This window comes from Chryseobacterium sp. 22458 (genome assembly GCF_052044975.1).
GTDB lineage: Bacteria > Bacteroidota > Bacteroidia > Flavobacteriales > Weeksellaceae > Chryseobacterium.
Genome location: NZ_JBQEOA010000001.1, coordinates 57,672 through 114,621, shown reverse-complemented (window position 1 = coordinate 114,621; position 56,950 = coordinate 57,672). Strand labels below are relative to the sequence as shown.

Genomic DNA, 56,950 nt, shown 5'->3' with positions numbered 1-56,950 from the left:
GTTGTTTCATTCAGGAACTCTTTATACATTTCTTTCGCATTGAATGCATAAAACAAAGTTCCGCTTACGGTAGAATGCAACAGATAAATAGGTGGGTTTTTGGTAAAAATTCCATTTTTAAGGCCACTTTCCAGTATTTGTGAATACATAGAAAGGAATCCCATTTTGGTTTGCTTCAAAAATTCTACAATCTGAGGATTCTTGGTATGCAACTGCTCTCTCTGCATAATCCTGTAAAAGCATTTTTGAGTCCGGATCCTGTTAGAAAACTGATCAATTACTCTTTCAATTTTCTGCCACTCATTGATATCGGTTCTTCCCAAAAGGTCTTTTGAAAAAAACTGACCTTCATTCATTCTGTACTCTACCAATTTCTCATAAAGTTTTTCCTTGGAACCAAAGTAATACGAGATCATAGAGATATTTACATTAGCTGCCTTTGCGATTTCCCGGGTTGAAGTTCCTTCAAAACCCTTTTCAGCAAAGAGCTTTTCGGCAGCGAATAATATATTTTCTTCTTTTGAAATCATGTCTGTGTTCATTTTTCAGGGCGCAAATTTACACAAGTTTCTAAACAAATCAAACGATTGATTGATTTTTTAAGATAGATTTAATGTATTGCAGATAAAAGATTGTTTCTATAAATGGATAAGAAAAGGCTGGAAGTTCCGAGGACTTACTATATAAAATAAACCTGAGTAAAACTTTACTGCTACAGTTCATCTAAAGACTTTGATAACTTCCCTCTTACAGCTTCAATCTTCCTGACTTTAATAGTGTAAAAAAAGATATTATATTTACAAAAACAATTTCTATGGGCTTATTTGATTTCCTTTTTAAGAGGAAGAAGAAAAAAGATCAGACAAACGAAGTAACTTTTGCCATGGATTCTCCTGATGACGTGATAACGGCTGCATTACCAGAAGAAACAACAGTTCCACCAGAAGAAGAGACAATTATCGCACCGGAAGAAACAGTTGCCTCAATAAATGAAGAAGGGAATCTCTTCGATCTTGAAATCATTGAAGCATTCAAAAGGTATTATTGTGATCCTTCTCTTGATATCAACCTTCAGATCCAGGATGAGAAAGGTAACCCCTGTCCTGCACATCAGGCGTATGGGGATCTTTTCAGAGAATGGAAGGGCATTCAGTCAAAATGGGACCGCATCTCATTATTTTACCGTTTCTGGGATGAGTCTCAAATTGAAAAGCTTGAAGACTGGCAGATGATTGAAAGGTATACAAAGGACCGTTATCCTAAAAAGGCTTTCCGTTATTTTGAAGAAAAGATGTCTGACAAAAGACGTCTCAGCAAGGAAGAGCTCGTTTCACTTTCAAGATTACACAGGGCACTGCTGAATAATCCATCTGCTAAAAACTATATTGAAACTGCCTATCATGATCATCCAGAAGATGATTCCGTAAAAGTAGAATATGCAACGGTACTTCATATCATAGGAAGTCATTCTGAAAAAGAGCTTTCCCATCAGCTGTTTCATGAGGTACTTGACAAAAAGATACAGCGTAATGATACTGAATCTGTTTTTGACTGTTTTAAATTTTCTGAAGGGTATACAGACTCCTCCATCTTTGCGATGCTGTATCTGATGAATACTGAAGCTGATAATGATGCCTGGGATTATATTGCAGATGAATATTATCACTGCCCTGTCTTCAGATATGAGCATGCGGTACAGCTATCACAAACTGATAATTCTTTGAGAGCACTTGCAAAGCTGACCTCTTTAAGCCAGGAATTTCCGTGGTTCAAAACGGCTCTGGAAAGTACCATAGGCAATATTAAATCAATGCGGAAACAGCTCAATGATCCTGATTTTATGGAAAAAGAGCTTCAGGAATTCCAGGCCTCATTAAAAAATTCGTAGGTAAGCGAAAAAATATTACATTAGATTACTTAAAATTTTAGACCATGAAAAAAATAATCTCAGTTCTTGCCATCGGCTTATTCACATTCAGCTATGCTCAGGAAAAGCCTAAAGAAGGTGGATGCTGTGCAGGAAAAGATAAAAAGGAATGTTCGGTGAAAGATAAAAAATCATGTACTGACGGACATCACAAAGATTGTGACATCAAAGCAAAAACAGCTGGCAACACTTCTAAGAAGACTTCCAAAATAAAAAAGGCAGCTTAATAAAAAGTAACTGAAAAATAAAACTCCGGAGATTCCCGGAGTTTAGCTTATATATTATACACTCTTGTGAATATATCTTGACAGTTTGATTCCAAGATCTGTCCATATGATTTTAGGATTTCCGTTCCGGGTCAGGTGCAGGTCAGCCGCATTGATTTCTTCCAGAATACTTTCAATATTGGCACCGCTTATATATTTTGAAAACCCGTCCCAATTGAATCCGTTGGCATTGATTTTTTTGTACACCAGGTTTTCAGACTGATAATTCTGCAGCAACGCCAATCTGAAAATCTCTGAACAGTAGTTTAAAAAGTTTTTTTGCTTTTCTCTGTTCCATCCTGCAATTTCCCTTGCCCAGAAAATAATGCTCTTGAGATAGGCAGGTTTCTTTTTTACCATAAATGCGTCCCTCACCCACTGTACAAATAACTGTTCAAATTCATTGGTCTTATCTCCTGACTTCAGTAGTTTTATGGCTTCATTAAGGTTTCCCTGAGCTTCATGTACTACTTCTCGCACCTTTTCATCAGTTACGGAATGATTCTGTTTAAGGTATTGTTCCAGGTCTTCATCCTGTATTCTGGGAACTTCTACAATCTGTGTTCTGGAAAGAATAGTAGGAAGTATGTCGTTGGTATTTTCTGCCGTAAGAAGAATAATGGTCTTTGCAGGGGGCTCTTCCAGGAATTTCAGGAATTTGTTGGAGGCGGCAACATTCATTTTATCGGCCCTCCACACGATGAGAATTTTGGTTCCGCCTTCAAAGCTTTTCAAAGAAAATTTCTGGTTCTGGTCATCCACTTCATCTGCCGAGATAAATAGCTGTTTATTTTCAGATTCCAGAAAGGCAGTCCAGTCGTCATAGCTTGCGTAAGGTGAAGCAAGGATCATGTCCCTGAATTCATCAAATTTACTTTTGCTTAACGAGTTTCTGTTATCGGTAAAAACAGGAAAGCTGAAATGCAGATCCAGGTGATTGAGATGTTCTACCTTTGCGGCAGCATGCTCATTTTCCTGACTTAAAATCTCTTTTGCATAAGCCAATACCATAGGTAATGTCCCGTATCCCTCTTTTCCTACGAAAAGCTGGGCATGGCTCACTCTGTTTTCGGCAATACTTTCTCTAAGAAGTTTTTTCAGATTCACCTGTCCGGCGATATTCTCCCAATTCATGTTTCAAAGATAAAGAATTTTTGCTGACGCAAAGTGAATCATGATAACCGGTGGTCAATTTTTGCTTCACAAAGTTAAAGATCAGTTTTCAGCCTGAAAAAATCAAAAAACATTGTAAAATAACTATTCGCAATTGGCATAAATAATCTGTAAAGATTCAAAATTTCCCATTATACCGGGCCTTAACAAACTTTAACCACATATAATTTTTACAATTCATTAATATTTAAGATATTTGCGCATTGTTTTAAAAAGAAAGAATGAAAAAAATCTTTGTAGTATCATTCATATCAGTTGGATATTTTCTAAATGCACAGAGTCTAAGTAACTCTCCTTATGCTGCATACGGAATCGGAGATGTAAAATATGATAATACGATCGAAACTGCTTCCATGGGAGGTATATCAACAGCTTTTATTAGCGACTTTACCAGCAGTTTCAATTTTGCCAACCCGGCCAACAACGCCAATTTTGAACTTACAAGTATCAGACTGGAAGCTACCAACGAAAACAATTATTTCAAATCGAACTATAACGATATGAAATCTACAAAGCATTCTACGTACCTTTCCAATATTTCACTGGCATTTCCATTATCTCCAAAAGTGAAAATGGGAATCTCTTACCAGCCTTACAGTTCTAAAAGCTATGACATCCAGACGGATCAAAAGGATGCGGACGGAGCTCTTCTGTACAGAAATAATTTCAAAGGAAACGGAACCGTAAATATTGCCCAGCTTGCCGTTGCCTATAAAATCAGTCAGGAATTCTCTGTAGGTGCAAGAGCTAACCTTTATTTCGGGGATTTGAATGATCTTAATGAATTCCGTGCAGTAGGTACTGAGTACGTTAATGGCTATGAAACTAAAAACAGAATCAGAAACTTTAATTTTACTTTAGGTACAAGCTACCAGACGATCAATACCCGTACGGATAAAAAACTGACGTTGGGTGCTACTGCTACTTTTGGAAATACCAGTAATGCAACAACGGATTATACCAACAGTACCTATAGATATGCTGACGAAAAAGCCGGTACTAAAATCACTGAAAGCATCAGCGTTCTGGATCAGAAAAGTGTAAGTTCTAAAAATCTTATCCCTTTCCAGGTTTCATTAGGAGCCGGATACGGAAGTGAAAATCACTGGTTTGTTTCCGGACAGCTTGATTATAAAAAAGGAGAAGATATTTCTTACTTCGGGAAAACGATAGACTTCCAGGATACTTACAGAATTTCTGCCGGAGGATGGTACCTTCCCAACTACAATAACTTCAGAAATTATTTCTCAAGAGTAATCTACAGATATGGAGCTTTCTATGAAAGAGGAAATCTGAAGCTTGAAGGGAACAGCATCAACAAATTCGGTATTTCTGCTGGAGTAATGTTACCATTCAAAAACAGTAGTATTACAAGAATGAGTGGTCTTGAAATAGGATTAGAAGTGGGTAAGAGAGGAACTCTTAATAACAATCTGATCAACCAGAATTTTATCAACCTGAGAGTCGGCTTCAATTTTGCTGATAAATGGTTCAGAAAGACTCTTTATAACTAGAATGAATTTTTCAAAAAAAATATCATATAAAAATATAGCATGCCTTTTTAGTTGTGCTATATTTTTTATATTGACATCCTGTGAAGAAGACCTTACCAAAAGTAAAGGGAATCAGAGTAAAAACTTTCCTTCACAGATCATTAATAATGCCAATATCGTACAGCGTGACTCCGGATTTATCATCCTCAGGGCAAAAGCTCCTATTATAGAAAAATATGAGCTGATTGACAGTCCTTATACTGTTGCCAGAAGAGGAGTTGATATTCAGTTTTATGATAAGAAAAAACCAAAAATCCCGGGAACGATCAAGGCAAAATACGCTAAATTTTACGATTATAAACAATTTTACGAAGCTAAAGGCAACGTAAGAATCACCACCAATGAAGGCCAAAAGTTTGCAATGCAAAGCATCTTCTGGGATCAGAGAAAAAAGAGGATCTATACCAAAGATACAGTGTTCGTTACCATGGAAGACGGCTCTACCCTTGTAGGAGCCAACGGAATGACAGCGAAAGATGATTTTTCTGAATACACATTCTATAACAACTCCGGAGATTTCAATTCCAAAAGAATTTCTGAGAATAAAAAATAAATTTTTCACCATGAAAACTCTGGCAATCGGGCTCATGTCCGGAACAAGTCTCGACGGCTTGGATATCTGCTTTGCTGAATTTGACAGGCAGGACCAATGGACTTTCCGCATCCTGAAGGCAGAGACCATTCCCTATTCTGACGACTGGGAAAAAAGACTGAAAAATTCAATTCACCTTTCTGCGGAAGATCTGCTGGAACTGAATTCCGATTATGGCTTTTATCTTGGGCAGAAAGTCAGGGAATTTATAGATCAGCATCAGTTGGAAAATATTGATCTGATAGCTTCCCACGGTCATACGGTTTTTCATCAGCCTCGAAGAAAATTTACTCTTCAGATTGGTGACGGCCGGGCAATCAGACTGGAGACAGGTTTACCTGTTATCTATGATTTCAGAAGTCAGGATGTTCTGATGCAGGGAAATGGAGCGCCATTAGTTCCTATTGGTGATGAATTGCTTTTTTCAAAATACGGCGCATGCCTTAATCTTGGTGGTTTTTCTAATATTTCTTTACAATCCGATGGTAAAAGAATTGCTTTCGATATTGCTCCTGTTAATATTGTGCTGAACCGCTTAGCTCAGAAACTGGGTAAATATTTTGATGAAAACGGAGACCTTTCAAGAAACGGAAAGATCAATGAAGACCTTCTGAACCAGTTTAATTCTTTAGATTTTTACCACCAGTCTCATCCTAAATCATTGGGAATAGAATGGTGCAACGAGTATATTTTTCCTGCTCTGGAAAACATAAACGCTTCAGATGCATTGGCCACATTTACCGAACATACGGCTCAACAAATCGCCAACGTTATCAATAAACATCATATAAAAGATATCCTGATTACCGGAGGAGGAGCCTCTAATACTTTTTTAATCGAAAAAATAAAAGCAAAAACAAAATCCGGAATCGTCATTCCTGAAAAAGAGATCATTGATTATAAAGAAGCGCTAATCTTTGCTTTCATGGGAGTTTTAAGAATGAATAATGAAATCAATGTTCTTTCTTCCGCTACAGGAAGTACTATTGATCATAGCTCAGGAATCATAGCTTAATTAAAGTTTTATTTTCTTTGATTCTTTATCTGTAAAAAATATACCTTTAAACAGGTTTGGCGGTGTTGTCAATCTATAGCCAGAAGAAAATTTGTATTTTAGTTCATCTTTAGAACAAGAAGGAAACTGTAAAAGAAATGGCATCAGTGACAAAAATTAAAACGTATCATTTCCTCCCATGCAAGTATGGCCAGGAGCTTCTTTTGGACATCGGACGTATCGAAACACTGAATCATTTCGTATTAGATCAGACGCTGCACCAGCTTAGTTTTTACGAAATTCTTTTTATAGAAGAAGGGGCAGGAATTTTTACACTGGATGAAAATAAAATACATATCGCTCCCAGAACGATTATTTTCACAAGTCCCGGACAGGTACGTCACTGGGAAATTGAAGAGAATATCAAAGGCTATACCCTGCTTTTTGAAAAAGATTTTCTTCATCTTTTTTTCTCTGATGAATTGTTCCTTTACCGATTTCAATATTTCCACCAGTATTCAAGTCCCACAGAAATGAAACTATCTGAAGATGCATTTGAAAAGTGTCTGGGACTTCTGCATGGTATGGAACTGGAATTCGGGCAGCTTCAGAATGACAGCAATCATTTGATCCGATCACTTTTATATCAGCTGCTGGTCATTCTCAACCGGTATTATGCAGGGGTGTACAACGTTCAGAGAGATACTTATGTACATTCAGATTTTTATAGATTCCGGTTCTTACTTGAAAAGAAGTTTATGAATGACCGAAGTGTTGAAGCGTATTCCCAGATGCTTAATGTGAGTACGGGTTTCCTTAATAAAATCTGCAGGCAGTTCAGCGGATTATCTGCTCAGCAAATGATCCATTACAAGCTTATTTCAGAAATAAAGAAACAACTTTACCAGAACAAATCTGCCAAAGAAATTTCTTATGACTTCGGCTTCTCAGATCCTTCCAATTTTAACCGTTTCTTTAAAAAACTTACCGGGATCACGCCTCAACAATACCGGAAGAATATTTAAATGATCAGTTTAAAGATAAAATGACCTTTTCAGAAGATAAAACTGTTCCTAATTTTACAAAAAAAAGGAACATGATAAAATATACATTCAGTTTACTCCTGTTTATGCTGAACCTGCTTCTGATACAGGCAGAGCAACTATATGTAAATCCCCAGGCCGGTAACGATGTTAATTCCGGAACAAAGACACAACCGCTAAAGACCATCATGGAAGCCGCCAAACGGGTCAACTCGAACAAGCAGAAGGAAGCTACAACCATTTTCCTTTCGGAAGGGGTACACCTATTAACGCAAACGGTTATATTCAACAATGATAAATATAGCCTTAAAGACCGGCTCGTCATCCGTGCAGAAGTTATGCCTGATGATGCGGGCTGGACTCCTCAAAAGATGCCTGTGATAGTGACAGCAGTACCATTGGAGCCAGGTGTGGGAGGGCTGGAAGCGAGAGGCATACAGCCTGAAGTAAGCCATGTCACTATTGAAGGTCTCCGCTTTACCGGAAGCCCGGATTATTCTTATATAGACGGTACCAACCTACGCCGTTCGTATCCCATCTGGCGTGATGGAAAGAGTTTAGATGATCTGCTCGTAACCCAATGCCTGTTTGCCGGAAATGCTGATGTTCTCCCCTTGCATGTAGGAGTTATCGCTAATGGCTATGGCCTGGTGATTGATCATTGCGTCTTTTTCAACTGTAAAATCCCGGTTGTTTTCTGGAAAAATAACGGAGGGAAAGGCAGTCGCAGTGCCATGAGCCATTCGCTGGTATATGGTGGATATTTCTGTGGTGTATGGACTACCCAGGGTACCCATGGGGATGATTTCGATTTTCATCATAATATTATAGCCGGTACCAGTACGGTATGGATCAGGGAAAAAGGCAGTAAACGCAGCTATAAAGCTTCTGACTGTATTTTCACAGATTATAATAAGCTTGCAGGATATGGAAGCGGTCCGTTAAGCGACAGCGATGCAACTTCAACCGATTTTCTGGAAATGAAAAATGTACAGACTACAGGAACTGTAAAAATAGAAAAGGACCAGAGTAAAAGAAATTACCTGCAACTGGCAGAAGGCTCGATTGGTTCAGACTTAAAAGCAGGACTTTTTAAAAAGAATCATTAGTGTAAGACCAATAACTGAGGCATGAGAAAAGCAGGATTTAAGACAGTGACCGGTCTATTATGTTTAACGGTAATTGCAGGCAGTCTATGTTCCGGTTGTGAAAACAGCCAGGAGAAGCTTGAAGCTTTTAGAAAAATACAGATTCCTCTTCAGAACAAAAAAAATCGTGAAGTAAAAGTAGAGTTACTGAGTGCTTATTGAAGACTCACCAAGAAGCCGGTTTAAGGTTCTAAATACAACCCAGGCTTCCGGAAAGGAAATCAAAATAATAAATGAGAAGATTTAAAATAGGAAAAGCCAATGCAGGACCGGATAACTAAAGCATCGTTAGTAAGATTTAAAAAAGACTCTGTTATCCGGAAGAATCCGCATGATCCTGCTTTTTCTGTTTGCTTCTCAGGAAAAATACAGTACGGGCTTTCAATAAAAAAACCTTCATCGCTGAAGGTTTTTTATATTATTTGTAGGCTTCGATCTTATCTGTCAGCGTATTGATAAAGTTCTGCAGGGGCTTTTCAACCATCATTTTGATAAACGGATTGAATTTCCCTTCAAACAACATCTGAACTTCTGTCTGGTTTTCACTGATCGGGTTTAAAGTCGCCGTTAATGAAAAATCCAAACTTGAGCTTGCAGATCTCAACACAGCTTTCTGATCATCTACTTCATCAATTTTCAAAGCGATTTCAGGCATTCCCTGTAACCCGAATTTAAAACCGTTATCTCTGGTTTCAAATTTCTGAAGACCATCCGGCATAAAATCTTTATAATTTTCAGGTGATTTCAACAACTCTGTAAGTTCTTTGGATGATTTATTGACAATAATTTTTCGTCCTTCTAAATTCATTTTTTATTTTGTATTTAAATTTTAACTCATTCACACCGACATTGCCGGTATATCAATTTAACAATTAATATTTCAACAATCTGGTGAGCAATAACAGCAACAGCAAGTTTCAAAAATATTGTAAGTCCGCAAAGCCCTCACAAATGACGGCATGAATGGTACATTCCTATTTGCTATAACAACAAAATTATAAAAAAAATCAACAAAGACACCACCCAAAGCAGACTTTTAAAAACAGATCTGCATTTAATAATATGTAAAACATCTAAAATCACCTGTATCTGTTCTTATAAAACCAATAAGCGAGTCCTGATACTATTAAATAAGAGACCAAAACACTGTTTCAATTCTTTTTCAAAATAGTACATTATATCTGTCATCATTGCCGAATCTTATCATATCGAGGCCATGTCAAACATTTGTTTTTGGTAAGAAAAATAAAGTCCTTAGCGGAACATTTTGTGCTTTATTTTATATATTTGTGAAGGTATTTTAGTAGAAAGACGAACAAACCGGCAGGAATATTTACCTGCTTTACAATTTTTACAAAATACAAATAACTGATTACCAATACCTCCAATAAATATTGAAAATGTATAAAGTTTTTGTGAACGAAAAAAAATTACTGATATCCAGACATCCTGAGGAACTTGAAAAAAAACTTGGGTATGAAAGTTTCACGACTTTAGAGATAGCATTGGATCTTTTGGAGAATACTTCGGTGAATGAACTGAACGTTTATGGTGAAAATATAGATGAGATCTGGAAAGAGTTTCAGAAGCTTTTCAGAATCATTGAAGCTGCAGGCGGTCTTGTCAATAATCCTGACGGAGAAACCCTTTTCATCAAACGACTGGGCAGATGGGATCTCCCAAAAGGAAAAATGGAAAAAGGAGAATCCAGAGAAGAATCTGCGGTACGGGAAATTGAAGAAGAAACCGGTCTGAAAAATGTGGAACTTGTAGCGTTTATCAATACAACTTACCATATCTATATTGAAAGGAACGGTGAAAAAATACTGAAATGCACCCATTGGTTTGAAATGAACTTCGACGGTGAAGATACTTCAACACCACAGATAGAGGAAGGGATTACTGAAGTAGCCTGGAAAAATACCTCCCAGATTGAAAGTGAGGTGTTCCCGAGTACATTTCAGAATATCAAACTGATTGTGAAAGAATTCTGGGATTCGAAGAAAAGATAGTTTTTGGCTGGAAGATGGAAGAACGAAGATGGAAGTTATACCCGACGGCTAACTTCTCATAATCATTCTAGCGACTTATTTGCTGAATAAAAAAGAATTCTTCTTTATTCCTATTTTAAAGACTTTCCTGCCCGGCCTCCTTACACCTTAAATAAAGTCAATCACTTTTTCAAGAGCAATTCCTCTTGACCCTTTTAATAGGATATTTTCAGACTGTATTGTATGTTGTTTCAGATATTCTGCCAGCTCAGCTGTATTTTCAAAAGCAAGCACTGAAGAATTTACCGCTTTAAAATGTTTCCCAACTGTAATGATTTCATTGAAATTCAGGTCCTGTGCAAGTTTTAAGATGTTCTTATGCTCTTTTTCACTTTCCTCACCCAGTTCAAGCATATCCCCAATAATAATGGTTTTTCGGCCTTCAAAAGTGATAAAGTTATGCAGTGAAGCTGTCATTGAACTTGGGTTTGCATTATAAGTATCAAGTACCAATGTTCTGCCTTCTTTTTTTACAACCTGCGAACGCATATTCGTTGGAGTGTATTGTTCAATCGCATGTTTTACCTTTTCAAAGCTGATTCCAAAATGAAGTCCCAGACTTGCAGCTGCACAAAGGTTGGTAAAGTTATATTCTCCGGTCAGTTTTGATACTGCTTTTGCTCCTTCATAGTTTAACCCTACAAAATGCTCTTCTGAGAATGCTTCAAAATTATAATCTGAACCTTCTTTTCCAAAAGTAAGGACAGGTGAATAGTTTTCTGTTTTTTCCACCTGGATAGGATCATTTTCATTGATCACGATAGTCTTATGATTATTTTTAAGATAGTCATATAACTCCGATTTTCCTTTGATCACTCCCTCGAAACCTCCAAAACCTTCCAGATGTGCCTTACCGAAGTTAGTGATATATCCGAAATCAGGCCTGGAAATTGTACACAGAAATTCGATCTCCTTCTGATGGTTGGCTCCCATTTCAATCACTGCCATTTCATGTTCAGGTTTAACAGAAAGAATGGTGAGCGGTACTCCGATATGGTTATTCAGGTTTCCGTAGGTATACTGCACATTGAATTTTTCTGAAAGTACTGCATGGATCAGCTCTTTGGTAGTTGTTTTTCCATTACTTCCCGTAAGGCCAATAACAGGAATATCAAGTTGGTTTCTGTGATAAATGGAGAGCTGCTGCAAGAACTCAAGCGTAGAAGGAACATAGAAAATATTTTTATCCCTGTTTTCAAACTCCTGCTGCTCAACGATTACCGCTAAGGCTCCATCATCTATGGCTTTTTCAGCCAAAGTTGCCGCATTGAAGTTATCACCTGAAAAGGCAAAGAAAATATCATTTTCTGCAATTTTTCTGCTGTCGATGGTTACTTTAGAAGCCTGCAGAAACAAAGGATAAAACTGTTCTATATTCATGTGGAAATATATATTTTTTAAAAGAAATCACATGCCATTGCCAAATCTGTATGAGTTTTTGAGATTTTTCAGCCCAGGCGGTTTCAAGGTTCAAAAATAAAAAAACCTTCCGGAAATCCGGAAGGTTTTTTTTAAGTATTTTCTGATAAATATTATCTTCTAGTTCTACTCTTATCGCTGGCTCTTGCATCCTGTGCAACACGGAATCCGATCCAACCATAAGCTTTACCTTGATTTTTATATCTTCTCTGTCCCGGATCCAGCCAGTAAGCCGTATCCTGCCAAGAACCTCCTTTTACTACTCTAACGTCGTTAGAAATTCCGGATGTTCTTTCTTTGGTGTCTTTTTGCATTTTTACTCTACCGCCGGCATCTACGATGAAGCTTTTCTTCGGTGCATTATACATATCATATCCTGCAGCAGAATCTGAAGCTCTGTAATACTCTAAAGAAGACTGTCTGTCACCATCTCTGTAGTTTCTGTAGTCAGCAATAGTTTCTCTTTCGAATTGTCCCGGAAGTCCTTTGTATACTAATCTTCCGTCAGCAAGTGTATCATACTTGATGGTTCCTTCATCAATCATTTTGTAAGTTCCGTCACCGTTTCTTACAATAGCCTGAGGCATATTTCCTCTGTAGTAATTGAAGTCGTTGAAGTCTTCATCGATGATTGGTCTGTATACATCGGCAGTCCATTCTGCAACGTTACCGTACATACCATATATACCTAAATCGTTAGATGGATATTGTCTTACATCAGAAGTCTGTGCAGAACCGTCGTTTTTCCATCCTGCGATACCTGAATAGTCACCTTTACCCATTTTAAAGTTTTCAAGGAACATTCCTCTGTCTCTTCCTTTGGTACCTCTTAATCTTTCGATTTCAGGTTTTTTACCAAGGTATTGGTTGTATTCTCTGTTCTTAGCCATACCAAGAGCAGCATATTCCCATTCTACTTCAGTAGGAAGTCTGAACTTCATTACCATTGAAGCATTAGGAGCTCTGTTTGCAGCCAGTAATCTCTGGTTGGTAGTTTTCATACCTGCTTTCTGCTGCATTCTTTTTTCATTGATGTACCCTTGCATTTCAGGATCATTCGATTTGAATTTATCCATATTGAAAGCAGTACCACCCTGGTTATTGGATTCATTGATATATAAATCCTTGGCAATAACACCAGCCTGCATTAAAGCTTTTTCATTTGCTCTGTCTGTAAGCCATTCACAATATCTGTTAGCCTGAGTCCAGGAAACTCCTACTACCGGATAGTAATCGAACTCCGGAGAACGCAGATACGTTTCTTGATAATCGTTTCTAGCTAATTTGTTGTCCCATAATAAGGTATCCGGTAAGGCCCCGTTATAGATTTCCTTAAAGCTTGGGTCACTTGGTGGGAATACATACTTCAACCATGTAAGGTATTCGCGGTATTCATAGTTAGTAATCTCAGTTTCTCCGATAAAGAATGAACTTACCTGCATTCTGCGAGGTGTGTTATTCCAATCGTGCATAACATCATCTTTCACTAATCCCATTGTAAAAGTTCCACCTTCTACATATACCATTCCCGGCCAACCCTTCTGCTTCTGTTGCTTTCCTGCAAAAAACCAACCCTGTTTTTCGTTTGGTTTCCAACCTGTTTTACTGACAAATTTTTTGGTACCGCCACCTTTGCTGGTCCCTGATCCGCCACAGCTGGTTAATGCAAGTGTAGAACTTAATGCTATTAATGAAAACAACTTTAGTTTTTTCATAGTCGATATAAATATTTTCAAGAGTACAAAGAAAAAATAAATTATTCAATAAATCAAATAAAGATTTGATTTTTTTGAAAAACGATAACAAATTAATTTTATTGTATTACAATTTAATTCTAAAATTTTCATTTATTTTGTAATTTAGCAATTTCAATAGTAAACATGAAACGAAAAATCACGCTTTTATCTTTAATCGCTTTTGCATCAACACTTTACGCCCAAAGAAACACCATAGAATGGAATGGTTCTAAAATTCAGGATTTTGGTGACACAAAAATTAATCTTCCCATTTTCAAAAATGAAGGTTTTTCTTACAGCCAAAATAATGTTTTTATAGTAACTAAGCAAAAAATAGGAGAAAAGCAGCTGAAAATTTCTGACCTTTCCTGGGAAAATGTTTCCAATAAGGATTTATTTGAACTTGACAGAGGAAGTCTTCCTGATTATGATGTGGCAGATGTTTCATATTATACATTGGAAGGAGAAACCTATGCCAGCATCAGTGTTGCATTATTTAAAAATGTAAAGGGCCGTATTCAGAGATTATCATCATTCAATGTTACTGAAGGTTCTCTTCCACTTACTAAGTCAGGTGGGGCAAACAAAATAGGAACTACCGTAAACCCGCTTTCCAGCGGAAATTTTTATAAGATAAGAGTTGACAAGTCAGGAGTATTCAAAATTACGACTCAGTTTTTAAAGGATAACGGGATCAACCCTGCTTCTGTGAATCCCAGAAATTTCAGAATCTACGGAAACGGAGGAGTTATGCTTCCTGAATTTAACCAGGATACCAGATACAGCGCCCTGCAGGAAAATGCTATTCAGGTGGTAGGTGAAGATGACGGGGTATGGAATGATAATGACTATGCTCTTTTCTATGCACAGGGACCTGATGGCTATAACCTTTATGACACCAATAATGGAAACGGCTTTAAAAGAAGAGACACAAGATTTTTCGAGCGAAGTAATAACGTAAAGAATATATATGAAGATTTTTCCTATTACTATATCAACTTTGATAAAGGTGCGGGAAAAAGAGTACAGACCATAGATGGAAATCTGCCTCCTCAACTGATCACGAGATATGATAACTATTTTGTGATCAATAAAGATGAGAAAAACCTTGTAAAAGTAGGGAGAACATGGGTTGAGGGAACACCTTTCAACAATGTAAAAGATATTACAGTTACTACCAACTCCCCTATTCAGGCCAACGATGTTATAAGATACAGAACGCAGGTCATAGGATACCAGTCACAGCAGAACAGTATTGATTTTAAAATCAACAACTCAGCTCCTGCCACAAAAGATGTTCCACCTGACTCAGGGGGTATTCAGTATAATTTTTATCCTTTATTATATAGCGGGACAATCTCTAATCTTACCGGAAACCAGATTACAGTCAACTATAATCCTAACATCACTAAAAATCCTAACGGGAATTTTTATTTCGATTATATTGAACTGCAGTACAAAGAAAATCTTACCTTCAATGGTTCTCAGATGAATTTCAGGGACTTTTCTATTGAGAGCGGGAGTAATGCAGACTATGGTTTCAGCATTTCCAATGCGACAGCCATGGAACAGGTATGGGATGTTACCGATATTACCAATGCCAACAGAAGGGTGAATAAAGGAGGAGCAGGATCTTTTAACTTCGCTTATACTGCTTCTGACCCGAACTTTAATAATGAATTTGTGGCTTTTCGTGCTGATGCTGCCTATAGCCCGCAGTTTGTAGGAAGAATAGGCAACCAGAACCTTTCTGCATTACAGAATGTGGATTATCTGATCCTTACGGTACCTGAACTGATGGGACAGGCACAGAGACTGGCCAATTATCACCAGACAGCCAATAATTATAAGGTAGAGATTGTAGACGTCAATAAAGTTTATGAAGAATTCGGGAGCGGAAGTAAAGACCTTACTGCTGTAAGGGATTTTGTTACCAGGCTGAATGCAGGCGGAAGACTAAAGTATGTATTTATCCTCGGGGATACTTCATTTGATTATAAAAACAGGATATCCAACAATAATAATATTGTTTCCAGCTATCAGAGTGAGCAGTCTTCCGATGTGGTATCGTCATTTGTTACCGATGATTATATCGTAATGACCCAGCCCCAGAACAATCTTTTAATTGAAAACAATCTGCCTGATATCCCTGTAGGAAGAATTCCGGCAACTAATGCATCTGAGGCAGGAGATATGATCAACAAAACACTGGCATATTACAACTCTCTGCCGGGACAGTCGAGCCCTTTCGGGGAATGGCGTATGCGTCTTGATTTTGTAGTGGATGATAACAACGAAGGAGGATCTCCATTCCATAACGTTATGAATACTTCTCTTGCTGGTATATTTGAACAACCCGGTCAGCAGGAGCTTAAGGAATATAATGTCAAAAAACTCTATATGGATGCCTTTGCTGCTCAAAGTACGTCAGCAGGTCTTAGGTTTCCACAGGTTACCCAGGCCATTTCCAATGCCATAGGAAACAGTTTATATTTATTCTATTTCGGACACGGAGGAATCAATGGCTGGGCTCAGGAAAGAATATTAACCAGTACGGAGGTACAAAATGCCCACAATTTTTCCAGTATATACAGCAGGTTTCCATTTGTTTCTACCATTACCTGTGAGTTTACGTTATGGGATGAACCGGGAACCAATTCTGTAGGAGAGCAGTTTATCAAACTAAAACAGGGAGGTGCTTCTGCCATGATTACTTCCAGCCGTGCCATTGGAGTAGATTACGGACGGGATTTCACCAATACTTTTACCCGGAATATTTTTAAATTAACCAATGATGATTTCAATTCTTTAGGAAACGCTCATTTAATTGCAAAGAAGCAGAAAGGGCCGAACAACAACCACCTGAAGGTAAACTTCCTGGGTGACCCTGCCATGAAACTGAGCAGACCTCAGAGACTTTTGGTTATTGATAATATTGAGACACCGGTTCCGGGACTCATCAGAGGTCTGGACTTTGTAAAGGTAAAAGGGCACATCAACAAAGCTGACGGTACCCTGAACAATACCTTCAACGGAAAAGTTGCCATCAATATCTTTGACAAAAGATTAAATAAAAAAACATTGAACAATATTGGAGTTCTTACCCCGGTATTAGAGTATACGGAAGAAGGAAGCCCAATCGTAAAAGCAGCAGGAACCGCTGTAAACGGAGTATTCACGGCAGAGTTCTATGTTCCTAAAGACATCAACTATGCTGTGGGTGAAGGAAGGATATTAGGGTATGCGGATAATAAGTCTATGGATGTCTTCAACAACCAGGCTGTACAGGTAGGAGATCTTAACCCTAACGGAATCAATGACAATCAGCCACCAAAAGTAAAGCTGTATATGAACAACACCAACTTTGCAGATGGCGGAATTACCAATCAGAACCCAATGCTTCTTGCCTGTCTTACGGATGACACGGGAATTAACTCTACAGGATCTGGAATTGGTCATGATATTACAGTCTATCTGGATGGCCAGATCATCAATACAGTGATCTTAAATGATTTCTATGCTCCGGGAGAAGGAAACGGATGTCTGAACCCAAGTCTTGCCGACTATCAGAAAGGAAATGTAACCTACCCTTTCAAAAACCTTGCGATCGGGCAGCACCAGCTAACATTTAAAGTTTGGGATATAAACAATAATTCGTCAACTGCTACGTTAAACTTTGAAGTTAAGGATGAATCCGATCAGCATCTGACCATCAACCGTCCGCTGAACTGGCCTAATCCGTTTACCAATAAAACGTATATTCAGTTTGAGCATAACTGTGATGATATCCTGGATGTGAATGTACAAATCTACACCATTACCGGAAGATTGGTAAGAACTTTATCTCAGCCGGTGGTTGCAGAACCGTTCCTACAGGGCTTCAGAACCCCTCGTCAGGCAATAGAATGGGATGGAAGAGACGATTTTGGGTCTACAGTTGCAAAAGGTACGTATATTTTTAAGATATTTGCAAAAAGTCAAAACCAAGAAAAATGCAAAGGAAGCGCCACAGCTGTAGAAAAAATGGTACTTTTGAAATAATTTAAATAAGACATAGATAATAAAATTAATAAAAAACTGATAATATATAAAAGACAACATATGAATTTAACTACTAAACTGCTTTTAGGATTTGGTTTGAGTGCTGGTTTTTTAGGCTATTCGCAAGATTTAGGTAAAGTAAACCCAGTACTTACCGGAGCTCCTTTCCTGAGAATTGCACCTGATGCAAGATCAGGAGGTATGGGAGACCAGGGGGTGGTAACCTCTCCGGATGCATTTTCACAATTCTGGAATGCGGCTAAATATCCTTTTAGCAGAACAAGTTCTTCCGTAGGTCTTAACTATACGCCTTATATGGGAAAACTTACCAATGATGTATTCTTATTATATGCATCGTTCCATAAGTTTCTGGGGCAGGAAGAGAGATCTACCATCTCTGCAAGTATCTATTACTTCAATATGGGACAGGTTGACCTGACACAATTGGTAGGTACAGAGATCGCTTCAATGGGTACATCAAAACCAAATGAATTCTCTATCGACGTGGCTTATGCATTGAAACTTTCTGATTCTTTCTCAGGAGCTGTTACCGGTAGATTCATCCGTTCAGACTTAGCCGGAGGATTCAACACAGATACTACGCTTAAGGCAGCCAATAGTTTTGCTGTAGATATTTCAGGATACTATACTTCTCCAAGATTCTCAAGTTTCGGAGGATATGACGGTAGAGTAAATGCAGGTTTGGCAGTTCAAAACTTAGGTCCGAAGCTTGACTATACAGGAAATGAAGAATCAAGATCTTATCTTCCTACAATGGCAAGATTAGGGGTTGGATATGATATGTTCCTGGATGATATGAACAGAATCGGAATCTCTGTGGAAGGATCAAAACTTCTGGTTCCGGGATCTGAATATGTAGGAATAGACCCGAATACAAGACAGCCTAGGTACGAAATTCCAAACGTAGGTCCTATGGCCGGTATCGGAAAATCTTTCAAAAACAAAAACAGTATCATGTACAGTGGTGCTTTGGAATATTCATATGACAATGCTTTCTCCGTAAGAGGTGGTTACTTCCATGAAAGTGAGGAGCAGGGAGCAAGACAGTTTGCAACAGCGGGTGTAGGCTTAAGATACCGTTCTTTCGGACTGGATCTTTCTTACCTGATCAATATGTCTAAAATCAACAGTGCTTTGGATAATACCCTTCGTTTCGGTCTTACCTGGAACATCGGAGAAGAAACATCCAACAACGAACGTTAAGCAACAAAAAAAATTATACAAAAAAAGCCTCATCCTTATGTAATGAGGCTTTTTTTATGAATCGTCAACCGTCAATCCGCTTGTCTCGTCAATTATTACAGGTACGGTTATCATTCACTTTTTGCTTTGAGAAACCCGTATTTTGACTATTTCTTTTTAAAAAGCTGAATCGTATAGTCCAGCAATTTTCCATCACCATATTCACCATGTCCCGGAACAACTATTTTTACATCTGGATATTCCTTTTTCACCTGTTCCACAGTATTGGACCATGCTGAAACATTGGCATCCCCCAAATACCCTTTACCGGCTTCAAGTTCTTTTAAAAGACATCCTCCAAATAATATATGTTCAGACGGAAAGTAGCCAACCACATTATCTTTGGTATGACCTTCTCCGAAAAATTTTGTAACCGTTTCCTGATGGCCAACTTTTAAAACAACAGAATCATTAAAGCTGTTTTCAGGTACTGTAAAATTATTTTCTTTAGCTAGGGCTATGGTTCCGGAATAAGCGTAAGAAGGTATTTTTTTGTTATGAAAAGCCTGCAGTCCCCCCAAACTGTCATCATGAAAATGGGTTGTGACCACAGCATTAATTTTAGAATGAAGTTTTTCATTAATCCATTTGATGAGCTCTTCTGCTCCTTTATCATTAGTGGGTGTATCAAAAACAACTGTTTCATCATTATTTCTCACTACCAATCCGTTGCAGGGAACATTTCCGAAATCATTGGTTTGCTTAAATGAGGTATGAATAAAAGCATTTTCAGAAACCTGAGTAATGATCAGACTTCCGGATTTATAGACTTCTTTTGCCTTAAAGCTATCTTTATTCTGTAAATTACAGCTGATGACAATGAAAGAAAACAAAATAACAATCACACTTTTAACACTGATTCTCATAGGTTTAATAATTTAAAAACGAAATTAAGAATTCTCCGCTCAAAACTGAACAGAATTCTGTTAAAAATTGTTTTGAGTCTTTCTCTCATCAATTATTAAAAAAATATAATATTTAAGTTTACAAAAGTCTCTTTTTTATGGCGATTTTCTTAAATTCTATAGCTATTTTTGTAGTATGAACTATTCGGCGGAACTCAAAAAATTTGTAACCAGTCAATATGTATATTCTGCAATCAGGATTACATTAGCTACTGTTCTGCCTTGTTTAGTCCTCGCCCACTTCGGAATTCTGAAAGAATATTTTCTTTTTCCTCTAGGTACCAGCTTTGTTGCACTTACTGACCAGCCGGGTCCTTTTATCCGAAGAAGAAATGCCCTTGCCTTTGCAATTTGCTGTTTTGTTTTCGTAGCACTCATTGCGAGTCTTGTCATGAATTTTAAGATTCTTGTACTTCTTGAGATTATTGTATTCGGTATGTTTTTCTCCCTGATCGGGGTTTACGGTCAGCGGTTGGCAGCTGTAGGTTCATTATCACTCGTAGTACTGGCTATCTTTATTGACGGACATCTTACGGGAAGCAATATTTTAAAAAGCTTACTTATCTTTGCCAGCGGATGCATCTGGTTTTTACTGATCTTCCTTGTGGTAACTACCATACGGCCTTATAAACTCGCCGGACAGATGATCGGAGAAAATTATCTTCAGCTGGCCGAGTTTTTAAAGATCAAAGCTAACTATTACCAGAAGAATCCTGATTTTGATAAACTGACCACACAGGTTATTGCCAAGCAGATCGAAATAAAAAACCTTCAGGAAGATACCAGAGAAACCGTTTTCAAAACAAGGACCATCGTCAATGAATCCACAACCACCAGCCGTTTGCTGATGCTGATGTTCCTGAATTCCATGGACCTTCATGAGAAGCTGATGACCTCTGAAAGTGATTACCAGAAACTCCAGCAAAGCTTCGAAGACAGCATGATCCTGGTCAACATTCATGATTATCTTAATCTTTTGGCCGAGGAAATTACCAATGTCGGAATCGCTCTTCAAAGTGGAACGAGAGCAAAGCCAATGTTTAATCTTGAACTTGAATTAAAGAATCTCAATTATAATTATTTCGAACTCAGAAATAAGCAGCTGTCTCCGGACAGTCTGGAAAATTTCATGGTTCTGCGCCAGATCCTGATGCGCATCAACGAAATTACCAAAGAGATCAACGAAATCTATAAAGTCTTTTCCCAGGACGTAAAGCTTGCCAAAAGTTTATCTACCGGATTAGACCTTAAAAAGTTCATGCCGAATGAACCTAAACTTAATTCAAAAGTTTTAAGGAATAATATTTCATTATCCTCTTCTCATTTCCGCCATGCGATAAGAATTACCACTGCTTTGCTGCTGGGCTATCTTTTCTCCATGTTTGATTTTCTTGGGCTGGGCCATACGTATTGGATACTGATCACCATCACGGCTATTCTCAAACCAGCCTACTCCATCACCAAACAGCGGAATCTGCTTCGTCTCTATGGTACCATTACCGGAGCAACCATAGCCTATATTATTCTGCATTTCGTACACATCAATGGTGTTCTGTTTGCCATCCTTCTGATCAGTATGATCATGTGCTTCAGTTTTCTGAAAGGAAGGTACTTCTGGGCGGTATTATTCATGACGATCTATGTTTTCCTGAGTTTCAATTTCCTGAATCCCGGAAAAGTTAATATTATTTTTAAAGACAGAGTGCTGGATACCGCTATTGCCGGAATCATCGCTTTTGCTGTTTCCTATATTGTATTACCTGTTTGGGAACATACCCAGAATCTGGATCTGATGAAGAAATCTGCAGCAGATAATCTTATTTATTTCCAGAGTGTAATTTCTAAATTCTTACAAGGGAGTTTTGACATTGAGGACTACAAGGTGAAAAGAAAAAATGCAATTATTTCACTGGCCAATCTCTCCGATAATTTCCAGCGGATGATCTCTGATCCTAAAAACCAACAGAAAAAACTGGAGGTGGTACATCAGTTTGTGGCTACATCCCACCTTGTGACAGCCTACACCGCTTCACTTTCACAATATGCCAAAAGCAACGAGCAGTATCCTGAAATAGATGCCGAAAGCTGGAGCAGAAAAATTGAAGCAGAAATGCAGCAGACCTCTACCCTTCTGAACGGCAATGATGTGACCGAAACATTAAAGATGGAAAGCCGCCTGGAACCTGAAGATTCCTCTATAGAAGATATGCTTCTGAAAAGGAAAACCGAGATTGAGGAAAATGAAATTGTAGACAGGAGAGATCCGGATAAAATATCACATCTGACTGAGCTTAAGAATATCCATGATATCCTGGAGCTGATCTATGATGTTGCCAAAGAACAGCGAAAAGTGATTGAGAAATACAGGAGTGAAAAACATGCTACTCCTCCACAATCGTAAAGCAGTAGTCATCAAAAAATTCTACTCTGGCCTTGAACTCATCTGAAAACTGATCATCATACACACGGCAGCTGATCTTATGCAGATGTTTAAGTTCAAACGGCTTCACCTCATAATTCTTCTTTAAAGACCAGTATTTTGAATGGTGGATCTTGTACATACTTTCCTTTACACTCCAGATAATGGTATAGAAAGTATCGGCTTTATCTTCAGGAATGAAGCCCCGTTCATTTTCATAGGTAAACTTATCAATCACCCTTAAGATCTTAGGATTAAATTTTTCAACGTCTATTCCTATTTTATTTTTAGAAATAGCAATGGCTGCAAACGGAAAAGAATGGGTAATGGAAATTTCGGCATCCTGAGGAGAAAGAAAAGGTTCTCTTTCTCTGTATAATATCTTAGACTGAGGTTTTAAACTTTTCAGCAGCTTGCGTACCATCAGCACTTCCAGAAGTTTTTTCGGATGATAGTCTTTTACCTTTTCTGCATTTTCAGGTTCCAGCAATGTATTGATATCAAGTTCTTCACTCTCATCATACTTCCAAACAAGGATTGTGGCATTGTCATCTGAAAAATCTCGGTAAAGGGGCATTCTTTTTTTATTGGACAAAAATACTAAAAAAAGCTGGAAGCTGGGAGATTAGGAAAGGAAGCTGGGAACGGGAAGACGAAAGTTACTATTCGTATCAAAATAAATTAAAGATTAAATAAAAAATGTTCATAAAAAACGGATTCTTTGTTTCCTTAATCTTTACAAACCTCGAGCTTCCCTCTCCAAGCTTCCAGCTTAATCATTTAGACTGATGATTGACATCATTTCTATGCTCAATAATTTCCAGATTTTCATCCACAAAATAAGCGCTACCGAATCCGTTCACATAAGATCCTTTTACAGGCTGTAATGCAATCAGGATAAAATCGCCCATTTCAGAGATCACGTCTACTACTTTCCCATGCGCTTTTTTTAACCTGGCAACTATAGTATTCCATGTTTCGGAATCTCTTTCGATCTGTGAAGATTTTACTTCCAGTGTCAGGCGTTCACGGGCATAGATCTGTTTGGTGGCAGATTCGTCTTCTATGAACATGACAGAAGTTTTTCTTCCCTCAGAAAGGTTTTTGGTATGTTTTGCCATAAAAGACACCAGAATATAAAATGTATTTCCTTCCTGTACAAAGGGTGCATAGCTTGAATTCGGATTTCCCTCGGCATCTACGGTAGCTAATATGATACTTTTGGTTCGGTCTGTCAGTTCCTTTACTTTTGGGGCAACAGGTTTTGCTTTTCTCTGAGACTCGCCCGGGGTATTTGTATGATTCATAATATTTGATTGATCAGATAAAAGTACTTATTTATATTAAGACTAAATAATTATAATTCATGTTTAATCTCATAAAAGTGAACCTGATCTATGGTTTTTATATCTTAATTATTAATTGTAATTTTGCATTTCGTTATCAATTGAATTTAAAAATTATTCATTACATATGAGTACTACAACACAATACGTTCCTTATAAAGTTAAGGATATTTCCCTTGCAGAATGGGGAAGAAAAGAAATTACCCTTGCAGAGGCAGAGATGCCAGGTTTGATGGCTATCCGTGAAGAATACGGGCCTTCTCAGCCGCTTAAGGGAGCAAGAATCGCAGGATGTCTTCATATGACGATCCAGACTGCTGTGCTTATCGAGACATTGGTAGCTTTAGGAGCTGAAGTTACATGGTCTTCTTGTAATATCTTCTCTACTCAGGACCACGCTGCTGCTGCTATTGCTGCTGCAGGAATCCCGGTGTATGCATGGAAAGGTCTTAATGAAGAAGAATTTGACTGGTGTATTGAGCAGACTTTGTTCTTCGGAGAAGACAGAAAGCCATTGAACATGATTTTGGATGACGGTGGAGATTTAACCAACATGGTTTTTGATAAATATCCTGAATTTACAAAAGATATCAAAGGACTTTCTGAAGAAACGACTACAGGAGTACACAGACTTTATGAAAGAATGAAGAACGGAACCCTGGTAATGCCTGCAATCAATGTAAATGATTCAGTAACCAAATCTAAGTTCGACAACAAATACGGATGTAAAGAATCTGCAGTAGATGCTGTAAGAAGAGCTACAGACGTAATGCTGGCAGGAAAAAGAGTGGTAGTTTGCGGATACGGAGACGTAGGTAAAGGTACTGCTGCTTCTTTCAGAGGAGCCGGTTCTATCGTTACCGTTACTGAAATTGACCCTATCTGTGCGCTTCAGGCTGCTATGGACGGTTATGAAGTAAAAAGACTGGATACTGTAGTAGACAATGCCGATATCATCATCACTACAACAGGTAACTTCAATATCGTAAGAGGAGAACACTTCCTTAAGATGAAAGACAAAGCGATCGTTTGTAACATCGGTCACTTCGACAACGAGATAGATATGGCCTGGTTAAACAAAAACTACGGTCAGACTAAATCTGAAGTGAAGCCTCAGGTTGACATCTACACCATTGAAGGAAAAGAAGTAATCATCCTTGCTGAAGGTAGATTGGTAAACTTAGGATGTGCTACAGGTCACCCAAGTTTCGTAATGTCTAACTCTTTCTCGAACCAGACTTTGGCTCAGATCGAATTATGGAACAACTCTGCTGCTTATAAAAATGAAGTATACATGCTTCCTAAGCACTTAGATGAAAAAGTAGCGGCTTTACACCTTAAGAAATTAAGCGTAGAGCTTGAGACACTTTCTCCTGAACAGGCTGAGTACATCGGAGTAGACGTAAAAGGGCCATTCAAGCCTGAGTACTACAGATACTAAGATTTGTAAAAAAATATGATTTTATCCCACTGTTTTGAAATAGTGGGATTTTTTATTTTCAGCTTACATGGGATTCTGTATTTTTGCCGCAAAAAATAACATGAAAATTAAATTATTTTTAGGATTAGCGGGCGCTGTGGCATTTTTTAACAGCTGTAGTAGTGACAATTATGAGATGATTAACCCTTCTGCAGATAAACTGTTACTCAGTAAGATTACCACAACATATTATGATGACCCCACTAAGCCTAAAACCGAGATAGAAACACTGGAATACAACAGCCAGGGAGAGCTTATCAGAATGCAGTCTGAAGCAGGAAGAAACAGCACTTTTGAATACAGCAACGGAAAACCTGTAAAAATAAATTACTATAATAATAAGCAGATATTGGAGTATTACCTGGATTTTACCTACAAAGGAGATCAACTGACAGGTAATAAAGCGGTTTATCCAAATTCTAATAGTAACAGAACTTATAATTATACGTATAATGCGAACGGCCAGCTGATCTCTTCTACTCTTTGCCAGTCCGCAGATTGCTCAAAACCGGGAACTACCACATATACCTATAGCGGAAACAATGTTTCAGTAGAAACCTCATCCACAGGAGGGAACTATAGCATTACTGATAAAAGCGAGTATACTTATGATAACAAGTTAAGCCCCTTCATCAATACAAACAAGTATCTGAAAATTATGATGGGAAGAGCCATGACATTAAGCGAAAACAACTATCTGACAGATAAAAACAGTTTTCAGGACAATGACGGCAGCTGGAAGCCAAGTGAAACCACAAAGTACACTCTAGAATATAATAATGCAGGATTACCTGTGCAGGCTACAGGGATAGGCAGCGATGGAAACCTTTCCGTAAAGTATAACTACGAATATATTATTGCTCAATAAATTTTACATACAACTCTCCAATTTTGGGGAGTTTTTTTAGGAGCTTATTCCTGCTATCCGCTCATACTCCTCACGCCTAATCTTCCCGCATCAAACCCAGCGCCCTAGCACATGTTGCGGGGTAACCGCTGCTATCAGGGCTAGAACTTACAGGAAATACGAACAGGAATTCATCATAAAAATCAATAGGAACGGACTTTAGTCCGTTTTTTTATCAACAACCTTCCATTGGCTTTAGCCAAAATTTACAAAGAAATACAGTTCAATATCACAAGCTGCTTTTCTTATTTTTTGTCTTTCGTCCCGTATTTTACCCATATTTTATCATTATATAAGCTAAGTTTATAAAAAATGAATATATTTAACCTCTTAAAACATTAATTCATGAAAAAACAAAGAGTATCAAATGCATTTGTAGCAGCATCCTGGGTGGCATTGGGAGCAGGAATGATCGGCTTTATCGTAGGTCTGGCAAGAGCAGAAATGCAGCTGAATGAGAAGGGATATTATTTCACGATCCTTCTTTACGGTTTATTTGCCGTTGTATCGTTGCAGAAGGCTGTCCGTGACAGATTAGAAAATATTCAGGTAACCGATATCTATTATGGGATCTGTTGGTTTGCAACCCTGTCTTCCATCGTTTTGCTGGCTATCGGACTTTGGAATGCCACCATTTTACCAAGTGAGAAAGGATTTTATGCATTTGCATTTCTCCTGGCCCTTTTCGGAGCTATCGCAGTTCAGAAAAATACCCGGGACAATATGCTTCAGGAATAACATAAAAGCTCTTCATACAAATTGGAGAGCTTTTTATTTTACCTTCAATCATGATATTTATTTCAAAAACAGGCCGTAAAGAAGATAATATTCCGGTCAGAAAAAAAATAAAACAAAAGCCTCACTTTCCAGCGAGGCTATTTATTTTGCGTTTACCTGTATATTACTGATCAAAATGATTCGGGTGCTGAGCTTTGATGTCATTCACCGTCCCCAATACTTTGTCTTTTAAAGAATCCTGGTATTTCTGAAGGTTTTCAGCAACCTGGGCATCTGCACTTCCTATGATTTTAGCAGCTAAAATTCCTGCATTCAACGCTCCGTTCAATGCTACTGTAGCCACCGGAATACCACCCGGCATCTGAAGGATAGATAAAACAGAATCCCAGCCGTCTATTGAATTACTGGACAAGATCGGAACTCCTATCACCGGAAGTGTCGTACAGCTTGCAACCATTCCCGGAAGGTGAGCTGCCCCGCCCGCTCCTGCAACAATCACTTTCAGACCTCTTTCTTTAGCGGTTTTTGCATAATCGAACATTCTTTCAGGTGTTCTGTGTGCTGAAACCACAGTCAGTTCATAAGGGATATCCAGACTTTTCAGAAAATTTGCAGCCTGTTCCATGATCGGCAGATCGCTCTGACTGCCCATAATAATTCCTACCATCTTCAATTTTTATTAGATGCTCAAAGATAAAAATTAAAATTAAGGTGAGAAACTGAAAGAGACTGTTGATTCTTATTTCATATTTCGGCTTCATTTCAAAACTTCTATAGATCAGCAACTTTTTTATCTTAAAAGGATCATACCTGTTGGCTTAATATTTTCATCTGTACTCTTATTATTTATAGCATCTGTACCCATCTGATATTTTTGAAAGTGGATATATTTGTCTTTACACCGCATTAGATTTTGAAAGATTATAAGCTTACTCTGGCCATCCTTACCGTTGCTATTGTGTGGGGAACTACATTTTTGTCGATCCGCATTGCAGTGGAAACCATTCCTGCCTGGTTTGTTGCAGGTATCCGCCAACTTCTGGCTTCTATTATTATGTTTCTGATTCTCATTTACAGAAAAGAATTTAAATGGATTGGCTGGAAAAATCTGAAATATCAGATCATTTTTTCTATCCTGATGTTGGTCATTGCGAATGGAATGACTACGGTGGCTGAAGAGGAAGTTACCAGCAGCCTTACCTCACTGATAAGTGCCTGCTCTCCTATTCTTGTATTCATGGGCAGCCTTGCCCTGGGGTTACAAAAATTCAGCTGGCGGGCTTTTGCAGGAGTACTGATGTGCTTCAGCGGGATTATTTTTATATTCTGGGATGGGATCAATGATCTTAAAAATCCGGATTATGCCCTTGGAATTCTGTTTTTATTCATTGCTATTGCAGGCTGGGCTTCAGGAACCATTTTCACCAAAAAGCTCAATCTTCACAGCGGAAATATTTCACTGAATTTATTTTATCAGTTTGCATTTGCCGGGATTACCCAGATTATATTCGCTTTTTTATTCTCAGAAAATTATAATTTCGGAAACTGGACGCTGCGTAGCATTTCAGCCATGCTTTACCTTTCGGTTTTCGGATCTGTAGCCGCATTTTTTGCATTTCATTATGCGCTTACTAAAATTTCTCCGGTACAGGTTTCTATATTAGCGTATATCAATACTATTATTTCCATATTTTTAAGCTGGCTGATCCTTGGTGAATATATTTCTTTTAAATTTATTGTTGCTGCTGTTTTGATCATCTTAGGGGTTTTTATCATCAATTATAATCCCGAAATGTTTAAAAAGCAGAAAATACAATAAGAAACATTCTGTAAGCTTATTGGATATAAGAAACTTTTTATTTCAAACCATTTTAAACAGTTAAACCTCCGGAGAAGTTTTTATATTCTTTTCATTTTTCCTATATTGTATACTCAACCCATACAACATGCTTAAAAACACATTTTTCGCCCTTATTGCGGCCTCTTTCATCCTGATAAGCTGTGATTACAAGGAAAAGGAGAAAAACCTTACGGACAGAGAAAAACAATTGCTGGAAAAAGAAAAGACATTCGCCAAAAAAGAATCTGAATACCAGTCACTGTTAAAAATGAGGGACAGTATTTTTGCTAAAAAAGATTCCGTGGTCATTGCCACATGGCCTGCAGAGATTTCCGGCCCATGGAACGGAAAAGTGATCTGTACAGAATCCAACTGCAGTGATTATGCTGTAGGTGATCAGCGTACGGACGTTTGGGAATTTGATAATGATTCTACCCAGCCGGTTACCAAAATCATCAATAACAATAATCTGGTGAGACTCTATACCGGAAAGTTTGAAAATAATGAGATCAGACTTTCTTTCAAAACCGATTCTACCGCTAAAAAGAATGTGGAAATGAGCGTTCTTCTGAATGACATTTCAGACAACAAGATCAAAGGAACAAGAACCATCACCTCTGATGGCTGTACCGCAAAGTTCTCTGTTGAATTAGTACGTTCCACAAAATAAAACACCTATGATTTTACTGAGTATACACAACCTGAGTCTTCCTATAGAAGATCCGGTACTGAAGTTCCTTCTGGTGCTGGTCATCATCCTTGCAGCGCCATTATTATTAAACAAAATTAAAGTTCCCCACCTGCTTGGGCTTATCATTGCAGGAGCTGTCATAGGACCAAACGGTTTCAATGTACTATCGAGAGACAGCAGCATTGTGGTGACCGGTACCACAGGACTCCTTTATATCATGTTCCTTGCAGGGCTTGAGATTGATATGGGAGATTTTAAAAAGAACAAATGGAAGAGCCTTACTTTTGGTATCTATACCTTCACCGTTCCTTTTGTTCTTGGGTATTTAGGAGGATATTATATCCTGCATTTTTCAATGCTTACCTCCATTCTGTTTGCCAGTCTTTTCTCTTCCCATACGCTGATCGCTTATCCTTTGGTAAGTAAACTGGGAATTGCAAAAAATAAAGCGGTCAATATTACAGTAGGCGGCACCATGATTACGGATATCCTGGCGTTATTGGTACTTGCTGTGATTGTTGGAATGTCTCAGGGAGATGTAGGGACTGAATTCTGGGTTAAATTATCCGTTTCATTTGTTGTTTTCGCCCTGATTGTACTGATCGTCTTTCCTATTATCGGCCGCTGGTTCTTTAAAAGAGTAGACGATAAAATTTCACAGTATATTTTTGTTCTGGTAATGATTTACCTGGCTGCAATGCTGGCAGAGCTTGCCGGTGTGGAAGCCATCATAGGAGCATTCTTTGCGGGACTTGCTTTAAACAGGCTTATTCCGCATACCTCTTCCCTGATGAACAGAGTGGAATTTGTGGGAAATGCGATATTTATACCGTTTTTCCTGATCAGTGTGGGAATGCTGATCGACTTCAAGGTCTTCTTTAAAAGCTGGGAAACCCTGGAAGTAGCCGGAATTATGCTGGTAGCTTCTATCGGTGGAAAGTATCTTTCTGCAGTGGCTACCCAAAAAACATTCAGGCTGACTAAAGAAGAAGGAAAACTGATCTTCGGATTAAGCTCTGCTTCAGCTGCAGCAACACTGGCTTCCGTGATGGTAGGATATAATATTATCCTGTCTGAAACCGAGACCGGAGAACCCGTAAGGTTACTGAATGAACATGTTCTGAACGGAAGTATCCTGCTGATCCTGATTTCATGTACCATTTCTTCCTTCATCTCAATGGCAAGCGCCCAGAAAATTGCTGAGGCAGATAATGAAGATACCGTTTCGGGAAACAGCCATGAGGAAGAAAATATTCTTTTGGCCATCAATCACGAAGAAACTGTTGAAAGAATGGTTAATCTTGGGATTCTGATCAAGGCGCATTCCAATACGGAAGACTTGTTTGCCTTAAACGTGATCAATGAAGATAAAAATGAATCTTCAGTAAAAAATGCGGAAAAGCTCCTTCATCAGGCAACAGATACCGCAGCGGCAGCAGATGTTAAACTGCAGGCACTCAAAAGATATGACAATGATGTCATCAATGGGGTAAACAATGTTATTAAAGAACAGAAAATCACAGACCTCATCATAGGACTGGAAGATGAAAAAGGATTTTCACCGTCATTCGTTTATAACCTTTATAATGGCTATCTTCAGAATGATGATGTGAATGTACTGGTATACCACGCTGCACAACCCCTTTCCACGATTAAACGCTATGCTGTCATGATTCCTGAGAATGCTCATCAGGAGGCAGGATTCTTCCATGCGCTTTTAAGAGTCTGGAATATTGCAAGAAACTCCGGTGCAACGGTCGTTTTCTATGCGCCTGAAAATATCCTGGACATTCTTCAGAAAATCATTAAAAAAGCCAATATAGAAGCTGAGTTTATCATTATGAATACATGGCAGGACGGTGAAAGAACTGCTGCCCAGCTGAAAGAAGATGAAGCATTGATTATCCTGATGGCAAAACGGGGCATGAAGTCTTATATTCCAAGGATGAGGCTTATTCCTGAACTGTTGAACAGAAATCTGAATGATAATAATTATCTTCTGATCTTCCCGTTCTCAGAATATGATAAAAACAGTCCGGAAATAAGGTCTGTAGGAAATCATGGAGACTTTGTGGAAATAGGAAATGTCATTCAGAAAATATTTAAGTAAAAGGTTGCAGGAAGCCTGAAGAGAGAGGCTGTAAGTTACTCGTACCCGGGAAATTGCCGGCAGTACTCTTGAAGAGTGTCGTCAAAATACAATTTATCACTGCAATTACTTCCCTCTTCCAGCCTCCAGCTTCTTTCTTTACTAACCACAAACCCTGAGTAAAATAATAAAACTATTTTTGTCCAAAATAAAAATTCATTGAAAACAAAGAAGATATTCCTTTTAACAGCAGTCTTTAGTCTGCAATTATCATTGGCCCAATTTGCCAAGGTAGTAGATAAAGACGGCTATGTGAATGTAAGGGAAAATGCAGATGCAAAAAGTAAGATTACGGGAAAGATCAATTCAGATGAAATCGTGTATATATTTGAGTCTGACCCCACCCATAAGAATTGGGCTAACGTAAGCAACGGGTATGTTTATAATTCAAGGCTGAAATATATAGAATCTTATCAAAAGGTTCCGTCTATTGTACGTGATGCAAACAAAGCGATCTTTAAGTCAGGAAATATTAAGGTCAATATTATTTCCGGAAAATTTAATTTTAAGGAAAATGAAAAAGACTTTTCTTCCACACTTTATGGCGATTTTTATAAAGGCCAGCAGGTCTGGGGAATAGACGGAACCATTCCTAAGACCCACTATCTCTCTATCACCGCACAAATTGGCGACAAAACCATTCAGGTGCCTGCAGAGGAGATTGAAAACCTGTTTCAGGTCAGTAATCAGTCCGCTGCCTGTTATTATGACCGTGAGAATGATACTTTATACATTTCAGTCAACAATTCCGAGGGTGCCGGTTCGTATGTAGGGCTTTTTATTATTGAAAAAGGGCAATACAAAAAAAGGGTTCTTGAGATTCCTTTTTAAATGAAATCAAATAATCACTCTATTTTTGCTAAAATAAAAAATCATAACACAACATTGAAAACAAAAAAGATATTCCTTGCAGCAGCTATTTTAAGTATCCAGTTATCTTTCGCTCAGTTTGCTAAAATCGTAGATAAAGACGGCTATGTCAATCTGAGGGAAAATCCGGATGCAAAAAGTAAGGTTATGGGAAAGATCAGTTCTGATGAAATTGTCTATGCTTCGGAGCCGGATGCAGCCAATAAAAACTGGATTAATGTTTATTATAATGATAAAAAATCCGGATACATTAGTACTTCAAAGGTTAAGCTTCTGGATTCTTACGAAACACTTCTTCCCATCACCACAGATGAGAATAAGGCGGTTTTCAAATCCGGAAATATCAAGGTAGATATCATTTCTGAAAAGTTCAATTATAAGGAAAATAAAAAATTCTTTTCTTCATCCAGCTATGGCGGACAAAAGATCGAAGATCAATATAAAGGGAAGCTGATCTGGGGCACAGACGGTACTGTTCCCAAAACGCATTATAAATCGATCACCGTACAGATCAGGGATAAAAAAATTCAGATCCCGACTAAAGAAATTGAGAACCTCTTCAATGTCAGCAACCAGTTTACAGCATGCTATTATGACCGTAAAAATGACACTTTGTATATAACCATGCTCAATTCTGACGGAGCCGGATCTTATGTAGCACTTTTTAAAATTGTAAAAGGAGTATACAAGGAAAGAATTGTAAAGAAACCTTTTTAAAATAAATCAGCTATTCATGATCAAAAAGATTCTGCTTGCCCTATTGGGTATATTGATATTAGGGACTGTTTCACTGACTGTTTACTGGAACTTACCCATTGAAATAACCAGACATTCTGATATAGAATACGGCAATAAGCTTGTTCTGAATCTTGAAAATTATCAGAAAAAACATAAAAATCTTCCCCGTTATGATGACTGGAATACCCTTCATCAATTAGGATTTAAACAACACGATCTGGGAGTAAGTCCGGATTATGCAGCAGATAGTACAGGTTCTTATGAATTGGTATATATTGACGGTTTTGACGGACCTTATCTTATCTATAATTCCAGAGAGAAAAAATGGAGTATCGATTTTCCTAAAATTATCAAGAAGGGGCAGTAAGTTTTGGCTGAATCGTTATTGATTCTAAGTACAAAGAGAGCAGTTTTAACGTTAAAACTGCTCTCTTTTTATATTATTTTAAGCCTGATTATTCAGAAATCACCCTCACCATTCCTTTCACCATCACAAGCTTTTCCATCAGCTCTTCTCTGGAATCTGCCAAAACATTGATGTGGCCCATCTTTCTGCCTGGTTTGGTTTCTGTTTTTCCGTATAAATGGATGTAAGTTTCAGGAAGTTTAAGTACATCTTCCATTCCTTCATACACTACTTTTCCGGCATATCCTTCTGCTCCTACCAGATTCAGCATTCCGCTATAGGTAATGGCATCGGTATCTGCCAATGGCAGATTCTTTACCACACGGTACATCTGCTCAAATTGTGAATTGGTATTTCCTTCCTGGCTCTGATGCCCGGAATTGTGTAATCTCGGAGCGGTTTCGTTTACCCAGACTTTCCCTTCTTTATCAAGGAATAATTCAATGGCAAATAACCCAGGAGAATTCACGGCATTTAAGAATTTTCCAGTAATAGAATCAATCTGATTCTGAACATCTTCGGTAAGAAGAACCGGACATACATTAAAATCCAATAAATTAAGTTTCGGATCTGCCACCATTTCCGTTACAGGGAAAGTATTTGTTTCTCCTTTTTCATTTCTGGCAACGATTACGGAAAGTTCTTTATCAATATCTACAAGACTTTCGATCACTGAAGCTTCTTTCCAAAGATTTTGAAAATCACCTTCAGTCCGGATCACCTGTACTCCTTTTCCGTCATATCCGCCGGTATTCATTTTCTGCACGAATGGCAAGGGCATGATGATTTTTTCATCACTGTTCCATACCACCTGAAATTCCGGGCTTGGGATATCGTGAGCTTTATAAAATTCTTTCTGAAGGATTTTCTGCTGGATCGTCCTGATGATGCTGGCATTGGGAACAACTTTTATACCCTGCTTTTCAAGTTCAGCCAAAGCATCGGCATTTACGTGTTCTATTTCAATGGTTACCACATCTTTTCCTTTTCCGAAGTTCAGAACCGTTTCATAGTCATTGAAATTTCCCTGTGTAAAATACGAGACATTATGACATGGTGCATCAGAAGCCGGATCCAGAGTATAAAACTCATCATCATACTTTAGTGCACTTTGTATCAGCATTCTTCCCAGCTGTCCGCCTCCCAGAATTCCTATTTTCATTTTTTATTTTTATTAGATTTACTTTAATTTATTGAATTTTATCAATTTTCAGATAACCGAGTCCCATCGGGTTTTTCTGATCTTCCACATCCGATTTTGTAAGCACAATGGAATATTTTTCCTTCATGGATGCAGGAAGAATATCATTCACATTGTAAATATCATCAATATCCACTCCATGCTTATCATCAATATGGCTTACAGCGCCTTCAAATCCCATGGTCTGGTAAAATTCTGTAGCTTTTGCCCTTTTAACAATCTCTCCCATAGACTGTCCTACCATCAGGTGCTGCTCATGGAATTCTTCAAAGAAACCGGGTTTATACCCCCCTAAATTAAGGAAGTACAACTGGGCTTCAGAAACTTTCTCTCCTTTTTCTACAATCTTCACCTCGTAGCCGTCTGCAAATTTCACCTCCTGGTAACAATCCAGGTGGATCTTTCCTTCTGCCTCCTTCCAGAAGTCTTTCATCTCAGGAACCAGATCTTTAAGGCTTTCTGCAATTCCGAAAAATACGTCATGCTGCTCAATGTTTCTTCCTTTTGGGGTTGCCCCAAGAATCACATAAAATAATTTCATTTCACTTTTCATGCATACAAAAATACGTTAAATTTATCTTTTTCAAATGTTTGGCAGACTACTACAATAATTTTATATTTGTAGCATTAATTGTAGTATGTCAGAAATCATCATACTCTTCCTTGGCGCAATTTCCGCTGGTCTTTTAGGTTCACTTACGGGTTTAGGAGGAGGAGTTATTATCATTCCTTTATTAACGCTGGGTTTTGGCGTTCCAATGCATTATGCCATCGGTGCTTCACTTATTTCGGTAATCGGTACCTCTTCCGGTGCGGCTGTTGCTTTCGTGAAAGAAGGTTTCACCAATATGAGGATCGGGATGTTTCTTGAGATAGCCACTACGGCAGGAGCTATTGTGGGAGCGCTGGTTTCAGGAATGCTTAACCCGAATACTATCGGGATTATTTTTGCAAGTATTCTTCTTCTTACTGTTGTTTTAAACCTTAAAGGAAAACCGGATCATCAGGAACCGCTGATCAAAGGAAGCCTGGAAGAAAAGCTGAAACTATACGGAACATTCCCTGATAAAGGCGTTTTGAAAAACTATTCTGCAAGAAATACAGTTCCCGGATTTTTGATGATGATGTTTGCCGGTGCCATGTCCGGACTTTTGGGAATAGGTTCCGGAGCTTTAAAAGTATTGGCCATGGATAATATGATGAAGCTTCCGTTCAAAGTCTCTACCACCACCAGTAATTTTATGATCGGAGTAACAGCAGTAGCCAGTGCCCTGATTTATTTCCAGAGAGGTGAAATCATTCCGGTGATCGTAGCGCCGGTACTGATTGGTGTGGTGATAGGAAGTTTTATCGGTTCAAAGACTCTGATGGTTTCAAAAACAAAGAAATTAAAAGTATTCTTTGCCATTGTGATTACCATTCTGTCAATCTATATGATGTATAACGGTATCAACAAAAGCTTCAGATAATGAGAAAGAATTTTACAGACGTAGATCTGAACCGTTCGGTAGGAAATCTTCTGAGGTTGGGAGTTATTTTATCTGTAGCCACTTCACTGATCGGGTTTATCAAACTGTTTGTTGAAGGCTTTGAAATGCCTAAAAAATATACAAGCCTTGTAGTAGGAACCTCTTCGGAAAAGGTATGGGGCCACTTCTGGGATTCTTTGTGTAAAGGAGAAGGAATGGCTATTATTCAGCTGGGCATCCTTCTTTTGATCTTTACCCCTCTGATGAGAATTGTTTTTGCTCTGATAGGTTATTTAAAAGAAAAAGACTACGTGTATGTAGTCATTTCTTCTATTGTTCTTGCAATAATGGCGGTAAGCTTTTTTGCCGGGTACGCTCACTAATTTATTTTACATTTCATAAAACTCCAGCGGCAGCTGATCAGGATCCTGGGTAAAGAAAAATTCTTTCCCTGTGAACTCATCTATACGGATATCTTCACATCTAAGGCCCTTACCTATCAGTTCATTCCGTTTTTCTGCCACATTTTCAACAGAGAAAGCAAGATGCCTCAGGCCACAGGCTTCCGGACGTGAAGGACGCTGCGGTGGATCAGGAAAGGAAAACAGCTCAATCACATAATGATCTCCAATCGCCAGATCCAGTTTGTAGGACTGTCTTTCTTCCCGGTACACTTCCCGGATGATATTCAACCCTATAATCTCTGTATAGAATTTCTTTGAAACGGTATAATCTGAACAGATAATGGCAATATGATGAATTTTCATTTTTATAAATCTTTAAGTTTTTGCAGCATCAGTTTTTTATAAATCCTTCTGAGCTTATTATCAACCTGGATACTGTCCAGGTTCTTTTCTACCAGCATGGAATGTACAACAATCTGACTGCCTTTAGGGTGTTTCCATATGGAAAGCTGTACATTGTTTACCCGGGAACCTGATCCTATCTCCATTTCGTCAATTTTATACTCAGGACTTTCTTTAATCCTCCGGTTCAAAAGGGCTTTTAAAGAATCATTATTAAATTCAAAAACATTTTTTCCGTTCTTAAGGTTCCCGGCATTCATTTTTCCTACTCTCAACACTTCAAATTCGGACTCTCTGATTATTCTCGCAGTATCTTTATAAATCCGGATATTTCTTTTTTTGAATTCGTCCAAAATTTCCACATCCGTTTTCTTTACTTCAACAAGAAGATTATCAAATTTAACATTCCCGGAATATCTGTTATACCGGAAATCTCTTGGCGGAGAGGTCGACATCAGAATAAGAAGAGCAGGACACAACACTACAGCCGGATTTAACTTTTTAATGCTGAAATTATTGATAAAACTATCATTTTTAATCAAAAAATAAGGAACCGGTAACAACATTAAGACCAACAGATCCGTATAATCTACCACTCTATGGATGCCTATAGGAGCAATATGATTATAAGCATTAATAAAAGCTTCCGAGAAAGGAGACTTCCAGAAAGCAAATAATACTCCCGCTGCCCAAACAGACTTATGCTTTAATCCCGGAATCAGATAGGTCAAAAGCATCGGCAAAAGAATAATCCCGACAACATCAGATAGTTTTCCTGTAAACCAGCTTGTATAATAAAATTTAAAAAAATGATCATTCAGAAACAGAATAACCAGACAAATCAAAAAAACAGGATTAAAGATCAGATTTTTGTTTCTCATTTACTGTATTTCTTTACACTTATCTTTTCTTCTCGTATCAATAATATACTGAATTTTCCATTCATTATTTTGCTTTACCAGCTGAAAGCTGTTCGCTCCACAATGTAATAACTTCTCTTTTAAATAGAAAGAATACGGCGTAAATACACTGGCAAGGTTTCCATCTGTATGAATTGCTTCAATCACAATTCTTTCATCCAGATCTCCCTTTGAAAATTTAGAAACAGAGGTAATAAAATCCTGTATGCTGTCGCTCTTTACCGTACCGTCTTTTGTAACAGTCTGAAGTACTGCATTTTCTGTAAAAACAGATTTCATTAATGCGGTATCTGTGTTTTTCATAGCCTGAAACAGATTACGGATGGGCTTTTCTATTTCCTGATTCTGTTGTCCAAAACAGAAAGCTCCGAGCAGTAGAAAGATTCCTGATAGTTTATTCATGGGATAAATTTAGATAGATAAAAATATGTAAAATAAATTTTAAATTGATAAACAGAATTTAAAATTCATTTTCCTTAAATTGTAACAAAAATTATTTCAGCCAAAGCATTTATATGTGGATTATTTATATGATTCTGGCCATACTTTTACTGGTCATGACACTGCTTCCGAAGATTCAGCATTCTCACTGGGTTTTCCGTATTCCTGAATTCGCTAAAATACAGGTCACTTATCTAATACTTTTTACTTTTCTATTAGGATTCACCATTGATTCTACAGATTATTTATGGTATTATCAGGGGCTCCTTCTGGTTTTATTTGTACATCACAGCCATATCCTGATCAGATACACACCTCTTTATCCTGTAAAAAAACATAAGCAGCGTCATAAGTCTTCCGAAAAGCTTCATTTCGTTTCTGCCAATGTGTATCAGTTCAATAAAGAATATGACAGATTCATTAAGCTTATTGAAAAATACAGTCCGGACTTCTTTATGACAATGGAAAGCAATGGTGACTGGGAAAAAGCGATGCGCAAGATAGAAAAAGAATATCCTTTCCAACATAAAGTAACGCTTGAAAATACCTACGGAATGCATTTCTATTCCAAAATTGAAATTAAGGAAGCTACAACGCATTATTTTGTAGCGGATGATATCCCGAGTATTGAAATTCATATGAGAACTCATGATGGTTTTTCTTTTGTTTTCTTCGGGGTTCACCCTCCGCCGCCAAGCCCTACGGAGGAGGAAACTTCAAAGGAAAGAGATGGTGATCTTCTCAGTACAGCCGTGTAAAAGATATCAAAAAACCGGTTATTGTAGTAGGAGATTTCAATAATGTTGCCTGGTCAAGATCATCTGTACTTTTCAGGAAAACCAGCCATCTGATTGATCCGAGAATCGGCCATTCTTTTGTCTCTACTTTCCATGCCAAATATCGCCTTTTAAGATTTCCTATCGATCTGATGTTTCACAGTGAAGATATTTTTATCAAACAGCTGAAGACATTGGAAAATTTTGGTTCGGATCATCTTCCGGTCTACTGTGAATTTTTCATAGACCATCACAACGATGAGCAGGAAGAACTGATAGAAACGGCCACTTCTGAAGAGAAAGCCGAAGCTGAAATCATGATAGAGGAAGGTAAACAGGAAGACGGAGAAAGGGAGACCGTAGTTACCGAAGATTAATAAAAAAGTGGATTTTTGATCCACTTTTTTATTGTTTATTAAAACTTCATCACGTCCTTCACGACTCCATTTTTCTGGGTATGCTGCAATAATTCAGTTTCAATGAAGGTTTTGACTTTTTCCTCGGAACCGTCAGCCGGAAAAAGGAGGTGTACGTTTGCTCCTGCATCCAATGTGAAGAATAAAGGCAGCCCGGTTTCTTTTCTGAAATCCCAGACCTTGTTGATCACTTCCAGGGTTCCTGTTTTCATCAGAATAAAAGCAGGATCACTCATCATCATCATCGCATGAAGAGTAAGTGCTTCGTGTTCTACCAATTTGATAAAGCTTTCCATATCTCCCGTCTTCAGAATCTCCTTCATCGGAACAAAATTTTCCCTTGCTTCCTGAAATCTTCTTTCTGCATAAGGATTGGTATTCATCAGACCGTGGCCGACCGTTGAGGAAACGCTTTTCTGACCTTCATGAATCAATAATACCCAGTCATTAAAACTCCTGAAAATATCATGAATTTCCGTATTCGGATACTGTACAGCGAACAGGTCTGAACTTCCTTCTACCTCATCTGTATTTCCCCATACAACAAGACCGTTGTAAAGGCTCCTGCAGGCACTACCACTTCCTAATCTTGCTAAAAATGAAGCTTTTTTCAGGGATTCCTGTTCTGAAATTTTTCCTGTGAATGTTTCATCCAATGCCATCAGACATTTTGCAATGGCCCCGAATCCGGAAGCCGAGCTTGCAATTCCTGAACTGTGTGGGAATGTATTTTCTGTTCTGATGATATATCTTCCCTTTAAAATCCATGGAAGGTACTGCTCGATATTTTTAAAGTATTTTTCGATCTTTTCAGCAAATTTCACTTCCTCATTTCCCGCCAGGAAAGTCTGTACAGAGAAATCTTCATTCGCTGTAAACTCTATGACAGTATTGGTCTTACAATGATTAAGGGTATAGCTGATGCTTGGGTTGGCTGGAATCTGGTCTTTATATTTCCCCCAGTATTTGATCAGGGCAATATTAGACGGGCAGCTTTCTGAAACTGTCTGGGTATGAATTGTAAAATTTTCTTTTCCTATAAATTCTTGTGTTGTCATAGTTTGATTTAAGTGATTATTTTAAACCATCCCGTCAAAAATTCTTTGACTTTTTGCCATCGCTCCTGAGGAGGAGGTTTTCACAATATTCAACTGTGAAACAGGTGGTTACAATCAGGATTATTTTGAGAGTTCTATTGTATTTTAATACATCTTCTCTATGATATCTGCATATTTTTTAAGAACAACATTTCTTTTTACTTTCAGCGTAGGGGTAATTTCTCCTGTGTTGATATCAAATTCTGCCGGCATCAAAGTAAATTTCTTTACTTTTTCATAATCTGCAAGATGGTTCTGCAGTTCTTTGATTTTCTCTTTGTAAAGGCTGATCACCTTTTCATTTTTTACTGCTTCTTCCCAGTTTGTAAAAGGAATATTATTCTTTTTGATATAATCCTGTAAAAATTCAAAATTGGGAACGATGAGGGCAGAAACAAACTGTCTTCCTTCTGCAATCAGCATGATCTGCTGGATAAAATTATTATTGGTCAGAAGGTTTTCAATCTGCTGCGGAGCGATGTATTTTCCGTTGGAAGTCTTCATCAGGTCTTTGATTCTGTCTGTAATGATCAGATTGCCTTTATCATCAAATTTCCCGGCATCTCCGGTTTTGAACCAACCATCTTCCGTAAATACTTTTCGGGTTTCTTCAGGTTTATTATAATATCCTTTCATGATCCCGTTTCCTTTGGCCTGAATCTCGTCACTCTCCCCTATACGAAGTTCTACTCCCGGCAATGGTTTTCCGCTGGTAGCATGTTCAAAATGGGTTAATGGAAACAGCGTAAGCGTTGCTGTTGTCTCCGTCAGACCATACCCTACTGTTACGTGAATTCCTACAGACTCAAAAAATCTGGTTACTTCCGATGATAAAGAGGCTCCGCCACAAGGTAAAAACCAAAGTCTTCCCCCCATTTTTGTTTTGATTTTACTGAAGACCAGCATATCTGCTATAGACTCTTTGAATTTCAATCCAAAAGGAATGGACTTTTCATTTCTTCTTAATTCTGCAGTTTCCCATCCTGTTTTTAAAGCCCAGTCAAAGATCTTTTTCTTCAGAGATGAACCTTCTTCCGCTTTTTCCAGTACTCCGGCATATACTTTCTGGAAAAACCTCGGAACAGCACACATCATCGTTGGTTTTACTTCTTCCAATGCTTTGGCCACATTTTTAGGATCTTCAAGAAAATAGACCCTGGCACCACCATACAGACAAAGTAGGCTCCAGCTTCTCTCAAACACATGGCTTAAAGGAAGGAAGGCTAGAGAAAGTTCCTCCTGGAAGTTTTTAAATTTAAAAAACTCAAAGTGGGAATCGAATGCTTTTATGAAATTTCCATGGGTAAGCATTACGCCTTTCGGGGTTCCTGTAGTTCCTGATGTATAGATCAGTGTGGCTGTATCTTCATATTCTTTTTTACAGATCTCCAGTTTTGGTGAAGCTTTGGCAATGAAGTCTTCCAGGTAAAAACTGTTGAATTCTTTTTTGATCCATACTGCTTTTTTGGAAACAATAATGGTTTCAAGATTGTTGGATTCTTTATGTAAAAGCTCCAGGCAGGCATCATACTGCATCTGATTTCCCACTAAAACGGCTTTAGCTCCGGAATCATCAATAATATATTCTGCCTGTTCCGCATTATTGGTAGAATAAACAGGTACTGTAACCGCTCCAATAGACATTGAAGCCAGATCAAAGATCATCCACTCTGAGGAATTGTCTGAATAGATCGCTACTCTGTCATTCTCCTGAACTCCTGCTTCTTTGAGTGCATTTGCTGTTTTAAAAATAATCTCACTGAATTTTTTCCAGCTCAGCTCTTTCCAGGCTGCTTCTTTCTTTTTGAAACCAATAGCAGCTTTTATAGGATGCTTTTCTACATTTTTAAGGATAATTGCCTCCGCAAGATTCATTTCTTCAACTTTTTGTCGTTAATATAATTGTTCAGGTGAAAGTCTATACTTTCTTTTACAGGAATAAACTGATAATTCAGCTTTTCTTTGACTTTGTGATTGGAAATGGTGTTGAATGAAGAGATGGCCTCAATATTAGATTTAGTGACCATTCTCAGTTTTGGGATCAGCCATCCGAAAAGGGTATTGGCAATTCTCCCGATATTTAATACAGATTTTGAAAGGATTCTGGCATCTTTAAGTCCTAACCTTCCTCTGATTTGTCCGGCCAGATCAGCATATCTGTTATTTTCAGCAACAATAATGAACCGCTCTCCGAAAATATTGTTTTCCATCAGTTCAACGGCCGTTTTTGCAACGTCTCTTACATCTACGTAAGCGGACCCTCCTGAGAAGGTAAAGCTATTGTCTTCAAAAGTAGAAAAAAGCTCACCGCTGCTTTGCGTCCAGTTTCCGCTGCCCACAATCATTCCCGGGTTGATGATCACCACATTGAGTCCTTCGGCAGAAGCTCTCCATGCTTCCATTTCAGACAAATGTTTAGAAATAGCGTAGGCAGAATGTTCCAGTTTTGGGTTAAAATCAGACTCTTCATCCAACTCTCCTTTCTCATTGAAATTATCCAAAACGGCTACTGAGCTTACATGCAGGAATTTTTTAACATCAGATCCCTCACAGGCATACAGCAGGTTTTCTGTACCTTTGATATTCGTATGGTACATTTCCTTCTCATCTTTGGGATGAAAGCTCACTTTTGCTGCACAATGATACACCTCATCCACACCCTTCAGAGCGTCTTTTAAAGAATCCAGGTCATCAAAATCTACGTTGACCCATTCGATTCTATTAAAAAAATCTTCGGGATGATCTGTATAAAAGCTGTATGAATGCTTTACTTCGTTTAAATTGCTGCCTGTCCTCCTGGAAGCACGTACACTTTTACCTCTTTTAAGAAGCTCAAGAACGATTATTCTTCCCAGAATTCCGGTTGCACCCGTTACAAAAACCATTAATTATTTTACTTGATTGCTGACTAAAATATGACAATATTTTCTATCCGGCAATTCTTCAGGTTCCTGCCAAAGTTCCTTTGAAAAACTGCTTTTGCAAATTTGCGATTTTTAAAGCAAAATTCAACTTTATTTAACCAATATTATCATTTTGAAAATGATAAATATGATCCTGTAGAATGGTTTAAACCACAAAAGACACAAAAGTTTTTGTACACTTTTTTTTTTAAGTGACTAGTTTTACATAGAAGAAGTACACTGAAGTTTTTGAAAATCGAAGATTTTCTTTATGCGTACTGAATTTGTAATTTATACACACTTTGTCATTTCGTAAGAAATCTAGCCGTACAAATTGAGCTGTTAAAAGATATAAGAATATTTTAACCACAAATCGAAGATTCGACGAAGTCAAAAGGCACAAAAGTTTTTGTACACTTTATTTTTTTAAGTGACTAGTTTTACATAGAAGAAGTACACTGAAGTTTTTGAAAATCGGAGATTTTCAATTGAGAATTTTATTTTTTTCGGTACTTCCTGCAAATCTTCGATTTGCCGGAAGTCCCGAAAACCAGAAGTCCTGAAAGTTTTCTAATTCTTTCAGGACTTCTATAGCTTTTAAAAATATGTTTAAACCAGCACCATATTATTTCTTCTTGGTGCTTTGTCACAGAGAACGTCTGCAATACTTTTTGAAATAAGGTTTCCTTCTGTAAGGTTATCCAGCCAGAAGAATTCACCGGCCGCATTGATCTCGATGAAGTAATATTCATCTTCGGGAGATACAATCATATCAATGGCTCCATAATCCACGTGATAAACATCTAAAAGGTCCAGTAATTTTGATTCCACATCTGCCGGAAGCTCTATTCTGTCCCATTTATCGATCAGATTGATTCCATCTTTCCTCCAGTCTATTTTAGCATCTTCATACTTCTGCGAGTCGATTTCAAATGCATACACATCTCTTCCTACAATGGTAATACGAAGCTCTTTTTTCTTCTGAATCATCTTCTGGAACTGCATCGGACAGTAAAGAAGCGAATCCAGCTGTTCCAGCTTATCTTCGCTCACAACATTGGTAAAGACCACATTTTCCACTCCATCTTCATAGATGGCAAAGCCTGTCTGCATTTTAGCTACTACATTCTGATGTTTCAGGATAAACTTCTTTGCTTCTTCAGGATTATTGGTCAGGCAGGTTTCCGGAATGGTCAGGCCTATTTTGCTGGCAATCTTCAATTGTTCTTCCTTACTGTCTAGCCTTCTGTACACAGCAGGTTTACCTAATGAGTAAGCATCCACTGCTTCGAAGAAACCGAAAAGGGTATTTCGGATTTCGCCCATTGCTGCTCCGTAAAATTTAGATTCAATTTCTTCTTTCAGACCGTTTCCTATATTGTAAGCTCTTCTGTACCAGATGGCAGAGATATCATCTAAGCGATATCGGCTATCCGGTGTTTCAAGAATACTGATCCATTCTCCATCCTGGAAAACAGTTGACAATTTATTTTTTAAAGGATATAAATCAACATCAAAACGGATAACCTCACAGTTATTTTGTTCGATGTATTCTGTTACTTTTTCAATTGAAAAATTATCTGCAGTATGAGTAATAATTAAAATTTTATTCATGGAAGTTAATTCTTTTGATAAGATTATCGGCAATTCTTTCTGCTATGGGAAATCCAAGCTCTTTTTGCAGCATTCCCCACTCGCCCTGTGGATTGACTTCAAGGAAGTAGTATTGTCCGTCTTTTCCTTTGATCATATCGATAGCCCCGATATAAAGTCCCATTTCATTCATCATAGAGGTCAGATTCTTTCTGACAGGATCAGGAAGCTCGTAAGCTGACCAGAAATAACCTTCCCGGGCTATTCTCCAATCTGCATTTTCACTGTTATTGATCATTCCTGTGAAAAATTCACCGTCTACATAGACTATTCTCAATTCATACTCTTTGTCGATGTAAGGCTGAAAAATCATTGGGCAGTATGCAATATCCGAAAGGTGTTCCAAAGTTTCTTCTTCAATAATTGTTGTGGAGATCATATTCTCACCACTCATTGTTTTTGCCGTCACGCCATGAAGCTTGGCAATTGCTTTCCCTTCACAGTACTGATGAAAAAATGAAGTTATTTTCTCATCATCATTGGAATAAATGGTTTGGGGAATCGTTAAATTGTTTTTTTGGGCTACTTTCAGCTGATGCATCTTATTGCCGTCAACTTTTTTTTCGTTTTCATAAGGATTGATCCAGGGAATATCTTCCAGGGTAGTGATCAGATTATATCGGAGATTTCCATATTCATTCAGAAATATTTTCACATAATCTTCATCCAGTTCTTCCGGAACACTTATTCTCCATGCTTTCCTGTGCCATACTCCTTTGATATCATCAGAATGGATTGTATTTCCGGATTCATCGGTGAGTTCAAAGGAATTTTCATTGATACTGATTTTCTGAAAATGATTCAGGCGGTCAGAATTCAGTCTGAAATAAGGAATATTTTTGGAAGAGAGGTATTCGAAAAAGATTTCGATATTATAAAAGTCCTGTGAATGGGTGATACAGAGAATCATTGGCCGGTTTTTATTAAAAAGGGAAACTTAAACATTAAGTTTCCCCTATTATGATTGATAGTGTGTTACTTCTATAGTGGAACAATAATAACATCATCATCACCGTCAGAAGGATATTTCAGCGTATGCATCATATCATCTTTAGGAGAAGTTACAATGTCTATTGCCGGCTTAGTGATCACATCTCTTTCAGGAATTGATACGTCAGTACCTCCTTTTACAGTTTCAGGGTCCTTAATTTGCTTTTCCAGGAAAGATGCAAAAAACGGTTTCTTTTTTGAATTTTTGTTTTCCATAATGTTAAAGTTTTTGGTTTGATAAATGATTAAGTTCAGATTTCTATGACTACAATTCTACCTCCAGAACATGGTCGTCACCATCTGAAGGGTATTTCAGTGTCACATTATCATTAAGAGGTGTACTTACGGCGTCTTCAAGTGCTGCAGTTACAATAACCTGGTCTTTAAGAAGCGAAGTGACATCATCAATTTTAATTGAGGTGATTGTACCTCCTTTTACATTTTCAGGATCTTTGATCTGTTTTTCTAAGAATGTTGCGAAAAATGGCTTTTTCTTTGAATTTTTGTTTTCCATAGGTTAATAATTTTATTTTTTTGATTAACCAAAGTACAAAAAATTCATCCAACAGAGAAATAATATCAAACTTTAATAAAATTTTAACATATTACTGAAAATCAGAGAATAAAATTAATTTAATTCCAGAAACTCCTTCACCACATTAGCAAAATCAACCGGATTTTCAGCCTGCACCCAATGGCCTGCATTTTTCACGGTTACTACTTTAGCTTTTGGAAACTGCTGTCTGATTCCAAACTCATCCTGTGGCAGAATATAATTCGATTTTGCCCCTGCAATGAATAAAGTCTCCCCTTCAAAAACACCAAATTTAATGGCATTGGAAACAAATTCTGTATATTTTTCAGATAATGTTTTAAGGTTAAATCTCCAATTCAGCTTTTTATTTTCATCCCAATACAGGTTTTTGGTTAAAAACTGTATGGTTGACTTTTCCGGGATATACTGACTCAGGACCTCTTCCACTTCATTCCTTGAACTTACCGTATTAAAATCTACACTTTCCAAAGCTTTTATAATCCCCTGGTGGTGCGGTGGATATGCTTTTGGTGAAATATCTACTACAATCAGTTTCTCAACTTTCTCAGGATATCTGATGGCAAACTGCATTACAGCCTTCCCTCCTAAAGAATGTCCTAAAACATGAGCTTTCTGAATGCCATAATGATCCATATAACGGGCAATATCATCTGCGAGGTCATCATGGGACATCCCTTCAGAATGAAAGCTTCTTCCGTGGTTTCTCAGGTCAATCAGATGCACCGGAAGATATTCTCCCAGGTCTTTCCCGAAACTTCCCCAGTTATCAAGCATTCCAAACAAGCCGTGGAATACCAGAAGTGGTGTATCCGTTAAGCCTTCACCGAATATTTTTGAATTTAAAATTTCCATATTTTCTACCATTTTGCCAGTCTTTTCAAATAAGCCTGAACCGTATTTTCCAATCCCATATAAAGAGCTTCAGAGATTAAAGCATGCCCAATAGATACTTCAAGTAAATTCGGAATAGTATCCGCGAAATATTTTAAATTATCTAAGCTTAAATCATGCCCGGCATTGATGCCTAATCCGAACTGAGTGGCAGCAACTGCTGTATCGTAATAAGGTTTTATTGCTTCTTCCTTATTGGTAAGATAGTTTTTTGCATAAGCTTCCGTGTAAAGCTCAATTCTGTCTGCACCTGTCTTCGCTGCATATTCTACCAATTCCGGCAAAGGATCTAAAAAGATGGAGGTACGGATTCCTGCTTTTTTAAATTCGGAAATGATCTCCGTGAGATAATCCTGATGTTTTCTGGTGTCCCAGCCCGCATTGGAAGTAATGGCATCATCTGCATCGGGCACCAGTGTTACCTGCTCAGGCTTCACTTCCAGTACCATATCAATAAAGGTCTGGTGAGGATTTCCTTCAATATTAAACTCAGTCGTAACCAACGGCTTCAGGTCATAGACATCTTTTCTTGTAATATGTCTTTCATCAGGTCTGGGATGGATGGTAATACCCTGCCCTCCGAATTCCTGAATTTTTACAGCCGCTTCTGTAACACTTGGTGTTTCACCTCCTCTTGCATTTCGTAACGTCGCAATTTTATTAATGTTTACGCTTAGTTTTGTCATTTTTATTTAGATGTTATATATAAGAAATCAGAAGTCAGAAGTTGAAAGTATGTCCAGATCTTTATACTTCTTTTTTGACTGTCTAAATTCATTATCATTTCAATTTAAAATTGATCGAAAAGCCAGATATCCTGACTTACTATATTTCTGTTTTATACCTTTACACTTACCTGCATTACCTGAAGCTCAAATTCTTTGGAAGCTACCAGCAAATGGTCGAAAATATCAGCCTGAATCTGCTCAAAACGCACCCATTGGGAATCATTGGTAAAGCAATACACCTCGAGAGGTAAACCTTGTGGTGTAATATCCAGCTGGCGTACCATCCGGGTACCATTCTTGTCTATATCAGGATCGTTCTCAATATACATTTGTGCATAATATCTGAAAACTCCGATATTGGTAAGCTGTCTTCCGTTCACAATTTTATCTTTATGCTCCAGGCTTTCTTTTTCTTTTCTGATCTCTGTAGTTCTCTCTTCAAGATAATCTGAAATCAGGTTGATTTCCTTTAAACGTTCAATGTCCTCATCGGTTAAAAACTTAAAGGAATTGATATTAAAATAAATTGATTTTTTAATTCTTCTGGTATTGGATTCAGACATTACCTGCATATTTTTGATCTCTGTAGTCATCAGGTCATAGGTAGGAATCGTAGAAACCGTTTTATCAAAATTGGTAATTTTGGTGGTCAGAAGGTTAATTTCCGTGATATTTCCTTCAATATTGTATTTGGGAATGCTTACCCAGTCCCCTACTTTTAAGTTTTTGGATGTAGCCACGTGCAGCCCTGTCACAAATCCAAGGATAGTATCCCTGAAAACCAGTACCAGCACCGCTGTAATTGCCCCGAGACTTCCAACAATAGTGGTTCCTTTTATCCCGAAGATCACACAGATACCCACTACGGTAAATATAAAAAGTCCTAAAATCTTTACCGTTTCCGAAATGGCATTGAGCGCCATAATTTTATAGAAATCCTGTTTTATGCTGAAATAATTCCTGAAAGCAGTCAGCGACCTGTAAAGCATTCCGGCCAAAGCCAAAACAAGCCCCAGATTGATACATCTTATGATAAAGACAGTAGTTTTGGGTAAAGCATTTTCAGGAAATATAGACCCCTGTACTGCTCCTACCAAAATCAGAGCCGCAAAATGTGCCGCAGAGTTTGTAATTTTTGACTGATAAATAGACTTCAGGATCGGAAATTTTTCTTCGTCATGAAATAACCGAAAGACAAAATTGATGATAAATTTAAAAGCAAAATCTACAATAAAAAGTAAGACCAGAAGTAAACTTAATTTTACAATAATATGAAAAATCCAATCCGTACCGGATGGTGAGATCCGGGTGATATAAATATAAAGCTGCTCGCTCAGCTCCTGTATAAAGTTTTTGGTTTCTTGTAACTGGTCATTCATTACAGCAAATTTATGAAATTAAGAATCATGATTTTTATTCATCATCAATTTTCATCCCAAATTTTAAAACCAGTACCATATTTTGTATTAACTCCAGCTGCTTGCCAAGACCTTTCATAATTTTCATGAATATGAATGATTGCCAAATCAGAGAGGTTTCATATCTTCGCTCATATTTAAAGAAATGGATACAACGATTATTAATATACTTTGTCTTATTTTACTGTTTGTCGGTATACTGGGAACGTTCCTTCCGGTTTTACCCGGGCTTCTGCTGAGTATCTGCGGGCTTCTGATCTATAAGTTCGGGACAGATGCAGATCTTCCGATGATCTATGTATGGGCTTTCGGGATCCTTACTGCCATATCAGCTGTTTTAAGCTACGTGATTCCTGCAAAGACTAACAGAAAGTACGGAGGAACCCGCTGGGGAAGCATCGGCTCTGTAGTTGGAACTATTATAGGGATCTTCATTCCTATTCCGTTAGGCTTCCTGATCGGGATGTTTGCCGGTGTTTTTATTGGGGAACTTCTTCATGACAGCAAGGATATGAATAAGGCCCTTCAGTCTACTAAAGGCGCTTTGATCGGGTTCATCTACGGAACCGGGTTTAGTTTTGTTGTAGGAGTGGCAATGTTTTTGGTAGTACTACTTGATATGCTTAATGTTATTTAATAATTAAATATAGAAATCATGTTCCATAAAGCCATCATCCTTACCTTAGGGATATTTGCATTAGCAGGATGCAATGCCCAGAAAAAAGATAAAACAGCTGTAAAGACTTCTGAAATACAACCTTCTGTGAAAACCACTTCATCCGGAGATCAGCAGCAAGGTATCATTTATTTCAGTGAAGGAGAAAATAAGTTTCTGGAAGAATATCAGATGAATGTAACTTTCAAAGGCATATCTGAAGACAGCCGCTGCCCCGAGGGAGTAAACTGCATATGGGCAGGTGCTGCTCTGGCACAGATTGAAGTGATGGGAACTTCTACAAGGCCCCGTATCCTGAATCTTGCCAGTACAGATTTCCCATCAAGAAATTATAAGCAATCTGCTGTTTTTAACGGATATACCATTACTTTACAGGATGTAGCTCCTTATCCTAAATCACAGGAAGGAACAAAAGCTCTGAACGGAAAATACAAGATTGGAATTACCATCAAAAAAGGTGACAATTCTTCAGATACTACCAGGAAATAGGCTTCTTTCCTTTGGAAACAAGGTATTCATTGATTTTTGAAAAAGGCTTGCTTCCAAAAAAACCTCTGTAAACGGAGAATGGCGAAGGGTGTGCCGATTTCAGAATAAAATGTTTAGCCGGATCAATAAGTTCGGCTTTTTTCTGTGCAAAAGCGCCCCACAATACAAAAACCACATTCTCTTTTTTATCGGAAATTTCCTTAATAATAAAATCAGTGAATTTTTCCCATCCCAGATCTTTATGTGAATTGGGTGAATGCGCACGAACCGTGAGCGTAGCATTCAAAAGCAGAACACCTTGTCTTCCCCAATCATCCAGTTCTTTGGAAGTACGTACGACTCCCAGATCATCTTTGAGCTCAATAAAAATATTTTTAAGGGAAGGCGGTGCAGCCACCTGTTCGGAAACAGAAAAGCACAATCCGTTGGCCTGATAATCATTATGATAAGGGTCCTGGCCGATAATTACTACTTCCACATCATCAAAAGCCGTAAGTTCCAGCGCTCTGAAAATCTGATTCTTCGGTGGAAAAACCTTTGTGGTTGCATACTCGTTCTTTACTTTCTCCCAAAGGGTTTTAAAGTATTCCGTACTTTTTATCGGGGCTAAAATTTCTGTCCAGGTCATACTGCAAAAGTAATTAATATTAAAATAAAAGCATAGATCACCCTCAAATATCTTTACTTTTCATGGCAGACCAGCCTCTGTAACAGATAGTTTCTGAAACAGAAATACAGAGTTACTGATTTTTTATCATGTCCTGCTTAATCTAAAGATAACATTTTCTGAGTTCTTATTGTCTTTCTTACCTTCTTCTAAAATAAAATGATGTTTCAACAGTAATGACTGCGATGCTTCATTGGATTGATGGGTATAAGCCAGAATGGTCTGTAAATTCAGCCCCTCAAATCCGAACTTCAAAACACCCTGCAGTGCCTCGCTCATGATCCCTTTTTTATGATAATCCGGTAAAAGTTCGTATCCGACTTCAGCTGTTTGTCTGTCATCTGAAAAATTCCATAAACAAATGGTTCCTATGAGGTTTCTTTGATCTTTGAAAGAAATTCCCCAAAACAGCATCTCACTGTTCCGTCTTTTATTTTTGATATGAAGAATAAACTCCAGCGCTTCGTAATTATTTTTAGGTGAGTTTCTTTTTACATATTGATTGATGTAAGAATTACTCCGGATCTTCAGAATATCATCAGTATAGCTTTCATCGATTTCTTTCAGGATCAGCCGTTCTGTTTCAAGTTTCATGTAAAGTATTTATTATTCGAAATATCCGGTTCCTCTTTATTTACAGCTATATAAACAGGTACAGTCTGGTTCTTGAAGAACGGGTTTCTTCATAATTAAAGTATTCATATCCACCACTGTTTTTTCTTACGATCTCTTTTTTAGTAGTGTTATCATTTTGCTGACTGAGGTTAATGATTCTTTTTACTTCATCATCCCGGAAGTTTTTCAGACCATAATTTTTGGCCTGAATTTTTTTCGTCTTTTTAAAACCTGTTTTCTTTTGAACTTTATTCACTCTTCCATTCTCATGTTGTTTGATCTGAGCCTGGACACCTGCTGAAAGAAAGAGCAGGGCAAACAGTAATAGTCTCATGGATCTTTTTTAGTTATTGCAATATAAGGCTTATTTTGGTATCATAGTGCCGGACGCACAGATTGGCTGTAAAAAATAATAGAATGAGTATAAATTCTTTATTAATCTATTTTGTAAATCACTCAAATATACGTAATAATCAAAATTCTCACTAAATTTGCACTGTGTATATAGATAAAGAAGATTTAGACGAATTAGAGTTTCCGCAATTGCTCGCGGAAATCTCCCCATTTGCGTATTCTCCGAAAACAAGAGAAAAAATTCTTCAACTTCGTCCGATGGAAATTGACGAGGCGGAACTTTCACTGAAAAAAACCTCAGAATATCTGTCGAGTTTTGAAAGTTCAAATGCGATTCCGTTTGATGAATATGAAGATATTGAAAGTGAGCTGAAACTGATGCTGATTGAAAATTACCGTCTGGAAAACAGTGCTTTCATCAAAATCAAAACCATCACGGAACAGATCGGAAAACTGCAAAAGTTCTTTCCTACCATGCCGGAAACTTTTCCTACCCTTATGGAAGAAGCTTCAGTACTGGAATTCAGAAAAGAGATTATTGAAAAGGTAGATAAGGTTTTCAACCGTTTTGGTGAAGTAAAAAGTGAGGCTTCCCCAACTTTAAAAGGTATAAGAACTGAAATCCAGCATGCTAAAAAAGCGATTCAGGAAAACTTCAACAGAGCTCTTACCACGTATGGGCAGAGCGACTTTCTGGATGATATACGGGAAACAATCATTGATGATCAAAGGGTTTTAGCAGTAAAATCCGGATTTAAGAAAAGAGTTCCCGGAAGAACCCTGGGAATTTCCAAAACCGGTTCTATCACTTATATTCAACCGGACAGTGTTGTAAAACACTACTTCAAGCTTCGTGAGAATGAAGAGGAAGAGAAAAAGGAAATCGATAAGGTCCTGAGAAAGCTTACTGCTGAACTGGCAGAGTTTCAACCTCAACTCTGGAGATATCAGGTGTATATTTTTGACCTTGATCTGGTAAGGGCTAAGGCTAAGTTTGCAGACCTGATCAATGGAGTGCTTCCAAAGATCAACCGTCATAAAACATTGAGATTAAGGGATGCCTTTCATCCACTGTTATGGCTGAGAAACAAAGTAGAGAATAAAACGATCCACCCACAAACCCTGACTTTAACGGAACACAACAGAATCATCTGTATTTCCGGACCGAATGCAGGAGGAAAATCAATTACTCTGAAGACCGTTGGATTATTGCAACTGATGATTCAGAGCGGTATCCTGGTTCCTGTTCATCCGAAATCAGAGATGTTCTTTTTCGAGAAAATTATGACCGATATCGGTGATAATCAATCCATTGAAAACCATTTATCAACCTATTCATCAAGATTGAAGAAAATGTCCGGGATCATTCGTGAGGCAGATTCAGACACCCTTCTACTGATTGATGAGTTTGGAACCGGTTCCGATCCTGAATTGGGCGGGGCTTTGGCAGAAAGTTTCATGGAGTTTTTCTATGATAAGAAGAGTTTTGCCATCATCACTACGCACTATACCAATATTAAACTGGTTATAGAACAGCTTCCCAATGCTCAGAATGCGGCAATGCTTTTCAATGAAGAGACGCTGGAACCGATGTATAAGCTGGAAGTAGGTCAGGCAGGAAGTTCATTTACTTTTGAGGTGGCTGAGAAGAACAAAATCCCGAGGTTTATTATTCATTCTGCCAAGAAAAAGGTGGAACATGATATTGTGAATCTGGATAAAACGATCGTAAAGCTGCAGCAGGAAAAGTTCGAAGTTGAAAAACTGAAATCCGACCTTGCTGAACGAAAAGAATCTGTAGAAGATAAGCGTGATAACCTTCAGAAACTGAACGACCAGCTTCAGCAGAAACTGTTTAATTTCCAGAAACTGTATGAAGAGGAGCATCGTAAGCTTCAGTTTGGAAACAAAATTGAGACTTTCATTGACAGCTATACCAAAGGAAAGTCGAGAAAAGATGTTGTGAAAGACTTTGTAAAACTGCTGGAACAGGAAAAATTCAGAAAGCTTGGGGCAGACAAAGATGAATCAAAACGCCTTCAGGTTGTAAAGAGAAAGATCACTCAGCAGCTTAAAAAGGAAGAGGTCATTGAAAAAATTGCCGAAACCAATGAAAAGCTTGAAGAGAAACGTAAAAGCGATCGTGCCGTCTGGATGAAGATAGGCCAGCGTGTGCGTATCACAGGAAGTACAAGTGTAGGAACGATTGAAAAGATTTCCAGAAACAAGGTGATTGTCAATTACGGCACATTTAAGACGACGATTGATGCGGATGAGCTTGAGAGAATTTAAGTGATTTGAAATTACATTAACGCAAATAAACAAAGAGAGAGTACTGATAAGTGCTCTCTTTTTTATGTCTTATCTGATATTTTTCCTATTTTTAAGGAAAACAATAATTTATGAAACCATTAAAAGTACTTTCAGATCTGTTGCCGATACCAAGTTATACGGTGATCATCCTGTGTTTTTTCTTTCCTTTTTTTCTGATAAAATGTGGTGACACCACTTTGATGTCTCTCAAAGGAACAGATCTGATCACGGGAGTTTCCAAAAAAGATATGAGTAAACGGATGAAAGAAAACCTGAAAAAGAACTCCCCTTTTGGTTCTGCATTCGGGAATGAGACCGCCAGTCAGTCATCAGATACAGACAGTGAATATTCGCCGTTGAATGAATCCCAGGATAAAAAAGATAATGAAAATATTCCTCCCAGCCCTCTTATTATTATTGCATTTCTGGCTGCCATTGCAGGAATTATTGTTCAGCTGATAAAAAGTGTCAGGAAGAAATACCTGTATCATATTGTATTTTCTTTGATAGGCCTTCTTTCTTTTTTAATATTTTACTGGACCTTTCAATCCAAAATGGAGGGACTTGGAAACAATACAATCGGAATGGGATTAGGGGGCGGAGTAACGATCAGTTATGGTTTTGGAACTGCTTTTTATTTAGCGGCCGTTTTATTTCTGGTCATTCTTCTTTTCTACGGAATATTTTCATATTTCCTTAAAAATGCCCCCGAATCTATTTATGGGCCTTCAAAACAGACATCTGAATCATAAAAGATAGCAGGAAGTACTGCAAGATCATTCTCTTCCGCATTTAATTTATATATTTGGGGATCAAAAAATTTTCGCAATGACTTTCATCAACAAAGCATTTTATCTGTCCGCATTCAGTATTTTTTCTCTAACCTTTGTTAAAGGCCAGAATAAGGTTCCTTTTGGAGTTGTAAAAGCAGAGGAAGGATATGCCAATGTACGTGTACATAAAGATAACTACAGAAAAATTGTAGATAAAATCCGTATGCGTAAAGGGGATGTATTTGTTTATGTAAAGCCCGCTCCCGGAGAAACGGAATGGATCTGGATCAAATATCCTGAAAAACAGGATGAAGATAAGCCGTTTGTACGCTACGAAACCCTTGACAGGGAAGGGATGGTAAATAAAGAACGGATTGCTTATATAGACCAGCTTCCGGCCTATACCCCATCGAAGTCTAAGAACGGGAGATCAATGATCTTCACAGACAACTCCGACCCGAAGGTTCCTACAGCCCAGAGAAGCAAAGTAGTGATCGATGTCTACCCTTCCAATGCCGGTTACCGTAAGAAAGAAAAAGATGCAGAAGGCAAACTTCTTACCATCGACAAAGTAAAGCCATGGGGAATAGGGAATGATCTTCCTGAAGGAATGACAGAGATCAAATCGATCCGGGTACAACAGCCGGGAAGAGGTTCGGTTTTCGTAAGAGAAGCGATCAAGAATATGTTTCAGCCGACTATGGATTTTGAAAACGTAGGAGTAACCGCCCTAGACAATGATAATATTTTTCTTTATATGATCAATGGTACCGGGGAAAACAGATATACTACCCTGTGGACCATCAAGAAAGGAAGAGTGATCAGCCAGATTATTTACCATAATCCGGAATAAATTCATTATTTTTGCCCCCGAAAAGTTTAACGCTTATTCATCACAGAAACTGGTTCTGCCTAGCAGCAGATTAAAAGGGAACCGTGTGAAAATCACGGACTGTCGCGCAACTGTAAGTAACTGAAATCTTTATCAAAAGATCCACTGTGCGAGGCATGGGAAGGAGATAAAAGATGTTACAAGTCAGGAGACCTGCCTTTTTCTTAAACAAAAAACTTTCGCGATCTGAAGTTTTATTGATCTGATGGAT

At 37.9% G+C, this 56,950-nt stretch carries 56 protein-coding genes and 1 riboswitch (1 of these 57 running past the window's edge); of the genes, 29 read left to right on the top strand and 27 right to left on the bottom strand.

Going from position 1 to position 56,950, the window contains the following annotated elements; all coding sequences use genetic code 11:
* On the bottom strand, positions 1-542 hold the 5' portion of the coding sequence (locus tag ACTJJF_RS00570) for a TetR/AcrR family transcriptional regulator (protein WP_312296444.1). Its footprint begins 97 nt before the window's first position; the window shows 542 of its 639 coding nt (coding positions 1-542); the start codon lies at positions 540-542; the stop codon falls past the left edge of the window.
* Positions 543-814: 272 nt separating this feature from the next.
* On the opposite strand from ACTJJF_RS00570, the gene ACTJJF_RS00565 reads away from it, so the two are divergent.
* Both ACTJJF_RS00565 and ACTJJF_RS00560 read left to right on the top strand, forming a co-directional pair.
* Positions 815-1,888 carry a hypothetical protein gene (locus tag ACTJJF_RS00565; RefSeq protein WP_440698303.1) on the top strand — a complete coding sequence of 358 codons (1,074 nt, stop codon included), beginning with the start codon at positions 815-817 and terminating at the stop codon, positions 1,886-1,888.
* Positions 1,889-1,932: 44 nt separating this feature from the next.
* The gene (locus tag ACTJJF_RS00560) at positions 1,933-2,154 is read left to right on the top strand and encodes a hypothetical protein (protein ID WP_440698302.1); all 222 of its coding nucleotides are present in this window, start codon (positions 1,933-1,935) and stop codon (positions 2,152-2,154) included.
* Between the two features lie 54 nt (positions 2,155-2,208).
* On the opposite strand, the gene ACTJJF_RS00555 is transcribed toward ACTJJF_RS00560, so the two are convergent.
* The gene (locus ACTJJF_RS00555) at positions 2,209-3,327 is read right to left on the bottom strand and encodes a DNA polymerase III subunit (protein ID WP_440698301.1); all 1,119 of its coding nucleotides are present in this window, start codon (positions 3,325-3,327) and stop codon (positions 2,209-2,211) included.
* Between the two features lie 260 nt (positions 3,328-3,587).
* On the opposite strand from ACTJJF_RS00555, the gene ACTJJF_RS00550 reads away from it, so the two are divergent.
* The 5 genes from ACTJJF_RS00550 to ACTJJF_RS00530 all read left to right on the top strand — a co-directional run bounded on the left by ACTJJF_RS00550 (position 3,588) and on the right by ACTJJF_RS00530 (position 8,657).
* Positions 3,588-4,880 carry a hypothetical protein gene (locus ACTJJF_RS00550; protein WP_312296440.1) on the top strand — a complete coding sequence of 431 codons (1,293 nt, stop codon included), beginning with the start codon at positions 3,588-3,590 and terminating at the stop codon, positions 4,878-4,880.
* A gap of 1 nt (position 4,881) precedes the next feature.
* Positions 4,882-5,472, top strand: coding sequence for an LPS export ABC transporter periplasmic protein LptC (gene lptC, locus ACTJJF_RS00545; protein ID WP_312296438.1), 591 nt, complete (start codon positions 4,882-4,884; stop codon positions 5,470-5,472).
* A gap of 10 nt (positions 5,473-5,482) precedes the next feature.
* Entirely contained in the window at positions 5,483-6,526 is a 1,044-nt protein-coding gene (locus ACTJJF_RS00540) for an anhydro-N-acetylmuramic acid kinase (protein WP_440698300.1), read from the top strand.
* Between the two features lie 137 nt (positions 6,527-6,663).
* Positions 6,664-7,530 (top strand): helix-turn-helix domain-containing protein, encoded by an 867-nt coding sequence (locus ACTJJF_RS00535; protein WP_440698299.1) that lies wholly within the window; start codon positions 6,664-6,666, stop codon positions 7,528-7,530.
* Positions 7,531-7,601: 71 nt separating this feature from the next.
* Complete coding sequence (locus ACTJJF_RS00530) at positions 7,602-8,657, top strand: hypothetical protein (protein ID WP_440698298.1); 1,056 nt, start codon at positions 7,602-7,604, stop codon at positions 8,655-8,657.
* Positions 8,658-9,114: 457 nt separating this feature from the next.
* Here the strand turns inward: ACTJJF_RS00530 and ACTJJF_RS00525 are convergent, their stop codons facing one another.
* The gene (locus tag ACTJJF_RS00525; protein ID WP_034699917.1) at positions 9,115-9,504 is read right to left on the bottom strand and encodes a hypothetical protein; all 390 of its coding nucleotides are present in this window, start codon (positions 9,502-9,504) and stop codon (positions 9,115-9,117) included.
* A gap of 592 nt (positions 9,505-10,096) precedes the next feature.
* Here ACTJJF_RS00525 and ACTJJF_RS00520 point away from each other — a divergent pair.
* On the top strand, positions 10,097-10,708 hold the full coding sequence (locus ACTJJF_RS00520; RefSeq protein ID WP_440698297.1) for an NUDIX hydrolase: 612 nt from the start codon (positions 10,097-10,099) through the stop codon (positions 10,706-10,708).
* Positions 10,709-10,855: 147 nt separating this feature from the next.
* On the opposite strand, the gene ACTJJF_RS00515 is transcribed toward ACTJJF_RS00520, so the two are convergent.
* Both ACTJJF_RS00515 and gldJ read right to left on the bottom strand, forming a co-directional pair.
* A complete protein-coding gene (locus ACTJJF_RS00515) occupies positions 10,856-12,127 on the bottom strand; it encodes a UDP-N-acetylmuramoyl-tripeptide--D-alanyl-D-alanine ligase (RefSeq protein WP_440698296.1) in 1,272 nt (423 codons plus the stop codon).
* Between the two features lie 152 nt (positions 12,128-12,279).
* Positions 12,280-13,881, bottom strand: coding sequence for a gliding motility lipoprotein GldJ (gene gldJ, locus ACTJJF_RS00510; protein ID WP_440698295.1), 1,602 nt, complete (start codon positions 13,879-13,881; stop codon positions 12,280-12,282).
* Positions 13,882-14,046: 165 nt separating this feature from the next.
* On the opposite strand from gldJ, the gene porU reads away from it, so the two are divergent.
* A complete protein-coding gene (porU, locus tag ACTJJF_RS00505; protein ID WP_440698294.1) occupies positions 14,047-17,943 on the top strand; it encodes a type IX secretion system sortase PorU in 3,897 nt (1,298 codons plus the stop codon).
* Positions 17,944-18,003: 60 nt separating this feature from the next.
* Positions 18,004-19,167, top strand: a complete 1,164-nt coding sequence (gene porV, locus ACTJJF_RS00500) for a type IX secretion system outer membrane channel protein PorV (RefSeq protein WP_065398694.1) — start codon at positions 18,004-18,006, stop codon at positions 19,165-19,167.
* Positions 19,168-19,313: 146 nt separating this feature from the next.
* Here porV and blaCHM read toward each other — a convergent pair whose 3' ends face one another.
* Positions 19,314-20,072 (bottom strand): CHM family subclass B1 metallo-beta-lactamase, encoded by a 759-nt coding sequence (gene blaCHM / locus ACTJJF_RS00495; RefSeq protein WP_440698293.1) that lies wholly within the window; start codon positions 20,070-20,072, stop codon positions 19,314-19,316.
* Positions 20,073-20,247: 175 nt separating this feature from the next.
* On the opposite strand from blaCHM, the gene ACTJJF_RS00490 reads away from it, so the two are divergent.
* Positions 20,248-22,512: an FUSC family membrane protein gene (locus ACTJJF_RS00490; RefSeq protein ID WP_440698292.1), complete on the top strand. Its 2,265-nt coding sequence runs from the start codon at positions 20,248-20,250 to the stop codon at positions 22,510-22,512.
* Here ACTJJF_RS00490 and ACTJJF_RS00485 read toward each other — a convergent pair.
* The gene (locus ACTJJF_RS00485) at positions 22,493-23,107 is read right to left on the bottom strand and encodes a 4'-phosphopantetheinyl transferase superfamily protein (protein ID WP_312296413.1); all 615 of its coding nucleotides are present in this window, start codon (positions 23,105-23,107) and stop codon (positions 22,493-22,495) included. The two genes, ACTJJF_RS00490 and ACTJJF_RS00485, sit on opposite strands and share 20 nt — an antisense overlap.
* A gap of 199 nt (positions 23,108-23,306) precedes the next feature.
* On the bottom strand, positions 23,307-23,837 hold the full coding sequence (locus ACTJJF_RS00480; protein WP_440698291.1) for a pyridoxamine 5'-phosphate oxidase family protein: 531 nt from the start codon (positions 23,835-23,837) through the stop codon (positions 23,307-23,309).
* A 166-nt stretch (positions 23,838-24,003) separates the two neighbouring features.
* Here ACTJJF_RS00480 and ahcY point away from each other — a divergent pair, with 166 nt between their 5' ends.
* The 3 genes from ahcY to yiaA all read left to right on the top strand — a co-directional run bounded on the left by ahcY (position 24,004) and on the right by yiaA (position 27,001).
* Complete coding sequence (gene ahcY, locus ACTJJF_RS00475) at positions 24,004-25,317, top strand: adenosylhomocysteinase (RefSeq protein WP_047433999.1); 1,314 nt, start codon at positions 24,004-24,006, stop codon at positions 25,315-25,317.
* Positions 25,318-25,417: 100 nt separating this feature from the next.
* Positions 25,418-26,224: a hypothetical protein gene (locus tag ACTJJF_RS00470; protein WP_440698290.1), complete on the top strand. Its 807-nt coding sequence runs from the start codon at positions 25,418-25,420 to the stop codon at positions 26,222-26,224.
* Positions 26,225-26,608: 384 nt separating this feature from the next.
* On the top strand, positions 26,609-27,001 hold the full coding sequence (gene yiaA, locus ACTJJF_RS00465) for an inner membrane protein YiaA (protein WP_047098325.1): 393 nt from the start codon (positions 26,609-26,611) through the stop codon (positions 26,999-27,001).
* 163 nt (positions 27,002-27,164) lie between these two features.
* On the opposite strand, the gene purE is transcribed toward yiaA, so the two are convergent.
* Positions 27,165-27,668, bottom strand: a complete 504-nt coding sequence (purE, locus tag ACTJJF_RS00460) for a 5-(carboxyamino)imidazole ribonucleotide mutase (protein WP_312296405.1) — start codon at positions 27,666-27,668, stop codon at positions 27,165-27,167.
* Between the two features lie 246 nt (positions 27,669-27,914).
* On the opposite strand from purE, the gene ACTJJF_RS00455 reads away from it, so the two are divergent.
* From ACTJJF_RS00455 to ACTJJF_RS00430, 6 genes are all read left to right on the top strand, one after another.
* Positions 27,915-28,820, top strand: a complete 906-nt coding sequence (locus ACTJJF_RS00455) for a DMT family transporter (RefSeq protein WP_440698289.1) — start codon at positions 27,915-27,917, stop codon at positions 28,818-28,820.
* Between the two features lie 127 nt (positions 28,821-28,947).
* Positions 28,948-29,511 carry a hypothetical protein gene (locus tag ACTJJF_RS00450; RefSeq protein ID WP_440698288.1) on the top strand — a complete coding sequence of 188 codons (564 nt, stop codon included), beginning with the start codon at positions 28,948-28,950 and terminating at the stop codon, positions 29,509-29,511.
* A 7-nt stretch (positions 29,512-29,518) separates the two neighbouring features.
* Positions 29,519-31,642, top strand: coding sequence for a cation:proton antiporter (locus ACTJJF_RS00445; RefSeq protein ID WP_312296400.1), 2,124 nt, complete (start codon positions 29,519-29,521; stop codon positions 31,640-31,642).
* A 198-nt stretch (positions 31,643-31,840) separates the two neighbouring features.
* On the top strand, positions 31,841-32,512 hold the full coding sequence (locus tag ACTJJF_RS00440; RefSeq protein WP_440698287.1) for an SH3 domain-containing protein: 672 nt from the start codon (positions 31,841-31,843) through the stop codon (positions 32,510-32,512).
* A 54-nt stretch (positions 32,513-32,566) separates the two neighbouring features.
* A complete protein-coding gene (locus tag ACTJJF_RS00435) occupies positions 32,567-33,268 on the top strand; it encodes a hypothetical protein (RefSeq protein ID WP_440698286.1) in 702 nt (233 codons plus the stop codon).
* 16 nt (positions 33,269-33,284) lie between these two features.
* Positions 33,285-33,656, top strand: a complete 372-nt coding sequence (locus tag ACTJJF_RS00430; protein ID WP_312296395.1) for a hypothetical protein — start codon at positions 33,285-33,287, stop codon at positions 33,654-33,656.
* 88 nt (positions 33,657-33,744) lie between these two features.
* On the opposite strand, the gene ACTJJF_RS00425 is transcribed toward ACTJJF_RS00430, so the two are convergent.
* Entirely contained in the window at positions 33,745-34,857 is a 1,113-nt protein-coding gene (locus ACTJJF_RS00425; protein ID WP_440698285.1) for a 5-(carboxyamino)imidazole ribonucleotide synthase, read from the bottom strand.
* Between the two features lie 28 nt (positions 34,858-34,885).
* On the bottom strand, positions 34,886-35,437 hold the full coding sequence (locus ACTJJF_RS00420) for a DUF1543 domain-containing protein (RefSeq protein ID WP_440698284.1): 552 nt from the start codon (positions 35,435-35,437) through the stop codon (positions 34,886-34,888).
* Between the two features lie 97 nt (positions 35,438-35,534).
* Here ACTJJF_RS00420 and ACTJJF_RS00415 point away from each other — a divergent pair, with 97 nt between their 5' ends.
* The gene (locus tag ACTJJF_RS00415) at positions 35,535-36,365 is read left to right on the top strand and encodes a sulfite exporter TauE/SafE family protein (protein WP_312296391.1); all 831 of its coding nucleotides are present in this window, start codon (positions 35,535-35,537) and stop codon (positions 36,363-36,365) included.
* Positions 36,365-36,748, top strand: a complete 384-nt coding sequence (locus ACTJJF_RS00410; protein WP_312296389.1) for a DUF1634 domain-containing protein — start codon at positions 36,365-36,367, stop codon at positions 36,746-36,748. The genes ACTJJF_RS00415 and ACTJJF_RS00410 overlap by 1 nt, the downstream gene beginning before the upstream one ends.
* A gap of 6 nt (positions 36,749-36,754) precedes the next feature.
* Here the strand turns inward: ACTJJF_RS00410 and gloA2 are convergent, their stop codons facing one another.
* The 3 genes from gloA2 to ACTJJF_RS00395 are packed head-to-tail and all read right to left on the bottom strand — an operon-like array spanning position 36,755 to position 38,493.
* Positions 36,755-37,132 carry an SMU1112c/YaeR family gloxylase I-like metalloprotein gene (gene gloA2 / locus ACTJJF_RS00405; RefSeq protein ID WP_440698283.1) on the bottom strand — a complete coding sequence of 126 codons (378 nt, stop codon included), beginning with the start codon at positions 37,130-37,132 and terminating at the stop codon, positions 36,755-36,757.
* Positions 37,133-37,134: 2 nt separating this feature from the next.
* Complete coding sequence (locus ACTJJF_RS00400; protein WP_440698282.1) at positions 37,135-38,052, bottom strand: hypothetical protein; 918 nt, start codon at positions 38,050-38,052, stop codon at positions 37,135-37,137.
* Positions 38,053-38,493 carry a nuclear transport factor 2 family protein gene (locus ACTJJF_RS00395; RefSeq protein WP_312296384.1) on the bottom strand — a complete coding sequence of 147 codons (441 nt, stop codon included), beginning with the start codon at positions 38,491-38,493 and terminating at the stop codon, positions 38,053-38,055.
* Positions 38,494-38,606: 113 nt separating this feature from the next.
* On the opposite strand from ACTJJF_RS00395, the gene ACTJJF_RS00390 reads away from it, so the two are divergent.
* Both ACTJJF_RS00390 and ACTJJF_RS00385 read left to right on the top strand, forming a co-directional pair.
* The gene (locus ACTJJF_RS00390) at positions 38,607-39,290 is read left to right on the top strand and encodes an endonuclease/exonuclease/phosphatase family protein (RefSeq protein WP_440698281.1); all 684 of its coding nucleotides are present in this window, start codon (positions 38,607-38,609) and stop codon (positions 39,288-39,290) included.
* A 5-nt stretch (positions 39,291-39,295) separates the two neighbouring features.
* On the top strand, positions 39,296-39,685 hold the full coding sequence (locus ACTJJF_RS00385; RefSeq protein ID WP_440699218.1) for an endonuclease/exonuclease/phosphatase family protein: 390 nt from the start codon (positions 39,296-39,298) through the stop codon (positions 39,683-39,685).
* A gap of 38 nt (positions 39,686-39,723) precedes the next feature.
* Here ACTJJF_RS00385 and ACTJJF_RS00380 read toward each other — a convergent pair whose 3' ends face one another.
* The 10 genes from ACTJJF_RS00380 to ACTJJF_RS00335 form a co-directional block, all read right to left on the bottom strand.
* Complete coding sequence (locus tag ACTJJF_RS00380; RefSeq protein ID WP_440698280.1) at positions 39,724-40,782, bottom strand: diphosphomevalonate/mevalonate 3,5-bisphosphate decarboxylase family protein; 1,059 nt, start codon at positions 40,780-40,782, stop codon at positions 39,724-39,726.
* 144 nt (positions 40,783-40,926) lie between these two features.
* Positions 40,927-42,696, bottom strand: coding sequence for an AMP-dependent synthetase/ligase (locus ACTJJF_RS00375; RefSeq protein WP_312296379.1), 1,770 nt, complete (start codon positions 42,694-42,696; stop codon positions 40,927-40,929).
* The gene (locus tag ACTJJF_RS00370) at positions 42,693-43,706 is read right to left on the bottom strand and encodes an NAD-dependent epimerase/dehydratase family protein (protein ID WP_440698279.1); all 1,014 of its coding nucleotides are present in this window, start codon (positions 43,704-43,706) and stop codon (positions 42,693-42,695) included. The genes ACTJJF_RS00375 and ACTJJF_RS00370 overlap by 4 nt, the downstream gene beginning before the upstream one ends.
* 627 nt (positions 43,707-44,333) lie before the next feature.
* A complete protein-coding gene (locus ACTJJF_RS00365) occupies positions 44,334-45,338 on the bottom strand; it encodes an MvdD family ATP-grasp ribosomal peptide maturase (protein ID WP_440698278.1) in 1,005 nt (334 codons plus the stop codon).
* Positions 45,331-46,287, bottom strand: coding sequence for an MvdC/MvdD family ATP grasp protein (locus ACTJJF_RS00360; RefSeq protein ID WP_312296374.1), 957 nt, complete (start codon positions 46,285-46,287; stop codon positions 45,331-45,333). Before ACTJJF_RS00360 ends, ACTJJF_RS00365 begins: the two co-directional genes overlap by 8 nt.
* Before the next feature lie 71 nt (positions 46,288-46,358).
* Positions 46,359-46,583, bottom strand: coding sequence for a microviridin/marinostatin family tricyclic proteinase inhibitor (locus ACTJJF_RS00355; RefSeq protein ID WP_276162882.1), 225 nt, complete (start codon positions 46,581-46,583; stop codon positions 46,359-46,361).
* 49 nt (positions 46,584-46,632) lie between these two features.
* The gene (locus ACTJJF_RS00350; RefSeq protein ID WP_312296370.1) at positions 46,633-46,881 is read right to left on the bottom strand and encodes a microviridin/marinostatin family tricyclic proteinase inhibitor; all 249 of its coding nucleotides are present in this window, start codon (positions 46,879-46,881) and stop codon (positions 46,633-46,635) included.
* Positions 46,882-46,995: 114 nt separating this feature from the next.
* A complete protein-coding gene (locus tag ACTJJF_RS00345) occupies positions 46,996-47,787 on the bottom strand; it encodes an alpha/beta fold hydrolase (protein ID WP_440698277.1) in 792 nt (263 codons plus the stop codon).
* On the bottom strand, positions 47,781-48,500 hold the full coding sequence (locus ACTJJF_RS00340; protein ID WP_312296368.1) for a pyridoxine 5'-phosphate synthase: 720 nt from the start codon (positions 48,498-48,500) through the stop codon (positions 47,781-47,783). Before ACTJJF_RS00340 ends, ACTJJF_RS00345 begins: the two co-directional genes overlap by 7 nt.
* A gap of 152 nt (positions 48,501-48,652) precedes the next feature.
* Entirely contained in the window at positions 48,653-49,921 is a 1,269-nt protein-coding gene (locus ACTJJF_RS00335) for a mechanosensitive ion channel family protein (RefSeq protein ID WP_312296366.1), read from the bottom strand.
* Positions 49,922-50,105: 184 nt separating this feature from the next.
* Between ACTJJF_RS00335 and ACTJJF_RS00330 the strand changes: the two genes are divergently transcribed.
* The gene (locus ACTJJF_RS00330; protein WP_440698276.1) at positions 50,106-50,597 is read left to right on the top strand and encodes a DUF456 domain-containing protein; all 492 of its coding nucleotides are present in this window, start codon (positions 50,106-50,108) and stop codon (positions 50,595-50,597) included.
* Positions 50,598-50,615: 18 nt separating this feature from the next.
* Positions 50,616-51,125: a hypothetical protein gene (locus ACTJJF_RS00325; protein WP_312296363.1), complete on the top strand. Its 510-nt coding sequence runs from the start codon at positions 50,616-50,618 to the stop codon at positions 51,123-51,125.
* On the opposite strand, the gene ACTJJF_RS00320 is transcribed toward ACTJJF_RS00325, so the two are convergent.
* From ACTJJF_RS00320 to ACTJJF_RS00310, 3 genes are all read right to left on the bottom strand, one after another.
* Positions 51,112-51,753, bottom strand: a complete 642-nt coding sequence (locus tag ACTJJF_RS00320) for a uracil-DNA glycosylase (RefSeq protein ID WP_312296362.1) — start codon at positions 51,751-51,753, stop codon at positions 51,112-51,114. The two genes, ACTJJF_RS00325 and ACTJJF_RS00320, sit on opposite strands and share 14 nt — an antisense overlap.
* Before the next feature lie 126 nt (positions 51,754-51,879).
* The gene (locus ACTJJF_RS00315) at positions 51,880-52,386 is read right to left on the bottom strand and encodes a GNAT family N-acetyltransferase (RefSeq protein WP_440698275.1); all 507 of its coding nucleotides are present in this window, start codon (positions 52,384-52,386) and stop codon (positions 51,880-51,882) included.
* 46 nt (positions 52,387-52,432) lie between these two features.
* A complete protein-coding gene (locus tag ACTJJF_RS00310; protein WP_440698274.1) occupies positions 52,433-52,741 on the bottom strand; it encodes a hypothetical protein in 309 nt (102 codons plus the stop codon).
* A 164-nt stretch (positions 52,742-52,905) separates the two neighbouring features.
* Between ACTJJF_RS00310 and ACTJJF_RS00305 the strand changes: the two genes are divergently transcribed.
* The 3 genes from ACTJJF_RS00305 (at position 52,906) to ACTJJF_RS00295 (ending at position 56,700) form a co-directional block, all read left to right on the top strand.
* Positions 52,906-55,053: an endonuclease MutS2 gene (locus ACTJJF_RS00305; RefSeq protein ID WP_312296357.1), complete on the top strand. Its 2,148-nt coding sequence runs from the start codon at positions 52,906-52,908 to the stop codon at positions 55,051-55,053.
* A 110-nt stretch (positions 55,054-55,163) separates the two neighbouring features.
* Positions 55,164-55,826, top strand: a complete 663-nt coding sequence (locus ACTJJF_RS00300) for a hypothetical protein (protein ID WP_440698273.1) — start codon at positions 55,164-55,166, stop codon at positions 55,824-55,826.
* A 76-nt stretch (positions 55,827-55,902) separates the two neighbouring features.
* Positions 55,903-56,700, top strand: a complete 798-nt coding sequence (locus ACTJJF_RS00295; protein ID WP_440698272.1) for a hypothetical protein — start codon at positions 55,903-55,905, stop codon at positions 56,698-56,700.
* A 33-nt stretch (positions 56,701-56,733) separates the two neighbouring features.
* Positions 56,734-56,914, top strand: a riboswitch (cobalamin riboswitch).
* The last annotated feature ends 36 nt before the right edge of the window (positions 56,915-56,950 follow it).

What these genes read in the sequence shown, in the direction of transcription:
- ACTJJF_RS00565 (WP_440698303.1), top strand. Translation starts at nt 815, where the DNA reads ATGGGCTTATTTGATTTCCTTTTTAAGAGGAAGAAGAAAAAAGATCAG.
- ACTJJF_RS00560 (WP_440698302.1), top strand. Translation starts at nt 1,933, where the DNA reads ATGAAAAAAATAATCTCAGTTCTTGCCATCGGCTTATTCACATTCAGC.
- ACTJJF_RS00555 (WP_440698301.1), bottom strand. Translation starts at nt 3,327, where the DNA reads ATGAATTGGGAGAATATCGCCGGACAGGTGAATCTGAAAAAACTTCTT.
- ACTJJF_RS00550 (WP_312296440.1), top strand. Translation starts at nt 3,588, where the DNA reads ATGAAAAAAATCTTTGTAGTATCATTCATATCAGTTGGATATTTTCTA.
- lptC (WP_312296438.1), top strand. Translation starts at nt 4,882, where the DNA reads ATGAATTTTTCAAAAAAAATATCATATAAAAATATAGCATGCCTTTTT.
- ACTJJF_RS00540 (WP_440698300.1), top strand. Translation starts at nt 5,483, where the DNA reads ATGAAAACTCTGGCAATCGGGCTCATGTCCGGAACAAGTCTCGACGGC.
- ACTJJF_RS00535 (WP_440698299.1), top strand. Translation starts at nt 6,664, where the DNA reads ATGGCATCAGTGACAAAAATTAAAACGTATCATTTCCTCCCATGCAAG.
- ACTJJF_RS00530 (WP_440698298.1), top strand. Translation starts at nt 7,602, where the DNA reads ATGATAAAATATACATTCAGTTTACTCCTGTTTATGCTGAACCTGCTT.
- ACTJJF_RS00525 (WP_034699917.1), bottom strand. Translation starts at nt 9,504, where the DNA reads ATGAATTTAGAAGGACGAAAAATTATTGTCAATAAATCATCCAAAGAA.
- ACTJJF_RS00520 (WP_440698297.1), top strand. Translation starts at nt 10,097, where the DNA reads ATGTATAAAGTTTTTGTGAACGAAAAAAAATTACTGATATCCAGACAT.
- ACTJJF_RS00515 (WP_440698296.1), bottom strand. Translation starts at nt 12,127, where the DNA reads ATGAATATAGAACAGTTTTATCCTTTGTTTCTGCAGGCTTCTAAAGTA.
- gldJ (WP_440698295.1), bottom strand. Translation starts at nt 13,881, where the DNA reads ATGAAAAAACTAAAGTTGTTTTCATTAATAGCATTAAGTTCTACACTT.
- porU (WP_440698294.1), top strand. Translation starts at nt 14,047, where the DNA reads ATGAAACGAAAAATCACGCTTTTATCTTTAATCGCTTTTGCATCAACA.
- porV (WP_065398694.1), top strand. Translation starts at nt 18,004, where the DNA reads ATGAATTTAACTACTAAACTGCTTTTAGGATTTGGTTTGAGTGCTGGT.
- blaCHM (WP_440698293.1), bottom strand. Translation starts at nt 20,072, where the DNA reads ATGAGAATCAGTGTTAAAAGTGTGATTGTTATTTTGTTTTCTTTCATT.
- ACTJJF_RS00490 (WP_440698292.1), top strand. Translation starts at nt 20,248, where the DNA reads ATGAACTATTCGGCGGAACTCAAAAAATTTGTAACCAGTCAATATGTA.
- ACTJJF_RS00485 (WP_312296413.1), bottom strand. Translation starts at nt 23,107, where the DNA reads ATGCCCCTTTACCGAGATTTTTCAGATGACAATGCCACAATCCTTGTT.
- ACTJJF_RS00480 (WP_440698291.1), bottom strand. Translation starts at nt 23,837, where the DNA reads ATGAATCATACAAATACCCCGGGCGAGTCTCAGAGAAAAGCAAAACCT.
- ahcY (WP_047433999.1), top strand. Translation starts at nt 24,004, where the DNA reads ATGAGTACTACAACACAATACGTTCCTTATAAAGTTAAGGATATTTCC.
- ACTJJF_RS00470 (WP_440698290.1), top strand. Translation starts at nt 25,418, where the DNA reads ATGAAAATTAAATTATTTTTAGGATTAGCGGGCGCTGTGGCATTTTTT.
- yiaA (WP_047098325.1), top strand. Translation starts at nt 26,609, where the DNA reads ATGAAAAAACAAAGAGTATCAAATGCATTTGTAGCAGCATCCTGGGTG.
- purE (WP_312296405.1), bottom strand. Translation starts at nt 27,668, where the DNA reads ATGGTAGGAATTATTATGGGCAGTCAGAGCGATCTGCCGATCATGGAA.
- ACTJJF_RS00450 (WP_440698288.1), top strand. Translation starts at nt 28,948, where the DNA reads ATGCTTAAAAACACATTTTTCGCCCTTATTGCGGCCTCTTTCATCCTG.
- ACTJJF_RS00445 (WP_312296400.1), top strand. Translation starts at nt 29,519, where the DNA reads ATGATTTTACTGAGTATACACAACCTGAGTCTTCCTATAGAAGATCCG.
- ACTJJF_RS00430 (WP_312296395.1), top strand. Translation starts at nt 33,285, where the DNA reads ATGATCAAAAAGATTCTGCTTGCCCTATTGGGTATATTGATATTAGGG.
- ACTJJF_RS00425 (WP_440698285.1), bottom strand. Translation starts at nt 34,857, where the DNA reads ATGAAAATAGGAATTCTGGGAGGCGGACAGCTGGGAAGAATGCTGATA.
- ACTJJF_RS00420 (WP_440698284.1), bottom strand. Translation starts at nt 35,437, where the DNA reads ATGAAATTATTTTATGTGATTCTTGGGGCAACCCCAAAAGGAAGAAAC.
- ACTJJF_RS00415 (WP_312296391.1), top strand. Translation starts at nt 35,535, where the DNA reads ATGTCAGAAATCATCATACTCTTCCTTGGCGCAATTTCCGCTGGTCTT.
- ACTJJF_RS00410 (WP_312296389.1), top strand. Translation starts at nt 36,365, where the DNA reads ATGAGAAAGAATTTTACAGACGTAGATCTGAACCGTTCGGTAGGAAAT.
- gloA2 (WP_440698283.1), bottom strand. Translation starts at nt 37,132, where the DNA reads ATGAAAATTCATCATATTGCCATTATCTGTTCAGATTATACCGTTTCA.
- ACTJJF_RS00400 (WP_440698282.1), bottom strand. Translation starts at nt 38,052, where the DNA reads ATGAGAAACAAAAATCTGATCTTTAATCCTGTTTTTTTGATTTGTCTG.
- ACTJJF_RS00395 (WP_312296384.1), bottom strand. Translation starts at nt 38,493, where the DNA reads ATGAATAAACTATCAGGAATCTTTCTACTGCTCGGAGCTTTCTGTTTT.
- ACTJJF_RS00390 (WP_440698281.1), top strand. Translation starts at nt 38,607, where the DNA reads ATGTGGATTATTTATATGATTCTGGCCATACTTTTACTGGTCATGACA.
- ACTJJF_RS00380 (WP_440698280.1), bottom strand. Translation starts at nt 40,782, where the DNA reads ATGACAACACAAGAATTTATAGGAAAAGAAAATTTTACAATTCATACC.
- ACTJJF_RS00375 (WP_312296379.1), bottom strand. Translation starts at nt 42,696, where the DNA reads ATGAATCTTGCGGAGGCAATTATCCTTAAAAATGTAGAAAAGCATCCT.
- ACTJJF_RS00370 (WP_440698279.1), bottom strand. Translation starts at nt 43,706, where the DNA reads ATGGTTTTTGTAACGGGTGCAACCGGAATTCTGGGAAGAATAATCGTT.
- ACTJJF_RS00365 (WP_440698278.1), bottom strand. Translation starts at nt 45,338, where the DNA reads ATGAATAAAATTTTAATTATTACTCATACTGCAGATAATTTTTCAATT.
- ACTJJF_RS00360 (WP_312296374.1), bottom strand. Translation starts at nt 46,287, where the DNA reads ATGATTCTCTGTATCACCCATTCACAGGACTTTTATAATATCGAAATC.
- ACTJJF_RS00355 (WP_276162882.1), bottom strand. Translation starts at nt 46,583, where the DNA reads ATGGAAAACAAAAATTCAAAAAAGAAACCGTTTTTTGCATCTTTCCTG.
- ACTJJF_RS00350 (WP_312296370.1), bottom strand. Translation starts at nt 46,881, where the DNA reads ATGGAAAACAAAAATTCAAAGAAAAAGCCATTTTTCGCAACATTCTTA.
- ACTJJF_RS00345 (WP_440698277.1), bottom strand. Translation starts at nt 47,787, where the DNA reads ATGGTAGAAAATATGGAAATTTTAAATTCAAAAATATTCGGTGAAGGC.
- ACTJJF_RS00340 (WP_312296368.1), bottom strand. Translation starts at nt 48,500, where the DNA reads ATGACAAAACTAAGCGTAAACATTAATAAAATTGCGACGTTACGAAAT.
- ACTJJF_RS00335 (WP_312296366.1), bottom strand. Translation starts at nt 49,921, where the DNA reads ATGAATGACCAGTTACAAGAAACCAAAAACTTTATACAGGAGCTGAGC.
- ACTJJF_RS00330 (WP_440698276.1), top strand. Translation starts at nt 50,106, where the DNA reads ATGGATACAACGATTATTAATATACTTTGTCTTATTTTACTGTTTGTC.
- ACTJJF_RS00325 (WP_312296363.1), top strand. Translation starts at nt 50,616, where the DNA reads ATGTTCCATAAAGCCATCATCCTTACCTTAGGGATATTTGCATTAGCA.
- ACTJJF_RS00320 (WP_312296362.1), bottom strand. Translation starts at nt 51,753, where the DNA reads ATGACCTGGACAGAAATTTTAGCCCCGATAAAAAGTACGGAATACTTT.
- ACTJJF_RS00315 (WP_440698275.1), bottom strand. Translation starts at nt 52,386, where the DNA reads ATGAAACTTGAAACAGAACGGCTGATCCTGAAAGAAATCGATGAAAGC.
- ACTJJF_RS00310 (WP_440698274.1), bottom strand. Translation starts at nt 52,741, where the DNA reads ATGAGACTATTACTGTTTGCCCTGCTCTTTCTTTCAGCAGGTGTCCAG.
- ACTJJF_RS00300 (WP_440698273.1), top strand. Translation starts at nt 55,164, where the DNA reads ATGAAACCATTAAAAGTACTTTCAGATCTGTTGCCGATACCAAGTTAT.
- ACTJJF_RS00295 (WP_440698272.1), top strand. Translation starts at nt 55,903, where the DNA reads ATGACTTTCATCAACAAAGCATTTTATCTGTCCGCATTCAGTATTTTT.